This is a genomic window from Streptomyces sp. yr375 (assembly GCF_900110755.1).
In the GTDB taxonomy this organism is placed as follows: Bacteria; Actinomycetota; Actinomycetes; order Streptomycetales; family Streptomycetaceae; genus Streptomyces.
Window position 1 is genome coordinate 1 of sequence record NZ_FOFF01000018.1, and the last position, 55,572, is coordinate 55,572.

The 55,572-nt window shown below is 69.0% G+C and carries 56 protein-coding genes, 4 tRNA genes and 1 pseudogene; 49 read left to right on the plus strand and 12 right to left on the minus strand.

The genetic code is table 11. From position 1 onward, the window contains the following. Positions 1-174: 174 nt before the first annotated feature. The 3 genes from BMZ82_RS19110 to BMZ82_RS40750 all read right to left on the minus strand — a co-directional run bounded on the left by BMZ82_RS19110 (position 175) and on the right by BMZ82_RS40750 (position 3,175). Entirely contained in the window at positions 175-1,620 is a 1,446-nt protein-coding gene (locus BMZ82_RS19110) for a sensor histidine kinase (protein WP_093777355.1), read from the minus strand. A gap of 180 nt (positions 1,621-1,800) precedes the next feature. Beyond that, positions 1,801-2,913 carry a sensor histidine kinase gene (locus BMZ82_RS19115; protein WP_371271267.1) on the minus strand — a complete coding sequence of 371 codons (1,113 nt, stop codon included), beginning with the start codon at positions 2,911-2,913 and terminating at the stop codon, positions 1,801-1,803. Positions 2,914-2,962: 49 nt separating this feature from the next. Beyond that, the gene (locus tag BMZ82_RS40750) at positions 2,963-3,175 is read right to left on the minus strand and encodes a hypothetical protein (protein WP_177244558.1); all 213 of its coding nucleotides are present in this window, start codon (positions 3,173-3,175) and stop codon (positions 2,963-2,965) included. 164 nt (positions 3,176-3,339) lie between these two features. Between BMZ82_RS40750 and BMZ82_RS19120 the strand changes: the two genes are divergently transcribed. From BMZ82_RS19120 to BMZ82_RS19180, 13 genes are all read left to right on the plus strand, one after another. Next, positions 3,340-3,735 carry an NADH-quinone oxidoreductase subunit A gene (locus tag BMZ82_RS19120; protein WP_093777357.1) on the plus strand — a complete coding sequence of 132 codons (396 nt, stop codon included), beginning with the start codon at positions 3,340-3,342 and terminating at the stop codon, positions 3,733-3,735. Next, positions 3,726-4,406, plus strand: a complete 681-nt coding sequence (locus tag BMZ82_RS19125) for an NADH-quinone oxidoreductase subunit B (RefSeq protein WP_093777359.1) — start codon at positions 3,726-3,728, stop codon at positions 4,404-4,406. The genes BMZ82_RS19120 and BMZ82_RS19125 overlap by 10 nt, the downstream gene beginning before the upstream one ends. Beyond that, positions 4,403-5,866, plus strand: coding sequence for an NADH-quinone oxidoreductase subunit C (locus tag BMZ82_RS19130; RefSeq protein WP_093777361.1), 1,464 nt, complete (start codon positions 4,403-4,405; stop codon positions 5,864-5,866). The genes BMZ82_RS19125 and BMZ82_RS19130 overlap by 4 nt, the downstream gene beginning before the upstream one ends. After that, positions 5,863-6,831: a complex I subunit 1/NuoH family protein gene (locus BMZ82_RS19135; protein WP_093777363.1), complete on the plus strand. Its 969-nt coding sequence runs from the start codon at positions 5,863-5,865 to the stop codon at positions 6,829-6,831. Before BMZ82_RS19130 ends, BMZ82_RS19135 begins: the two co-directional genes overlap by 4 nt. A gap of 2 nt (positions 6,832-6,833) precedes the next feature. After that, the gene (locus tag BMZ82_RS19140; protein WP_093777365.1) at positions 6,834-7,394 is read left to right on the plus strand and encodes a NuoI/complex I 23 kDa subunit family protein; all 561 of its coding nucleotides are present in this window, start codon (positions 6,834-6,836) and stop codon (positions 7,392-7,394) included. Then, complete coding sequence (locus tag BMZ82_RS19145) at positions 7,391-8,074, plus strand: NADH-quinone oxidoreductase subunit J family protein (RefSeq protein WP_093777367.1); 684 nt, start codon at positions 7,391-7,393, stop codon at positions 8,072-8,074. Before BMZ82_RS19140 ends, BMZ82_RS19145 begins: the two co-directional genes overlap by 4 nt. Continuing rightward, the gene (gene nuoK, locus BMZ82_RS19150) at positions 8,074-8,475 is read left to right on the plus strand and encodes an NADH-quinone oxidoreductase subunit NuoK (protein ID WP_093777369.1); all 402 of its coding nucleotides are present in this window, start codon (positions 8,074-8,076) and stop codon (positions 8,473-8,475) included. The genes BMZ82_RS19145 and nuoK overlap by 1 nt, the downstream gene beginning before the upstream one ends. Then, entirely contained in the window at positions 8,472-10,466 is a 1,995-nt protein-coding gene (locus BMZ82_RS19155; RefSeq protein WP_093777371.1) for an NADH-quinone oxidoreductase subunit 5 family protein, read from the plus strand. Before nuoK ends, BMZ82_RS19155 begins: the two co-directional genes overlap by 4 nt. A gap of 6 nt (positions 10,467-10,472) precedes the next feature. Beyond that, positions 10,473-12,047 (plus strand): complex I subunit 4 family protein, encoded by a 1,575-nt coding sequence (locus BMZ82_RS19160; RefSeq protein WP_093777373.1) that lies wholly within the window; start codon positions 10,473-10,475, stop codon positions 12,045-12,047. Continuing rightward, entirely contained in the window at positions 12,044-13,582 is a 1,539-nt protein-coding gene (locus BMZ82_RS19165) for an NADH-quinone oxidoreductase subunit N (RefSeq protein ID WP_093777375.1), read from the plus strand. The genes BMZ82_RS19160 and BMZ82_RS19165 overlap by 4 nt, the downstream gene beginning before the upstream one ends. A 204-nt stretch (positions 13,583-13,786) precedes the next feature. After that, positions 13,787-14,647, plus strand: a complete 861-nt coding sequence (gene htpX / locus BMZ82_RS19170; protein ID WP_093777377.1) for a zinc metalloprotease HtpX — start codon at positions 13,787-13,789, stop codon at positions 14,645-14,647. Next, positions 14,644-15,036, plus strand: a complete 393-nt coding sequence (locus BMZ82_RS19175; RefSeq protein WP_093777379.1) for a YccF domain-containing protein — start codon at positions 14,644-14,646, stop codon at positions 15,034-15,036. Before htpX ends, BMZ82_RS19175 begins: the two co-directional genes overlap by 4 nt. Before the next feature lie 133 nt (positions 15,037-15,169). Then, positions 15,170-15,760: an SMI1/KNR4 family protein gene (locus BMZ82_RS19180; protein ID WP_093777381.1), complete on the plus strand. Its 591-nt coding sequence runs from the start codon at positions 15,170-15,172 to the stop codon at positions 15,758-15,760. A 132-nt stretch (positions 15,761-15,892) separates the two neighbouring features. Here the strand turns inward: BMZ82_RS19180 and BMZ82_RS19185 are convergent, their stop codons facing one another. After that, entirely contained in the window at positions 15,893-17,170 is a 1,278-nt protein-coding gene (locus tag BMZ82_RS19185; protein ID WP_093777383.1) for an APC family permease, read from the minus strand. 206 nt (positions 17,171-17,376) lie between these two features. On the opposite strand from BMZ82_RS19185, the gene BMZ82_RS19190 reads away from it, so the two are divergent. After that, positions 17,377-17,643, plus strand: a complete 267-nt coding sequence (locus tag BMZ82_RS19190; protein ID WP_093777385.1) for a GlsB/YeaQ/YmgE family stress response membrane protein — start codon at positions 17,377-17,379, stop codon at positions 17,641-17,643. Positions 17,644-17,742: 99 nt separating this feature from the next. Here the strand turns inward: BMZ82_RS19190 and BMZ82_RS19195 are convergent, their stop codons facing one another. Next, the gene (locus BMZ82_RS19195) at positions 17,743-18,231 is read right to left on the minus strand and encodes a YajQ family cyclic di-GMP-binding protein (RefSeq protein WP_093777387.1); all 489 of its coding nucleotides are present in this window, start codon (positions 18,229-18,231) and stop codon (positions 17,743-17,745) included. A 224-nt stretch (positions 18,232-18,455) separates the two neighbouring features. Here BMZ82_RS19195 and BMZ82_RS19200 point away from each other — a divergent pair. Next, positions 18,456-18,537: transfer RNA gene (locus BMZ82_RS19200), tRNA-Tyr, on the plus strand. 224 nt (positions 18,538-18,761) lie between these two features. Here BMZ82_RS19200 and BMZ82_RS40755 read toward each other — a convergent pair. Together BMZ82_RS40755 and BMZ82_RS19210 are read right to left on the minus strand one after the other, a co-directional pair. Next, the gene (locus BMZ82_RS40755; RefSeq protein ID WP_177244559.1) at positions 18,762-18,899 is read right to left on the minus strand and encodes a hypothetical protein; all 138 of its coding nucleotides are present in this window, start codon (positions 18,897-18,899) and stop codon (positions 18,762-18,764) included. 688 nt (positions 18,900-19,587) lie between these two features. Further along, positions 19,588-19,911, minus strand: coding sequence for a hypothetical protein (locus BMZ82_RS19210; protein WP_093777391.1), 324 nt, complete (start codon positions 19,909-19,911; stop codon positions 19,588-19,590). A 98-nt stretch (positions 19,912-20,009) separates the two neighbouring features. On the opposite strand from BMZ82_RS19210, the gene BMZ82_RS41890 reads away from it, so the two are divergent. Next, a complete protein-coding gene (locus BMZ82_RS41890; protein WP_093777552.1) occupies positions 20,010-20,231 on the plus strand; it encodes a hypothetical protein in 222 nt (73 codons plus the stop codon). Between the two features lie 42 nt (positions 20,232-20,273). On the opposite strand, the gene BMZ82_RS19220 is transcribed toward BMZ82_RS41890, so the two are convergent. Then, positions 20,274-20,930, minus strand: coding sequence for an SDR family oxidoreductase (locus tag BMZ82_RS19220; RefSeq protein WP_093777554.1), 657 nt, complete (start codon positions 20,928-20,930; stop codon positions 20,274-20,276). A 61-nt stretch (positions 20,931-20,991) separates the two neighbouring features. Then, on the minus strand, positions 20,992-22,281 hold the full coding sequence (locus BMZ82_RS19225; protein WP_093777393.1) for an amidohydrolase family protein: 1,290 nt from the start codon (positions 22,279-22,281) through the stop codon (positions 20,992-20,994). 247 nt (positions 22,282-22,528) lie between these two features. Here BMZ82_RS19225 and BMZ82_RS19230 point away from each other — a divergent pair. The 6 genes from BMZ82_RS19230 (at position 22,529) to BMZ82_RS19255 (ending at position 25,201) form a co-directional block, all read left to right on the plus strand. Beyond that, positions 22,529-22,601, plus strand: a tRNA-Thr gene (locus BMZ82_RS19230). A gap of 46 nt (positions 22,602-22,647) precedes the next feature. Next, a tRNA-Met gene (locus tag BMZ82_RS19235) sits at positions 22,648-22,720 on the plus strand. A gap of 89 nt (positions 22,721-22,809) precedes the next feature. After that, on the plus strand, positions 22,810-22,974 hold the full coding sequence (gene rpmG, locus BMZ82_RS19240; protein ID WP_018834916.1) for a 50S ribosomal protein L33: 165 nt from the start codon (positions 22,810-22,812) through the stop codon (positions 22,972-22,974). A gap of 111 nt (positions 22,975-23,085) precedes the next feature. Next, positions 23,086-23,586: a MaoC family dehydratase N-terminal domain-containing protein gene (locus BMZ82_RS19245; RefSeq protein WP_093777397.1), complete on the plus strand. Its 501-nt coding sequence runs from the start codon at positions 23,086-23,088 to the stop codon at positions 23,584-23,586. 7 nt (positions 23,587-23,593) lie between these two features. Next, positions 23,594-24,022, plus strand: coding sequence for a MaoC family dehydratase (locus tag BMZ82_RS19250; protein ID WP_093777399.1), 429 nt, complete (start codon positions 23,594-23,596; stop codon positions 24,020-24,022). A 123-nt stretch (positions 24,023-24,145) separates the two neighbouring features. Beyond that, entirely contained in the window at positions 24,146-25,201 is a 1,056-nt protein-coding gene (locus tag BMZ82_RS19255) for a UDP-N-acetylmuramate dehydrogenase (RefSeq protein ID WP_093777401.1), read from the plus strand. A 6-nt stretch (positions 25,202-25,207) separates the two neighbouring features. Here the strand turns inward: BMZ82_RS19255 and BMZ82_RS19260 are convergent, their stop codons facing one another. Together BMZ82_RS19260 and BMZ82_RS19265 are read right to left on the minus strand one after the other, a co-directional pair. Further along, entirely contained in the window at positions 25,208-26,239 is a 1,032-nt protein-coding gene (locus BMZ82_RS19260; RefSeq protein WP_093777556.1) for an adenosine deaminase, read from the minus strand. A 125-nt stretch (positions 26,240-26,364) separates the two neighbouring features. Then, positions 26,365-27,591: a pyridoxal phosphate-dependent aminotransferase gene (locus BMZ82_RS19265; RefSeq protein ID WP_093777558.1), complete on the minus strand. Its 1,227-nt coding sequence runs from the start codon at positions 27,589-27,591 to the stop codon at positions 26,365-26,367. Positions 27,592-27,808: 217 nt separating this feature from the next. Between BMZ82_RS19265 and BMZ82_RS19270 the strand changes: the two genes are divergently transcribed. From BMZ82_RS19270 to BMZ82_RS19320, 10 genes are all read left to right on the plus strand, one after another. Next, positions 27,809-27,881, plus strand: a tRNA-Trp gene (locus tag BMZ82_RS19270). A gap of 116 nt (positions 27,882-27,997) precedes the next feature. Beyond that, positions 27,998-28,285 (plus strand): preprotein translocase subunit SecE, encoded by a 288-nt coding sequence (secE, locus tag BMZ82_RS19275; protein ID WP_093777403.1) that lies wholly within the window; start codon positions 27,998-28,000, stop codon positions 28,283-28,285. An 80-nt stretch (positions 28,286-28,365) separates the two neighbouring features. Beyond that, the gene (gene nusG, locus BMZ82_RS19280; RefSeq protein WP_093777405.1) at positions 28,366-29,226 is read left to right on the plus strand and encodes a transcription termination/antitermination protein NusG; all 861 of its coding nucleotides are present in this window, start codon (positions 28,366-28,368) and stop codon (positions 29,224-29,226) included. A gap of 170 nt (positions 29,227-29,396) precedes the next feature. Further along, positions 29,397-29,831 (plus strand): 50S ribosomal protein L11, encoded by a 435-nt coding sequence (rplK, locus tag BMZ82_RS19285; protein WP_019072313.1) that lies wholly within the window; start codon positions 29,397-29,399, stop codon positions 29,829-29,831. Between the two features lie 87 nt (positions 29,832-29,918). Then, the gene (gene rplA, locus BMZ82_RS19290) at positions 29,919-30,644 is read left to right on the plus strand and encodes a 50S ribosomal protein L1 (protein ID WP_093777407.1); all 726 of its coding nucleotides are present in this window, start codon (positions 29,919-29,921) and stop codon (positions 30,642-30,644) included. Positions 30,645-30,788: 144 nt separating this feature from the next. After that, complete coding sequence (locus BMZ82_RS19295) at positions 30,789-31,709, plus strand: SCO4651 family lipoprotein (protein WP_093777409.1); 921 nt, start codon at positions 30,789-30,791, stop codon at positions 31,707-31,709. A 286-nt stretch (positions 31,710-31,995) separates the two neighbouring features. After that, positions 31,996-32,526, plus strand: a complete 531-nt coding sequence (gene rplJ, locus BMZ82_RS19300) for a 50S ribosomal protein L10 (protein ID WP_093777411.1) — start codon at positions 31,996-31,998, stop codon at positions 32,524-32,526. A gap of 116 nt (positions 32,527-32,642) precedes the next feature. Next, positions 32,643-33,029, plus strand: coding sequence for a 50S ribosomal protein L7/L12 (gene rplL, locus BMZ82_RS19305; protein ID WP_093777413.1), 387 nt, complete (start codon positions 32,643-32,645; stop codon positions 33,027-33,029). 577 nt (positions 33,030-33,606) lie between these two features. Beyond that, positions 33,607-37,092: a DNA-directed RNA polymerase subunit beta gene (gene rpoB / locus BMZ82_RS19315; protein WP_093777415.1), complete on the plus strand. Its 3,486-nt coding sequence runs from the start codon at positions 33,607-33,609 to the stop codon at positions 37,090-37,092. 110 nt (positions 37,093-37,202) lie between these two features. Then, the gene (locus BMZ82_RS19320) at positions 37,203-41,102 is read left to right on the plus strand and encodes a DNA-directed RNA polymerase subunit beta' (RefSeq protein ID WP_093777417.1); all 3,900 of its coding nucleotides are present in this window, start codon (positions 37,203-37,205) and stop codon (positions 41,100-41,102) included. A 202-nt stretch (positions 41,103-41,304) separates the two neighbouring features. Here BMZ82_RS19320 and BMZ82_RS19325 read toward each other — a convergent pair whose 3' ends face one another. Continuing rightward, on the minus strand, positions 41,305-42,591 hold the full coding sequence (locus BMZ82_RS19325; protein WP_093777419.1) for a glycosyltransferase family protein: 1,287 nt from the start codon (positions 42,589-42,591) through the stop codon (positions 41,305-41,307). Positions 42,592-42,674: 83 nt separating this feature from the next. Between BMZ82_RS19325 and BMZ82_RS19330 the strand changes: the two genes are divergently transcribed. The 17 genes and pseudogenes from BMZ82_RS19330 to rpsQ all read left to right on the plus strand — a co-directional run bounded on the left by BMZ82_RS19330 (position 42,675) and on the right by rpsQ (position 55,570). Beyond that, a complete protein-coding gene (locus BMZ82_RS19330) occupies positions 42,675-43,706 on the plus strand; it encodes a glycosyltransferase family 2 protein (RefSeq protein WP_093777420.1) in 1,032 nt (343 codons plus the stop codon). A gap of 255 nt (positions 43,707-43,961) precedes the next feature. Then, positions 43,962-44,333, plus strand: a complete 372-nt coding sequence (rpsL, locus tag BMZ82_RS19335) for a 30S ribosomal protein S12 (protein WP_003948652.1) — start codon at positions 43,962-43,964, stop codon at positions 44,331-44,333. 3 nt (positions 44,334-44,336) lie between these two features. Then, on the plus strand, positions 44,337-44,807 hold the full coding sequence (gene rpsG / locus BMZ82_RS19340; RefSeq protein ID WP_020132641.1) for a 30S ribosomal protein S7: 471 nt from the start codon (positions 44,337-44,339) through the stop codon (positions 44,805-44,807). A gap of 39 nt (positions 44,808-44,846) precedes the next feature. Then, the gene (gene fusA, locus BMZ82_RS19345) at positions 44,847-46,973 is read left to right on the plus strand and encodes an elongation factor G (RefSeq protein ID WP_093777422.1); all 2,127 of its coding nucleotides are present in this window, start codon (positions 44,847-44,849) and stop codon (positions 46,971-46,973) included. 154 nt (positions 46,974-47,127) lie between these two features. After that, positions 47,128-48,321, plus strand: a complete 1,194-nt coding sequence (gene tuf, locus BMZ82_RS19350) for an elongation factor Tu (RefSeq protein WP_093777424.1) — start codon at positions 47,128-47,130, stop codon at positions 48,319-48,321. Positions 48,322-48,605: 284 nt separating this feature from the next. Then, positions 48,606-49,761 (plus strand): annotated as a pseudogene (locus BMZ82_RS19355) (acyltransferase family protein). A gap of 419 nt (positions 49,762-50,180) precedes the next feature. Beyond that, positions 50,181-50,489 carry a 30S ribosomal protein S10 gene (rpsJ, locus tag BMZ82_RS19360; RefSeq protein ID WP_003948644.1) on the plus strand — a complete coding sequence of 103 codons (309 nt, stop codon included), beginning with the start codon at positions 50,181-50,183 and terminating at the stop codon, positions 50,487-50,489. A 17-nt stretch (positions 50,490-50,506) separates the two neighbouring features. Further along, a complete protein-coding gene (gene rplC / locus BMZ82_RS19365) occupies positions 50,507-51,151 on the plus strand; it encodes a 50S ribosomal protein L3 (protein WP_020132636.1) in 645 nt (214 codons plus the stop codon). A gap of 7 nt (positions 51,152-51,158) precedes the next feature. Further along, a complete protein-coding gene (gene rplD / locus BMZ82_RS19370) occupies positions 51,159-51,815 on the plus strand; it encodes a 50S ribosomal protein L4 (RefSeq protein ID WP_093777426.1) in 657 nt (218 codons plus the stop codon). After that, positions 51,815-52,234, plus strand: a complete 420-nt coding sequence (gene rplW, locus BMZ82_RS19375) for a 50S ribosomal protein L23 (protein WP_093777428.1) — start codon at positions 51,815-51,817, stop codon at positions 52,232-52,234. The genes rplD and rplW overlap by 1 nt, the downstream gene beginning before the upstream one ends. Positions 52,235-52,274: 40 nt before the next feature. Next, a complete protein-coding gene (rplB, locus tag BMZ82_RS19380; protein ID WP_093777430.1) occupies positions 52,275-53,111 on the plus strand; it encodes a 50S ribosomal protein L2 in 837 nt (278 codons plus the stop codon). Between the two features lie 12 nt (positions 53,112-53,123). Continuing rightward, entirely contained in the window at positions 53,124-53,405 is a 282-nt protein-coding gene (gene rpsS / locus BMZ82_RS19385) for a 30S ribosomal protein S19 (RefSeq protein ID WP_018528354.1), read from the plus strand. A 42-nt stretch (positions 53,406-53,447) separates the two neighbouring features. Then, entirely contained in the window at positions 53,448-53,795 is a 348-nt protein-coding gene (gene rplV, locus BMZ82_RS19390; RefSeq protein WP_093777432.1) for a 50S ribosomal protein L22, read from the plus strand. Beyond that, complete coding sequence (rpsC, locus tag BMZ82_RS19395; RefSeq protein ID WP_093777433.1) at positions 53,795-54,634, plus strand: 30S ribosomal protein S3; 840 nt, start codon at positions 53,795-53,797, stop codon at positions 54,632-54,634. The genes rplV and rpsC overlap by 1 nt, the downstream gene beginning before the upstream one ends. A gap of 5 nt (positions 54,635-54,639) precedes the next feature. Continuing rightward, on the plus strand, positions 54,640-55,059 hold the full coding sequence (gene rplP, locus BMZ82_RS19400) for a 50S ribosomal protein L16 (RefSeq protein WP_006140905.1): 420 nt from the start codon (positions 54,640-54,642) through the stop codon (positions 55,057-55,059). Further along, a complete protein-coding gene (gene rpmC, locus BMZ82_RS19405; RefSeq protein WP_005481220.1) occupies positions 55,059-55,283 on the plus strand; it encodes a 50S ribosomal protein L29 in 225 nt (74 codons plus the stop codon). The genes rplP and rpmC overlap by 1 nt, the downstream gene beginning before the upstream one ends. Beyond that, on the plus strand, positions 55,283-55,570 hold the full coding sequence (gene rpsQ / locus BMZ82_RS19410; protein ID WP_079660412.1) for a 30S ribosomal protein S17: 288 nt from the start codon (positions 55,283-55,285) through the stop codon (positions 55,568-55,570). Before rpmC ends, rpsQ begins: the two co-directional genes overlap by 1 nt. Positions 55,571-55,572 lie beyond the last annotated feature (2 nt).

The following is a 55,572-nucleotide window of genomic DNA, read 5'->3' on the forward strand; positions in this document are numbered from 1 at the left end:
CCCCCACCCACCCGCTGGGGGCGCCGCTCTAAGCGCCGGTCGGGTGTCTGCCTTTCAGCCCGTCCGGCGTTTGAGGACGAGGCCCCTTAAGGGCCGAAGCGGGGGTCTGGGGGCGGCAGCCCCCAGGGCAAGGATGGGAATGGGTAGGGGCGGCGGGGGCGAAAAACCCCACCCTCAAACCCCCTCCACCCGCCAGGGCAACTCCGCAGTCACCCGAGTAGGCCCCCCCACCGGCGAATCCACCACCAGAACCCCATCCACCGCATCCAACCGCCCCGCAAGCCCAGCCAACCCCGACCCTGACCCTGAACCCATCCCCGACCCCGCCCCTGACCCCACCCCCGACTCCAACCCCGGCCCCCCGCCGGAGGCCCCCGCTCCACCCACCCCGTCATCCACAACCTCCACCAACAACCGCTCCCCCACCCGCCACACATCCACCGAAGCCGACCGAGCCCCACTGTGCTTACTGACGTTCTGCAACAACTCCGAGACGGTGAAGTACGCGATCCCCTCGATCGCCGCCGCCGGCCGCTCCACCAGATCCACCTCCACCCGCACCGGCACCACACACCGCGAAGCCACCGCCGACAACGCCGCATCCAGCCCCCGGTCCGTCAACACCGCCGGATGAATCCCGCGAGCCAGATCCCGCAACTCCTGCAACGCCGTCTTCACCTCACCGTGCGCCTGGTCCACCATCCGCGCCGCCGCCCGCGGATCCTCCCGCAGTTTCTCCTTCGCCAGCCCCAGATCCATCGCCAGCGCCACCAACCGCGCCTGCGCCCCGTCATGCAGATCACGCTCGATACGCCGCAGATCAGCGGCCGCCGTGTCCACCACGACCCCCCGGTCCGACTCCAGCTCCACCACCCGCGCCCCCAGCGACGACGGCCCGAGCAGCCCGCGCACCAGCAGCCGGTCCACCGTCGTCAGCGCCCGCACGATCCACGGCGTGGCCAACGTGATCAACAGCCCCACCAACGCCGTCACGGCGATCTCGAACGGGTTGTCGAGGTAGACGCTGTGGTGCTGGTCGCCGTATAGCTGAAGCCCGCCCTGACCGCCGTACATCGGGAAGACCCAGAACCACAGCGGATACGTCAGCATGCTCCAGCCGAACGACCACACGGTCACGGCGACGCAGAAGGAGAACACCGCCCACGGGAACTGCAGCACCGCGTACAGCACGTTCCGCCACGACGTGCCGCTCTTCAGAACGGCGCCCATCCACGCCATCGGACCCCCGCCCGCCCGCACCCGCAGCGGCTCGGGGTCGGCGACCTCCAGCCCGAGCAGCCCGCGCGCCCGCGCCCGCTCCAGCGCCCCGAAGCCCCGGCAGGCGGCCAGCCCCGCCGCCAGCACCGGGATGCCGAGGAACGTCACCAGCAGCCCCGCGCCCAGCGACAGCATCGTGACCGCGAAGCAGAACAGCACGACGCCGATCGGCAGACCGAGCAGGACGTAGAGAAGCTCACCCCAGTGGCGCGCCGCGAACGGCTCCCGCACCCCCGCAGGCAACCGACGCGCCCGCCCGCCCGCAGGCCGACGCCGGTCAAACTCGCCGTAGCACTGCTCGTACTCCCCGTACTCCCCGTACTCCCCGTACTGCGTGGCCATCGACGCCGCCCGTTCTACTCATCCACTCGTCGGTCCCTGCTCATCTCGGAGCGGAGCTGTCAATCGATACCCCCAACCCTCCTAGGGGCAGACCACGAGGACCATGCGGTCCGTCGGCCTCTCGAAAGGGGGGTTTTCCCTACCTCACCCCTCACGCTCACCGGACCTCACCCCCCACGCTCACCGGCTCGAACCCTCCCCGGCCCCCCGATCCCGCCAGGGCAGTTCCGCGGTCACCGTCGTGGGACCCCCCACCGGCGACGCCACGACGAAGATCCCGTCGACGGCGTCCAGCCGCTCCGCCAGCCCCCGCAACCCCGACCCGCCGTCGAGCCGCGCCCCGCCCCGGCCGTCGTCCGCCACCTGGACGAGCAGCCGGTCGTCCGTACGCCACACGTCGACCGAAGCCGACCGCGCCCCGCTGTGCTTGCTGACGTTCTGCAGCAGCTCGGAGACGGTGAAGTAGGCGATGCCCTCGATGGCCTGCGCCGGTCGGGACGGCAGATCGGCGGTCACCTTCACCGGCACCGTGCAACGCGAGGCCACCGAGGACAGCGCCGCATCCAGCCCCCGATCGGTCAGGACGGCCGGATGGATCCCGCGCGCGAGGTCCCGCAACTCCTGCAACGCGAGCTTCACCTCACCGTGCGCCTCCTCCACCATCGCCGCCACGACGTCGTCGGCCTGCCCCTCCAGCAACTTCTCCTTCGCCAGCCCCAGCCCCATCGCCAGATTCACCAGCCGGGCCTGCGCCCCGTCGTGCAGATCACGCTCGATACGCCGCAGATCGGCCGCCGCCGTGTCCACCACGACCCCCCGGTCCGACTCCAGCTCCGCGATCCGCCGCTCCAACTCGTCGGAGGGGGACAGCAGCCCCCGCACCAACGCCCGGTCCACGTTGGTCAGCCCGCGCGCCAGGAACGGCAGCACCGGCCACAGCACGAACAGCGACGGGACGACCACACCGAACGTCAGCACCCCCCACGGCAGCCGGACCAGGTCGTACAGCACCGCGCGCCAGGCCACCGGATCCTTCAGCATCAGCCACATCCGCTGCACGAGACCGCCCGCCCTGCGCAGCGGCAACGGGCTCGGCTCGTCGATCCGCACCCCGAGCAGCCGACGCGCCCGCGCCCGCTCGAACCGCCCCATCAGCCGCGCCCCGGCCAACCCGAGCGCCAGCAACGGGAACCCGACCACGGTGACGGTCATCGCCGCCCCCGTGACGATCACCGCCATCACATAGGTGAACCCGATCAACGACATCGGCAGATTCAGCAGCAGATGCGCGATCTCCTTCCACGTCTGCGCGTCGTAGGCGAAACGAACGGCAGGCGGCCGATCACCACCGAAGGAGGAAGAGGCGGAGGAAGACGAGACCGAAGACGAGAACGAAGAGGAGGGCGAAGAGGAGGGCGAAGACGAGAACGAAGGGGAGGAAGAAGGAGAGGCAGAGGGAGACGAAAGTGGCCGAGAAGAGGAGGATGGCTGAGAGGAGGAGGCCTGGGAACCGGTCATATGGGCTAGCGTGCCGCCCCGCACGCCACCGCGCCATGAGGTCACCCGCCTCCCTCCCCTGGGGAAAACCCCCGTACCGAACCGGGAGGCGTGACGGGCTGCTTACCGCCCCTTTATCAGGGCCTAGACTCCCGTCCGTACAGATCGTCGAAGACACCGAGGTTGTCGAAGACGCTGAGGTCAGGGAGCAAGGGGGCGGACGTGCGGGAACCGACCGTCGAAGTCGCGGCGGACTACTTCCAGTCCTATTCCGTCGTCGGACTGCTCGCCGCCGTCGGCGTGCTGTTCGTCGCCGTCGCCTTCGGCGCGGGACGCCTGCTGCGCCCGGTGGTCCCCACCCCCGAGAAGCTCCTGACGTACGAGTGCGGCGTCGACCCGGTCGGCGAGGGCTGGGCCCATACCCAGGTCCGCTACTACGTCTACGCCTTCCTCTACGTGATCTTCGCCGTCGACTCGATCTTCCTCTTCCCCTGGGCGACGGTGTTCGCCCGAGACGGATACGGCGCGACGACGCTCGTAGAGATGTTCATCTTCCTCGGCTTCCTGACCGTGGGCCTGCTGTACGCATACAAGAAGGGCGTCCTGACATGGACGTGACCCCAGAAGCGACTTCCGAGGCCGTGGCTTCCTCGGAAGCAACGCCCGCCGAGCCGGTGCTGCTGCCCGAGCCGAAGCGCCTGGGCGTCCTGTCCCGCCTCGCCCCCGAACCGATGAAGGTGGTCCTGAACTGGGGCCGCCGCTACTCGCTCTGGGTCTTCAACTTCGGCCTCGCCTGCTGCGCGATCGAGTTCATCGCCGCGTCGATGGCCCGCCACGACTTCATCCGCCTCGGCGTGATCCCGTTCGCGCCCGGCCCCCGCCAGGCCGACCTGATGGTCGTCTCCGGCACGGTCACGGACAAGATGGCCCCGGCCGTGAAACGCCTCTACGAGCAGATGCCCGAGCCGAAGTACGTCATCTCCTTCGGTGCGTGCAGCAACTGCGGCGGCCCCTACTGGGACTCCTACTCCGTCACCAAGGGCGTCGACCAGATCATCCCGGTGGACGTCTACGTACCGGGCTGCCCCCCACGCCCGGAGGCGCTGCTCCAGGGCATCCTCAAACTCCAGGAAAAGATCGCCCGAGAGTCCCTGAACGAGCGCTACGCCCCCACCACGCCCCGCCCGTCAACAGCGGCACTACAGAGCGCCCTGGTACAACCACCCCCAGCCGAATCGTCTCCGTCTCTGTCTCCGTCTCCGTCGGCACCGGGGGAGGAGGGCCGATGACCACGATCGGCTGGCTCCCCGCCCCCGCCGAGGACCTCTTCGGCCCCGACACCACGGCCGAGGAGTCGTACGACGTCCTGACGGTCGACGTCCCCCCGACCTCCTGGACCGCCGCCCTGCGCGTCGCCCGCGACCGCCTGACCTGCACCTACTTCGACTGGCTGAGCGCGGTCGACGAACCCGGCACAGGCTTCCGCGTCTCGGCCCACGTCGTGGCCCTGTCCCCGGTCCGCCGCCTCCTTCTTCGTACGACGATCCCGCACGAGGCACCTTCCCTCGCCTCCGCCGTCGACGTCTACGCAGGCGCCGCCTGGCACGAACGCGAGACGCACGAAATGTTCGGCGTCACCTTCGACGGCCACCCCGCCCTGAACCACCTCCTCCTCCCGGACACCTTCGAAGGCCACCCCCTGCGCAAGGACTTCGTCCTGGCCGCCCGCGTAGCCAAGGCCTGGCCCGGCGCAAAGGAACCCGGCGAGTCCGAGCACGGCGGCCCCAAACGCCGCCAAATGCTCCCCCCAGGAGTCCCCGACCCCAACGAATGGGGCCCCCTGAAGGGTCAACTCCCCCCCGCCCCAACCCGCCCCACCCGAGCAACCCCAGCCGACCGCCCGTCCCGCCGCACACCATCACCCCAGCCCCCAACAACAACGACCCCACCCTCGGGAACCCCGGCCACCCCCCGCCGCACCCGAAGCGCAACCGCAGGCTCAGCATCACAACGAACGACGCCCACCGAGCCGACGCCCCCGCAGCCCCCGGCAGGCCCCCGCCGCGCCCGAAGCGCAGCCGCAGGCTCAGCATCACAACGAACACCAGCCACGGACCCCGCAGCTACCGAGGAAGCCGGCCAGGCCGGAAAGACTGGGCAAGCCGGGCAACCCGATGACGTCGCAGGAGCCGAGCCCGCCACGGACGCGAAGCGGACCGCTCCCGAGCCGACCCCGCAGCCCCCAGCGCCCCCGCGCCGCGCGCGCAGCGCCTCCCAGGGCTCGGCCTCCCAGCACACCCAGCCCCCGACGACCTCCCCCGACACCCCCACGCCCCCTCGAAGCGCCGACGCCCCGTGGCACCACGCCCGCCCAGCCTTCGACGAGCCGAAACCGGACTCGGAGCCGGAGCCGAAACCGGACTCGGAGCCGGAGCCGGAGTCGGTACCCGAACCGAGTGAGCAGCCCGAGCCGGAGCCAAAGCCGGAGCCGAAGCCCGGGCCCGCATCGGAAGCCCAGCCCAAGCCGCCCCCGCACCGGACCACGCCCGAGCAGCCGGCCACAGCCAAGAAGCCGTCGCCCACCGAAGGCACGGACGCCACGGACGCCACGGACGGCACCGAAGACCCGGCCGCCCCCGACACGGACCGCGCCCCCGACACGGACACCGCCCCCAACGACCCCGCAGCCCCCGGCCACCCCGCCCCCAACCGCCCCACCCCCAACGACCCCCCAGGAGGCCCGCAGTGAACGACGCTCTCGACGTCGCCCTGCGACTCCTGGTGGTCCTCGTCGTCTTCCTCACCTTCCCCCTGATCGTCGGTCAGGCCGAGCACAAGGTGATGGCCCACATGCAGGGCCGCCTGGGTCCGATGTACGCGGGCGGCTTCCACGGCTGGGCCCAACTCGTCGCGGACGGTGTGAAGTTCGCGCAGAAGGAGGACATCGTCCCCGCGGGCGCGGACCGCCGTATCTTCCAACTCGCCCCTGCCGTAGCCCTCCTCCCGTATCTCCTCGTCCTCCTCGCCATCCCCATCGGCCCGGGCGAGGGCGCCGTCGGCCAAGTCGTGGACGCGGGCATCTTCTTCGTGCTCGCCGTGATGGGCGTCGGTGTCCTCGGCTCTCTCATGGCCGGCTGGGCCAGTGCCAACAAGTTCTCCCTCCTCGGCGGACTGCGCACCGCCGCTCAACTCCTCGCCTACGAACTTCCGATGCTGCTCACGGCCGCCTCGGTCGCGATGGCGGCCGGCACGGTCTCCCTGCCCGGCATCGTCGACGCCTTCCAGTGGTGGTGGCTGCCCTGGCAGATCACCGGCGCGATCGTCTTCTTCGTCGCCGGCCTCGCCGAACTCCAGCGCCCGCCCTTCGACATGCCCGTCGCCGACACGGAGATCATCTTCGGCGCGTACACCGAGTACACCGGTCTGCGTTTCGCCCTCTTCCTCCTCGCCGAGTACGCCGGAATCGTCGTCCTGTGCGGCCTGACCACCGTCCTCTTCCTGGGCGGCTGGCACGGCCCCTGGGGCGCAGACGGCCTCGGCTGGGTCTGGACCCTCCTCAAGTCGGCCGTCCTCGCCTTCGTCGTGATCTGGCTCCGCGTCACCTACCCCCGGCTGCGCGAGGACCAGCTCCAGAAGTTCTCCTGGACCCTCCTCGTCCCCCTCTCCCTCGCCCAGATCGCCGTCACCGGCGTCGTCAAGGTGGTGATCCAGTAACCATGGCCCCCCTTCCCGGTAGTGGCCTCGCCAAAGGCCTGGCCGTCACCCTTCGTACGATGACGCGCAAGTCCGTCACCGCGCAGTACCCGGACGCCCAGCCCGACCTCCCGCCCCGCTCCCGAGGCGTGATCGGCCTGTTCGAGGAGAACTGCACGGTCTGCATGCTGTGCGCCCGTGAGTGCCCCGACTGGTGCATCTACATCGACTCCCACAAGGAGACGGTCCCGCCCGCCGCCCCGGGTGGCCGCGAGCGCAGCCGCAACGTCCTCGACCGCTTCGCCATCGACTTCGCCCTGTGCATGTACTGCGGTATCTGCATCGAGGTCTGTCCTTTCGACGCCCTGTTCTGGTCCCCGGAGTTCGAGTACGCCGAGACCGACATCCACGAACTCACCCACGAACGCGACAAGCTCCGCGAGTGGATGTGGACGGTCCCGGCTCCGCCCGCCCTCGACCCCGCCGCCGAGGAGCCGAAGGAGATCGCCGCCGCCCGCAAGACGGCCGAGAAGCTGGCGGCGGCCAAGGCCGAGCCGGACGAAGCCCAGGGAGGATCATCGTGACCCTCGCTCAGGCACCCCACGGCTTCCTCTCCCCGACCGGCGTGGAGATCGCCTTCCTCCTCGTCGGCCTGGTCACCTTCGGCGCCGCCCTCGTCACCGTCACCACCAGGCAACTGGTGCACGCCGCCCTGTGGCTCGTGGTCGCCCTCGGCGGCCTCGCCGTCGAGTACCTCCTGCTCACCGCCGAGTTCATCGCCTGGGTGCAGGTCCTCATCTATGTCGGTTCCGTCGTCGTGCTCCTCCTCTTCGGTCTGATGCTCACCAAGGCCCCCATCGGCCGCTCCCCGGACGCGGACTCCGGCAACCGCTGGGCCGCCCTCACGGTCGCCGTCGCCGCGGCCGCCGCCCTGGTCTGGGTGGTCGTCGACGCCTTCCGAGCCACCTGGATCGACCTGGACGGCCCCGCCGCCGGCTCCACCGAGGTCACCGGAGCGAGCCTCTTCCAGCACTGGGTCCTCCCCTTCGAGGCCCTCTCCGTCCTCCTCCTCGCGGCACTGGTCGGCGCGATCGTCCTGTCCCGCAAGGCGAAGGCGGAGCCGAGCTCTCCCCCCTTGAACTCCCGAACCACCACCAAGAGTTCCCCGCCGATCACAGAGAGTTCCGAAATTTTTGGGAACTCCTCCGCCGCCCCGGATCCGGAACCCGGGAAGAAGCCGGCCGAGCAGGAAGGCGCCCGCTGATGCACCTCGCCTATCCCGCCGTCCTCTCCGCCCTCCTCTTCTGCACCGGCCTGTACGGAGTCCTCGCCCGCCGCAACGCGATCCTGGTCCTGATGTCGGTCGAGCTGATGCTCAACGCCGTCAACCTCAACCTCGTCGCCTTCGACGTCTGGCTCAGCAAGGCAGCCGAGGAGACCCTGCACTCCGGCCAGGCCCTGACCCTGTTCACCATCGCCATCGCAGCCGCCGAGATCGGCATCGGCCTGGCGATCGTCCTCGCCGTCCACCGCAATCGCGGCACCGCGGACATCGACCGGCTCCGCGACACCGCCGAGGGCCACGAGAACCCCGCGGCCGACGGCCCCGACAGCGACACCACCGCGACCGGAACGGCCGCCGAGAAGGCTGAGGCCACCGCGTGACCACGACCACCCTCGCCCTTCTCGTCCCCCTCCTGCCGTTCCTGGGTGCCGCCGCCGGACTGCTCCTGGGCCGCACCGCCCCCGGATTCGTCCGCCCCCTGGCCGTCCTGCCGACCCTCGCCGCCCTCGCACTGGCCGCCGTCGTCGCCGTACGCCAGGGCGGGAACGCCGCCGTCGACGCGGCCACCGAGCTGACCCCCACCGGGTCCGTCCCGGTCGAACTCGCCCTGCACATCGACGGCTTCGCCGCCCTCGTCGCCGTCCTGGTCGGCCTGGTCGCCGCCTGCGTGCAGATCTACTCGACCGGCTATCTGCGCGAGGACCCGCGCTACCCCTCCTACGCCGCGCTCGTCTCCCTCTTCACCTCCGCGATGTTCGTGGTCGTCTACTCGGGCGACCTGATCGTGCTGTTGGTCGGCTGGGAAGTCATGGGCATCTGCTCCTACTTCCTGGTCGGCCACTACTGGGAGACCCCGGAGGCCCGCGCCGCCTCCATCAAGGCCTTCCTGGTCACCAAACTCGGCGACGTCCCCTTCCTCATCGGCCTGTTCGCCCTCGCCACCGACGCCAGCTCCTTCCGGATCACGAGGGTCCTCGGCGCCGTCGCCCACGGCGGACTCGACCACCCGACCCTCGTCGCCCTGCTGCTCCTCGCGGGCGTGGCCGGCAAGTCCGCGCAGTTCCCGCTGCACACCTGGCTCCCCGACGCGATGGCCGGCCCCACACCCGTCTCCGCGCTGATCCACGCCGCGACGATGGTCGCCGCCGGTGTCTACTTCATCGCCCGTCTCCTCCCGGTCTTCGAGGCGTCCTCGGCCGCGATGGTGGTCCTCGCCGCGATGGCCGCCGTCACGATGGTCGGCTCGGGCCTGGCCGCGCTCGCCCAGGACGACATCAAGCGCGTCCTCGCCTACTCGACGATGGGCCAGCTCGGCTACATGACCGGCGCCCTCGCCGTCGGCGACCGCGGTGCCGCCGTCTTCCACCTCCTGTCGCACGGCGCTTTCAAGGCGCTGCTGTTCCTCGCGGCCGGCGTGATCATCCACGCCGCCGGCACCAACTCACTGGCCGCCATGTCCCGCATGAGCCACCTGCGCGACCGCGTCCCCGACGCCTACTGGACGATGACCGTGGCGCTCCTCGCGCTCGCCGCGATCCCGCCGTTCAGCGGCTTCTTCTCCAAGGAGTCCGTCCTCGGCGCCGCCGAGCACGTCACCGCGGGCCACGCCGAGCACGCCCCCGGCGCCGCCGGCTGGCTCGTCCTCGTCGCGGGCCTGATCACCGCCCTTCTCACGGCCGCCTACGCGACCCGGCTGTGGCTGCTGGCCTTCCGCGGCCGGGGCGCCGAAGCCCCCGACCACGGCCGCCAGCCCCTGACCATGACCGTGGTGCTGTGGGTCCTGGCCGTCCCGTCCCTCGCCCTCGGCGGGCTCGCCTACCGCACCCTCCCCGACTGGTTCGACGGCAACGACCTCGCACCCACCCTCACCACCTCCGTCCTCGGCACGGGCGTGGCCCTGGCCGGCGCACTCCTCGCGTACGCCGCCTGGCGCCACCTCGCCGGGCTCGCCGCCCGCGTCCCCATGGGCGCGGTCGCCGCCCACCCCGAGGGCGACGCCGCCCACGTCGAGGCCGAGGCCATCGCGACGCACGCGCCCGCCTACGGAGCCGTGGCCTCCGCCCCCGACCCGGCGGACCCCGGACGGCTCCTGCTCGGCCCGCTGCACCGCCACGCGGCCGTCGGCTTCCACGTCGACGCCGCCTACCAGGCGCTGTTCGTCCGCCCCGTCCAGGCCGCCGCGAGCCTCGTACGGTTCCTCGACCGCGAGGTCGTCGACACCTACGTACGCGGCGCGGGCACCCTGCCGCGCTGGCTGGGGGCCGCCGTACGGCGCGCCCAGACCGGCAACGTCCAGACCTATGTGAGCGCGCTGCTCGCCGGCACCGTCGTCCTGGCGGTCGCCGCCCTTCTCGTCGCCTCGGGAGCGTGAGCAGGCGTGATCGATATCAACGAGTCCGTGATGCAGGTCCTTCTGGCGTTCATCGTCGTCGGCCCGCTCCTCGGCGCCGCCGCCGCTCTCCTGCCGGCCCCGCCCGGGCTGAAGGGGAAGTCACCCGAGCAGGCCGTGCTGCGGCACGGCGTGACCGTGACCGGCGTGATCCTCGTCGCCGCGATCGCCCTCACGCTCGGCTTCGACCACGACCATCCGTCGAAGATGCAGGCCAGCACGGACATCAACTGGATCCCCGCACTCGACGTGCGCATCCACCTCGGCATCGACGGCATCTCCCTCCCCCTCGTGGTCCTGACCGCGCTGCTGACCTTTCTCTGCGCGCTCTACTCCTACTTCAAGATGCCTGCGGGCCCGTCCCCGAAGGCTTTCGTCGCGCTCGTGCTCGTGCTCGAGTCCGGCACCCTCGCGACCTTCACCGTCCTCGACCTGCTGCTGTTCTTCCTCGCCTTCGAGACGGTCCTCGTCCCGATGTACTTCCTCATCGCCCGCTGGGGCGGCGCGGGCCGGACCCAGGCGGCCTGGAAGTTCATCCTCTTCACGCTGCTCGGATCCGTGGTCATGCTGCTCGGCCTGCTCCTGATCGGCGTCAAGGCGGGCACGTTCGACATGATGGCACTCGCCACTGACAACGGCCGGTCGCTGACCACATCCGTGCAGGTCATCGCCGTTCTGGCGATCGGGATCGGGCTCGCGGTCAAGACCCCGATGTGGCCCCTGCACAGTTGGCTGCCCGACGCCCACACCGCCGCCCCGACCGTCGGCTCGGTCCTGCTGGCCGGCGTGATGCTGAAAATGGGTACGTACGGGTTCGTCCGGATTCTCCTCCCGGTCGCGCCCGACGGCTTCCGCGTCTTCGCGCCCTACCTCGCCGCCTTCGCCGTCGTCGGGATCATCTACGGATCCCTGGCCTGCCTGGCCCTCGCCAAGCAGGGCGCGAAGGGCGACCTCAAGCGCCTGATCGCCTACTCCTCCGTCGGCCACATGGGCTTCGTCCTGCTCGGCATCGCCACCATGACTGCGACCGGCGTGAACGGCGCCCTGTTCGCCAACATCGCCCACGGCCTCATCACCGGCCTCCTGTTCTTCCTCGTCGGAGCCCTGAAGGACCGCACCGGCACGACCGACCTGGACACCCTCGCCGAGCAGACCGGCGCCGCGCTGTACGGCAGGACGCCCCGCCTCGGCGGCCTCCTCGCCTTCGCCGCCGTCGCCTCGCTCGGCCTGCCGGGCCTCGCCGGGTTCTGGGGCGAGATGCTGGCCCTGTTCGGCGCCTTCGACCCCGCCGCCGACCTCAGCCGCCCCGCCTTCCTCACCTTCATGGCGATCGCCGCGTTCGGCACCCTGCTGACGGCCGCCTACCTGCTCGTCGTGGTCCGCCGCGTCTGCATGGGCGTCGTCCCGCACGACGCCCCGCGCCTCGCCGACGTACAGACCTACGAGTTCGCGGCCTGGACGCCGCTCGTCGCCCTCACCGTCGTCGCCGGCCTGTGGCCGAGGGCCCTCCTCGGCCTGACCGACCCGGCCGTGCAACAGCTCCTCGCAGGAGGCACCCGATGAGCTCCCTGGCCCCGCCGACGGCCGCCCAGGCCCTGGCCGATTCGGTGGTCCAGTCCGTCGACTGGCAGGCCATCGCGCCGCCCACCCTCGCGGCGGTCGTCGCGCTCGTCGTCCTCGTCGCCGACCTCTTCGTCGGCGACGCCCGCAAGCCGCTCCTCGGCTGGCTCTCCGTCGCGGGCCTCGCGGCCTCCACGGCCCTCCTCCTGCCCCTCCTGGACGGCGACCACTCCACCTTCTGCCTCACCGGCGACCCGAGCGCGTGCAGCTACACCGCCGACCGCTTCACCCTGGTCATCCAGTTCCTGGTGCTCGGGGGAGCGCTGCTGTCGGCCCTTCTGTCGGTCACCGCCCTGAAGGACGCGCGCGGGAGACTCCCCGAAGGGGAGTTCTGGTTCCTGCTGCTGTCCTCCGCCGCCGGCGCCGCCCTGCTGCCCGCATCCCGCGACCTCGCCACCCTCGTCGTCGCCCTGGAGGTCGCCTCCCTGCCCGCCTTCGCCCTCGTCGGCATCCGGCACGGCGACCGCCGGTCCTCCGAGGCGGCCCTGAAGTTCTTCCTGTCGTCCGTCACGGCGACCACCGTCAGCCTCCTGGGCATCAGTTTCGTGTACGCGACAACCGGAACCCTGTACCTCACCCAGGTGGCCGACCGCATCCAGCACGTCGACGGCCAACTGCACACCCTGGCCCAGACCGGCGTGGTCCTCACCCTCATCGGCTTCGCCTTCAAGACGGCCGCCGTCCCCTTCCACTTCTGGGTCCCCGACACCTACGTCGGCGCCCCCCTGCCCATCGCCGCCTACCTGTCGGTCGTCGGCAAGACGGTCGGCTTCTCCGGCCTCATCCTCGTCACCGTCATCGGCTTCCCCTCGTACGCCGACGTCTGGGGCCCCGCCCTCGCCGCGCTGGCTGCCCTCACCATGACCGTCGGCAACGTCGGCGCACTGCGCCAGCACGCCACGCGCGCGTACAGCGCCGTACGCCTCCTCGCCTGGTCCTCCGTCGGCCAGGCCGGCTACCTCCTCGTACCGATCGCCGCCGCCGCGTACTCCGACGACGCCGAGCACGCCATCGGCTCCACCGTCGCGTACGCCCTCATGTACGCCGCCGTGAACCTCGGCGCCTTCGCGGTGGCCGCCCTGGTGGGCCGTACGAGCACCACGAACCGGATCTCGGACTACCGGGGCCTGTACGCCAGAAACCCCCTGGCAGCCCTCCTGCTGGCCTTCTTCCTGCTCTGCCTCGCGGGCCTGCCGCCGGGCATCATCGGCCTCTTCGCGAAGGTCACCGTCTTCGCGGCGGCCGTCGACGCGGGCCTGGGCTGGCTCGCCGTCGTCATGGCCGTCAACGTGGTGATCGCCCTGTACTACTACCTCCAGTGGACGGCCCTCCTCTTCCGCGCCCCCGAGGGCGAACCGGAGAAGCACCGCGTCCCCGCCCCCCTCACCGCCGCGATCGCCCTCACCGCGGCCCTCGGCATCGCCCTGTCCGGAGCACCCCAACTGGTCCTGCGCTTCGCCGGCACCGGCCTCTTCTGAGCCCTCACGCGCGCGTACGCCCCCCGTCCTCACCCGGACGGCCCACGCCCCGGCCCGCACGCACAAGGGAACTAGTGCCTCCCGCCTGGCGTTGACCAGTACGGGAGGGTGCACTGGAGGCGACACCACGACACCAGTGCCACCGGAGAACAGCAAGATCCGCAAGCAAAGGGTTCCCCTGCTGCACGACTTGGAGGGCGTACCGTGCACCGCCGGCACAACGGGCTCAGGACCGCAGTACTCCTCGGGGGGCTGTCGGCGCTCATCATCGTCATCGGCAGCTTCTTCGGCCGCACGGGGCTCGTGGTCGCGGTCCTGATCGCGCTCGGCACCAACGCGTACGCGTACTGGAACAGCGACAAACTGGCGCTACGCGCGATGCGCGCCCGCCCGGTGAGCGAGTTCGAGGCCCCCGCCCTCTACCGGATGGTCCGCGAGCTCTCCACCCAGGCCCGCCAGCCCATGCCCCGCCTCTACATCTCCCCGACCGAAGCCCCCAACGCCTTCGCGACCGGCCGCAACCCGCGCAACGCCGCCGTGTGCTGCACCGACGGCATCCTGCGCCTCCTGGACGAGCGCGAACTGCGCGGCGTCATCGGCCATGAGCTCAGCCACGTCTACAACCGGGACATCCTCATCTCCTCGGTCGCCGGCGCGCTCGCCTCCGTGATCATGTTCCTGGTCAACTTCGCCTGGCTGATCCCGATCGGCCGCTCCGACGACGATGACGGCCCCGGCATCCTCGGCATGCTCCTGATCATGATCCTGGGCCCGCTCGCCGCAAGCGTCATCCAACTCGCCATCAGCCGCTCCCGGGAGTACGAGGCGGACGCCTCCGGCGCCCAGCTCACCGGCGACCCGCTGGCCCTCGCGAGCGCGCTGCGCAAACTGGAGACGGGCACCAAGCAGCTTCCGCTGCCCCCGGAGCCCCGCATCGAGACCGCGAGCCACATGATGATCGCCAACCCCTTCCGCCCAGGCCAGGGAATCTCCAAGATGTTCTCGACACACCCGCCGATGGCGGACCGTATCGCCCGGCTCGAGAAAATGGCAGGCCCCCAGTGAAGACCATCCTCAACGTCATCTGGCTGATCCTGAGCGGCTTCTGGCTGTTCCTCGGCTACCTGCTCGCGGGCGTGCTGCTCTGCATCACGATCATCGGCATTCCCTTCGGCATCGCCGCCTTCCGTATCGGGATGTACGCCCTCTGGCCCTTCGGCTACACCACGGTCGAGCGGCGCGACGCGGGCGCACCCTCCTGTCTGGGCAACGTGCTCTGGCTGGTGCTCGCCGGCTGGTGGCTGGCCATCGGCCACATCGTCACCGGCTTCCTCCTCTGCCTGACCATCATCGGAATCCCGTTCGGCATCGCGAACTTCAAGCTCATTCCCGTCTCGCTGTTCCCGCTGGGCCGCGAAATCGTGCGCTCCGACCAGCCGTTCGCCTCGCGCTGACGGCACCGGTCCGACGCGCTCGTCGTCCGCCACCAGTCCGCCGGTCGGGGTTCCTGGGCGGCCCGGTTGTCCACAACGGGCGAGTTATCCACAGGCCCGCCCGATTGTCAGTGGCGGCTTGCATCATGAACGCATGACCGAGAACGAGCAGTTGCTGGCGAGGCTGGCGGCCAAGGCGGCCACCACCCGCCCGTGGGGCCGCCCTTCGCTCCCCGACCCTGTGGACAAAGCCACCCTGGCCCGAGCCGAGGCCGCCCTCGGCTTCCGCCTGCCCGCACTGCTCGCCGACCTCTACCTGCGTATAGGAGACGGCGGATTCGGCCCGGAGTACGGCCTGCTGCCCCTGCTCGACAGCCCTCCGGCCGGCGAACCCGCCGCCGTCACCCAGTACCTCGCCAACCGCGAGAGCGGCCGCCAGGACCCCGACTGGCCCTGGCCGGAGGGCGTCCTGCCGATATCCCACTGGGGCTGCGCCATGTACGCGTGCGTGGACTGCCACTCCCCACAGGCGACGGTCCTGCTCTTCGAACCGAACCCGGGCGACCCCGACCGCGACTGGTTCGTCGACGCCCCCGGCCTCACGGACTGGCTGCACGCCTGGCTCGACGGCACCGGCTGGTACGACACCATGGACGACGACCTGAGCCCGACCCCCTGGACCGAGTTCCGCATACGCACGTCGGCGACCCGGCTCCCGTCGCCGCAGAAGGCACCGACACGGTAGATGCGGCACGTGCGCGGCAGCAGCCGGTTGCCGGTCGCGTGTTGATCGGCGGCCCTCCACCGTCGTACGGGATGCTGCGTATCCGGCCCTGCCCCCGCCCGCGCAGCGCGCTTCCCCGCCGCCGCCGTACGGCTATCGCGCGCCCGCCCGCCTCCGCCGTACCCCGTACGCGACCACGCCCACAGCCAGCACCCCCGCCCCCACCACCACCGAAGTCCACGGCAGCGCGAACGCGAGGACCACGCAGCCCAGGAGTCCCACCGCGGGCAGCGCCCGCTGTGCCGGGGCCGAACCCAGCGTCCAGGCCGACGCGTTGGCCACCGCGTAGTACGCCAGCACACCGAAGGAGGAGAACCCGATCGCGCCCCGCACGTCCACCGTGGCGGCCAGGACCGCGACCACCGCGCCCACGGCGAGCTCGGCCCGGTGCGGTACCCGGAAGCGCGGATGGACGGCCGACAGGGCGCCGGGCAGGTACCCGTCCCTCGCCATCGCCAGCGTCGTGCGCGAGACGCCCAGGACGAGGGCGAGCAGCGAGCCCAGCGCGGCCACGGCGGCCCCGACCCGCACCACCGGCACCAGAGCGGGCACTCCCGCCGCCCGCACCGCGTCGGCCAGCGGCGCGCCCGCCGACCCGAGACCGTCCGCTCCCAGCACGGAAAGGACAGCGACCGCCACACACGCGTACACGGCCAGCGTGATGCCCAGGGCCAGCGGGATCGCGCGGGGGATGGTGCGCGCCGGATCCCGCACCTCCTCGCCGAGGGTCGCGATGCGCGCGTACCCGGCGAAGGCGAAGAACAGCAGACCGGCCGCCTGCAGCACCCCGCCGACGCCCCCGGAGACCCCGATGTCCAGCCGCCCCGCCTCGGAGGCGTCGGACCCCAGGCACACGACCACCACGGAAGCGAGGACCGCCAGGACCACCGTCACGATCGTCCGCGTCAGCCAGGCCGACTTCTGGATGCCGCCGTAGTTCACCGCGGTCAGCGCCACCACCGCCGCGACCGCCACCGCGTGCGCCTGCCCCGGCCAGACGTACGCCCCGACCGTCAGCGCCATCGCCGCACAGGAGGCCGTCTTCCCGACCACGAACGACCAGCCCGCCAGATACCCCCAGAACGCGCTGAGCCGCTCGCGCCCGTACACGTACGTGCCGCCCGAGGCCGGATACAGCGCGGCGAGTCGCGCCGACGACATGGCGTTGCAGTAGGCGACGACAGCGGCGAGCGCGAGTCCGAGCAGCAGTCCGGAGCCCGCGGCGTGCGCGGCGGGAGCGAGCGCGGCGAAGACGCCGGCACCGATCATCGAGCCGAGCCCGACGACCACGGCGTCGCCGACGCCCAGCGTCCGCCGCAGCTCGGAGGGCGGCCCGGCAGAGGATCCGGCGGCCGGTCCGGACTGTGTCATGGTCCGCACCCTACTGACCGACGGAACCGCCGGGTGCCGTCGAGGCGTCGTCCTGATCAACACGGCACGAACCCGCGTGCCACGAAGGGCGCGGGGCGCGCGTGGCGCGTCGAGACGAGCAGACGAGCACGGTCCGTCCGTCCGGAGCGAGCGACATCACACTGCCCGGACAGCACGGGCACAGCACGGAAGGGCAGGTTCAGGGCATGGGCATCGTCAGTTGGATCATCCTGGGGCTGTTGGCCGGAGTCATCGCCAAGGTCCTGCTGCCGGGGCGGGACCCGGGCGGCTTCATCGGCACGACCCTCATCGGCGTCGCAGGCGCGTTCATCGGCGGCTGGATATCGGCCCGCTGGCTGGACCACCCCATCACCAAGGACTTCTACGACGGCGCCACCTGGGCCTCGGCGATCGGCGGTTCGCTGGTGCTCCTGATCATCTACCGCCTGCTGTTCGGCAACTCGCGAGACTGAGCGCGGTCCTGAACGCAGCCCCGGGCGTGGCCGGGAGGCCTGAAGGGGACCAGAAGGGGACCAGAAGGGTGGGCACCCGTCGGGCGCCCACCCGGCCGACTACCGGTAGTTCACGAACTGCAGCGCGAAGTCGAAGTCCTGGCCCTTGAGCAGGGCGATGATGGTCTGCAGGTCATCGCGGCTCTTGGAGCTGACCCGCAGTTCCTCGCCCTGCACCTGGGCCTTCACGCCCTTGGGGCCCTCGTCGCGGATGAGCTTGGCGACCTTCTTCGCGTTGTCCTGGGAGATGCCCTCCTTGATCTCCGCGAAGAGCTTGTACTCCTTGCCGGAGAGCTGGGGCTCGCCCGCCTCCAGCGCCTTCAGCGAGATCCCGCGCTTGATCAGCTTGGACTGGAAGACGTCGAGGACGGCGTTCACCCGGTCCTCGGAGTTCGCCTCCATCAGGATCTTGTCACCGGACCACGAGATCGAGGCGCCGACGCCCTTGAAGTCGTAGCGCTGCGAGATCTCCTTGGCGGCCTGGTTGAGGGCGTTGTCGACCTCCTGCCGCTCGACCTTCGAGACGATGTCGAAACTGGAGTCGGCCATGTCCTGTGGCTCCTTGTATCAGGGTGCGTGTCGGGTGCGTATCGGCGTACGTGGGGTGAGCGCCGAGCCCGGCGTGAGCCCGGGCCGCATCCGGCCAAGCCTAGCCACCCCACTCTCTCCGAGCGCCGAGGAATCAGGTGGCGAAGCACCCCTGGGCATCGGGTATCGTTTACGTCGTTGCCAAGGAGCACCGCCGAAAAGCGGTTCGAATCGGCGGCAAACCCGGCGGTGTGCCCGAGCGGCCAAAGGGAGCAGACTGTAAATCTGCCGGCTCAGCCTACCCAGGTTCGAACCCTGGCGCCGCCACGCTGAGAACGAAGGGGCGGTGACCTGCTAACACAGCAGGTCACCGCCCCTTCGCCATGCCCTCTGGTGAGCGGTGCACTGTCTCACGCCGTCTTGCGTTCGAACGCCCTCTCTCGGGGAGTGCGGACGGAGCATGGACGGGATTTCAGCCCCTCACCCGCGTTGCTCCAGCCGCGTAGGTGACGTGCCACCGGAGTAGGCCAACCAGTACGGGCGGGCATCCGCTACTCCGCTCGTTCCTCGTCCTTGCTGCCGGCCACCCGCTTCGCAAGCGGCTCCAGCACGAGCCCGACCGTGGCCACGGCGACCGCAGGCAGGACCGAGTGGGCGTGAACCCCCGGCGTCCATTCCAGCAGCATCACGCCGACGAGGAAGGCCGACAGCCAGCCGAAGGCGGCGTCCGACAGCCGGGCAGTGGTGGGTGAAGGCGTAACGTGGCATGCCCCAGCCGTCGTGCCGGCACCGTGATCGCTGTGGCGATCACAGAGCACGGAGCGAGAAGCAGCAGGGCCCAGAACACCGGAGTGAGACCGTCGAGTTCCACCGCCCCCGGAAACACCGCCACTGTGACGAGCAGAACCAGCAGGAATACCAGGCCCACGAGCGCGGCCACCAGCAGGACCAACCCGCCGACCACGGCTCGGGCGAGCCGCTTCTCCCCGGCCGTCGACGGACCGCGTCCGCACCGTCGCTCTCATCGCCCGGGACGTATCGCGCGTCCATGTAAAGAATCACTTCCCGTTCGTCCTCAGACCCTGGTCACAGGCCACAAGCCACAGGCCACGCCTTCGAGTGCTGTTGGTCGGACAGGCATGCTGTGTGCTTCTCGCCCCGGACCGTTGGTCGGCGGAGCCGAGGCGGTGGGCTGCGGCAAAGCCGATCTTGAAGGTCAACAAGCGTTAATCGCAAGGAAGTTGAGGAAGAGGTGAGGGGGATCTTTGCCGCTTACCCGGTGATGGCCGACCAGAGAGGAAACCCCTCCGTACTGCGGAAACGCAGCACGGAGGGGTTTCTTCGTGTGTTGGGCAAGGGCGTGGGGGGACGTGCGCTTCACTCGCCCTCGGGAGGGGCTTCCGGGGTGCTCGGTGTTTTCTTCGGGTCGGGGCTTGTCGGCGTTTTCGTCTTTGCTTTTACCTCCGCCTCGATGTCGTTGCGCGGTTTGTTCTCGTCCTTGGCGTGTTCGGTGACCGCGGCCTGGGCGTCGCGGGCGAGGTCGCGCCAGGCTCGCCAGGCGGTTTCGTAGGTGTCGGTCTGGGTCTCCGACCAGGGGGCTGCCGTGGGCGCGCCATAGGCGTCCCGCAGCTCTTCGACCCTCGCGTGTGCCTCGTCGGCCGCGCGCTGCTTCTCCACGAGTTCCTCGAAGGTATGTGCCACGTGTACGGATGCTAGGGACGCGATCGCAGTTCCGCGCGGTGAGCGGGGCGCGTCCCGCCAGGGGGTACCCGCGTGGCCCACTGGGGCAGACTGGCCCCATGTCCAGCGCGTCCAGCCGTCGTAGAACCTGTCCCGAGTGCCGTCGCGAGATCGCCGTCGTCGCCGGACGGTACGCCCGGCACGACCCGCCCGGGGCGCGGGGGAGCGGGGAGTTCGTCTCCTGCCCCGGGTCCCGCAGGACGGCACAACTGGGCGCGGCACAGCCGTCGTTGGACGGATACGTCCTCCCGGATTTCCCCGGGCAGTTGCCCCTCTTCTAGCGCCCCTCTTCTAGCGCCGCCCCTCTTCTGGCGCCGCCCCGCTCAGTTCCCCGCGACCGCCTTCACCGCCACCGGCACCGGCGCCGAGCCGCTGATCAGCTCCAGGGTGAGGCCGGACATCGCCGGGGTGTCGAGCAGCTCCGCGAGCACGGCGGCCACGTCGTCGCGTGGGACGGCACCGCGCCCCGTACGCGCCTCCAGGCGGACCAGACCGGTGCCGGAGTCGTCCGTCAGCGCGCCGGGGCGCAGGATCGTCCAGTCGAGGGCGTCCAGGCCCCGCACGTACGCGTCCGCCTCGCCCTTGGCGCGCAGGTAGACGTCGAAGATCCCGTCGCCCCGGTGATCCGGGTCCGCGCCCATGGACGACACGACCACGAAGCGCCGTACGCCCGCCCGGACCGCCGCGTCCGCGAACAGCACCGCCGCGCCCCGGTCCACGGTGTCCTTGCGGGCCGTCCCGCTGCCCGGGCCCGCGCCCGCCGCGAACACCGCCGCGTCCGCGCCGCGCAGCCGCTCCGCGACCTCCTCGACGGAGGCCGACTCCAGGTCCAGGACGACCGGTTCGGCACCGGCCGCCCGCAGGTCGTCGCCCTGTTCGGCCCTGCGGACGACCCCCGCGACCGCGTCCCCGCGCGCGGCGAGCAGCCGCTCCAGCCGCAGCGCGATCTGACCATGACCACCAGCGATGACAATGCGCATGCCTTCGACCGTACGCCCGGACAGCCCCGTCCGCCGCACGGTGCCGACCGGACCCCGAGCCCTACGAGAGCTCCCCCCGCCCCTGCCGGGGTAGGCCCAACTCCGCCGCGGCCGCCGAGTTGCAGTACTCGCGGACCGCGCTCGTGCGGGCCACCACGCGCCCCCGGTGGATCACGATCCGGCTGTACGCCAGCGACAGGGCGCCCGCCAGCCGGTCGCCCCGGACGGCCAGCAGGTCGGCCGGGAAACCCGCCTCCACGCGGACCTCGGGCAGGCCCAGAGCGGCCCGCGCGGACGTGCTCACGGTGTCGTAGGCGTCCTCGCAGCGCAGACCGTGGCGGGAGGCGAGGAGGTAGGCCGCCTCCAGGGGGTCGCCGCGGCCGACCGGGTTGGAGACGTCCCGCACCGCCCCGCTGCCGGCCGCCACGCGCACCCCGGCCGCGCGCAACAGCCGTACGGGCGCCGCGCCCCGGTCCTCGACGGCGCCGCAGCCGCCCTGGGGGAGGCAGACCACCGTCACGCCGGCGGCGGCCAGTTGGTCGGCGGTGCGGCCGGCCGTCTCGGCGGGGAGGCGGTCGAGGCCGCCGCAGGGGCTGAGGGTGACGCCGGGGCGCAGGCCGCCGGCCATCGCGGCCAGGCGGGCGAGACGGGCCGGGTCGGCGGCGTCGGTGTGCAGGTCGACGGGGCAGCCGTGCTCGGAGGCGACCTCCAGGACGGCCTCCACGTACCCCGTCGGATCAGGGTCCAGGTCCGGGCAGCCGCCGACCACCGAGGCGCCCATCTTCACCGCGTCGCGCAGTATCGCGAGCCCGTCCGCGCCGGCCGCCCCGGTCAGCACCCGGGGCATCGCCACCGTCGTCAGCTCGGCGAGCCCGCGCAGCGAACGCCGGGCCCGCAGGACGGCGGCCAGCGCGCCGAGGCCCTGGACGTCGCCCACGCGCACGTGCGCGCGCAGGGCGGTCGCGCCGTGGCCGAGTTGCAGCAGCGCGGCCTCCGTGGCCCGGCGCTGGACGTCCTGGGCGGCGTACGAGACGGGGCCGTCGGTGTCGGCCGTGAGCGCGGTGTCGGCGTGCGCGTGCGGCTCGGCGGGGGCGGGGAGCAGGAGGTAGCCGTCGAGGTCCACGCGCGCGCCGCCACGGGCCGGACCGGCCGCCGGGCCCGCGGTCAGGCTGCCGGCCGTGCCGACCGCCTCGATACGCCCGCGGCCCAGCCGTACGTCCACGGTCCGGCCGTCCGTCAGCCGCGCCCCGCACAGCAGGAGGCCGGCCGGGTCCGGCGAGCCTCCCGAGGCCCCGAAGGGGGACGACGAGGACGACCAGGAGGGGGGCGGCTGCGGCTGGCTGTCGGGCATCGCGCTCCAGGGGCGTGGGGGAACTCACAAGATCACGCAGAGTGAGTCGAGCCTAGGGCGGCGGTTCGGCGCGGGCGGGGAGGAGCGCAATAGTCGTACCGGTGTGGTCCGCCGTGCCGGAGGGGCTCAGGAGACCGCCGGGACGCTGCGGAAACGGCCCTCGGGGCGGCCCTCGGAACGGCCCTGGAGGGCCCCGCGAAACGGATTTGGGTGAACGGCTGCGGACCGTGTAATGTCTTCATCGCTCGCCCCAATAGCTCAGTCGGTAGAGCGTCTCCATGGTAAGGAGAAGGTCTGCGGTTCGATTCCGCATTGGGGCTCTGGTGGGTGAGGTTCCCGTCGCAAGGCGGGACCTGATCCCATCAAAGCGGTGTAGCTCAGTCGGTAGAGCAAGCGGCTCATAATCGCTGTGTCACCGGTTCAAGTCCGGTCACCGCTACTGACAGTAGCCGATTGTGGGGTCGGTCCTTCGATCGGCTACTCTTTCATGCGTTAATAGGTCCCATCCGTTCGTCAAGGAGCACTCCTGTGGCTGCCACCGACGTCCGCCCGAAGATCACGCTGGCCTGCGTGGAGTGCAAGGAGCGGAACTACATCACCAAGAAGAACCGGCGTAACAACCCGGATCGAATGGAGATGAAGAAGCACTGCCCGCGTTGCAACGCGCACACCGCGCACCGCGAAACGCGATAAATCAGGCTCGTATGCGAGGCCGTCCCCGAGTGATCGGGGGCGGCCTCGCGTCGTTGAACCAGTTGCCCGATCCGTACCGGTCATTTGAGCAAGCAGGAGGTGCCGAGGCCCATGGCGCTCGATCAGTCCTTCGTCGGGCGGATCTACCCGCCCACCGATCCCTATGAGGTCGGCCGGGAGAAGATCCGCGAGTTCGCCGAGGCCGTGGCGGACGCCAACCCGGTGTACACCGACCCGGAGGCCGCCAAGGCCCTCGGGTACGCCGATGTGATCGCGCCGCCGACCTTCGTGTTCTCCATCACCTTCAAGGCGGCGCGCCAGGTCGTCCAGGACCCCCAGCTCGGCCTCGACTACAACCGCGTGGTCCACGGCGACCAGAAGTTCGCCTACAAGCGTCCCGTGCGCGCCGGTGACCGGCTCACGGTCACCTCGACCATCGAGGCCGTCAAGTCCATGGCAGGCAACGACATCCTGGACATCCGCGGCGAGGTCCACGACGAGTCCGGCGAGCACGTCGTGACCGCCTGGACCAAGCTCGTCGCCCGCGCGGCGGAGCCCGAAGCAGTCGCGGAGCCCGAAGCAGCCGCCGAGTCCACGGAAGGGCAGGCGTGAGGAACCGATGACGGCGAAGATCGCTTACGACGACGTCGAGGTCGGCACCGAGCTGCCCGCCCAGTCCTTCCCGGTGGACCGCGCCGCGCTGGTGCAGTACGCGGGCGCCTCCGGGGACTTCAACCCCATCCACTGGAACGAGAAGTTCGCCAAGGAGGTGGGCCTGCCGGACGTCATCGCGCACGGCATGTTCACCATGGCCGAGGCGGTCCGCGTCGTCACCGACTGGACCGGCGACCCGGGCGCGCTCGTCGACTACGGCGTCCGCTTCACCAAGCCGGTCGTGGTCCCGAACGACGGCCAGGGCGCCGTGATCGAGGTCACCGGCAAGGTGGGCGCCAAGCTCGACGACAACACCGTGCGGGTCGACCTGACCGTCACCAGCGGCGGGCAGAAGGTGCTCGGGATGTCCCGGGCGGTCGTCCGACTGGGCTGAGGCCGGCCAGGTCGGCAGTCGCCAGTCAGGCGTTGCGGTAAGGGGCGTTCTCCATTGCGAGGCGCCCCTTACGCGCGGGCAGGTCTGTCGGGGCTGTCAGTGGTGTCTCGTAGTCTTGGGCGCGTGCAGGAACTCCAGGACGCCCCGCTCGCCCCGCTGACCACCTTCCGGCTGGGCGGTCCCGCCACCAGGCTGGTGACCGCGACGACCGACGCCGAGGTGATCGCCGCCGTGCGCGAGGCCGACGCCGACGGCACACCGCTGCTCGTCGTCGGCGGCGGCTCCAACCTCGTCATCGGCGACAAGGGCTTCGACGGCACCGCCCTGCGCATCGCCACCCGCGGCTGCGAACTCGCCGGTACCCGGCTCGAGCTGGCCGCGGGCGAGGTCTGGACCGACGCCGTCGCCCGCACCGTGGAGGCCGGGCTCGCCGGCATCGAGTGCCTGGCCGGCATCCCCGGCTCGGCGGGCGCCACCCCGATCCAGAACGTCGGGGCGTACGGCCAGGAAGTCTCCTCGACGATCACCGAGGTCATCGCCTACGACCGCCACGCGGGCGAGACGGTCACGCTCACCAACGAGGAGTGCGCCTTCTCCTACCGCCACAGCCGCTTCAAGGCCCACCCCGAGCGGTATGTCGTCCTGCGCGTCCGCTTCGAACTGTCGGACGCGGGCGGGCTGTCGGCGCCCCTGAAGTACGCCGAGACGGCACGCGCGCTGGGCGTCGAGCCGGGGGACCGGGTGCCGCTCGCCGAGGCCCGCAGGGCCGTGCTGAAGCTGCGCGCCGGGAAGGGCATGGTCCTCGACCCCGAGGACCACGACACCTGGTCGGCCGGCTCCTTCTTCACCAACCCGATCCTCACCGACGCCGACTTCGCGGTGTTCCACGCGCGCGTGCGGGAGCGGCTGGGCGACGGCGTGCAGCCGCCCGCCTATCCGGCCGGCGCGGGACACACCAAGACCTCCGCGGCCTGGCTGATCGACAAGGCGGGCTTCACCAAGGGGTACGGCAGCGGACCCGCCCGCATCTCCACCAAGCACACCCTGGCCCTCACCAACCGCGGCACGGCCACCACGGAGGACCTGCTGACACTGGCCCGCGAGGTCGTCACCGGGGTGCGCGAGGCCTTCGGGATCACCCTGGTCAACGAGCCGGTGATGGTGGCCGCCGGGCTGTAGCCAGGCTCAGGACGCCAGCCAGTCGTCCACGCCCGACAGCAGCTTCGCCCGTACGTCCTCCGGCGCCGCCGACGCCCGTACCGACTGGCGGGCCAGTTCCGCCAACTCCTCGTCCGTGAAGGCGTGGTGGCGGCGGGCGATCTCGTACTGGGCCGCCAGCCGCGAGCCGAACAGCAGCGGGTCGTCGGCGCCCAGCGCCATGGGGACGCCCGCGTCGAACAGGGTCCGCAGCGGCACGTCCTCGGGCTTCTCGTACACGCCCAGCGCCACGTTCGACGCCGGGCACACCTCGCAGGTCACCCCCCGCTCGGCGAGCTTCTTCAGCAGCCGTGGGTCCTCGGCCGACCGCACCCCGTGGCCCAGCCGGTTCGCGTGCAGATCGTCCAGGCAGTCGCGGACGGACGCCGGGCCCGTCAACTCGCCGCCGTGCGGCGCGGACAGCAGGCCGCCCTCCCGCGCGATCGCGAACGCCCGGTCGAAGTCCCGTGCCATGCCCCGGCGTTCGTCGTTCGACAGGCCGAAGCCGACCACTCCCCGGTCCGCGTACCGCACGGCCAGCCGGGCCAGGGTGCGGGCGTCCAGCGGATGCTTCATCCGGTTCGCCGCCACCAGCACCCGCATGTCGAGCCCGGTGTCGCGCGAGGCCGTCTCCACCGCGTCCAGGATGATCTCCAGCGCCGGGATCAGCCCGCCCAGCCGGGGCGCGTACGACGTCGGGTCGACCTGGATCTCCAGCCAGCCCGAGCCGTCCTTCAGGTCCTCCTCGGCGGCCTCGCGCACCAGCCGCTGGATGTCCTCGGGCTCCCGCACGCACGAGCGCGCCGCGTCGTACAGGCGCTGGAAGCGGAACCAGCCCCGCTCGTCCGTGGCCCGCAGCTTCGGCGGCTCGCCGCTCGTCAGCGCCTCGATCAGGGCCTCGGGCAGGCGCACACCGTACTTGTCGGCCAGTTCCAGCACGGTGGTCGGCCGCATCGAACCGGTGAAGTGCAGGTGCAGATGGGCTTTCGGCAGTTCAGAGACATCACGTACACGCTCCATCAGGGAATCCTGCCGCACGTTCGTGTCGTCCAGGTACCACTTTCCCCGAACGTGGTCTTGCTCGCACACATGACAGAGGGGCCGGACCTGAACGGTCAGGTCCGGCCCCTTCGTCATGCGCGGTGTCAGTCCCTGGCCTCGGCCAGCAGCTTCTGGATCCGGCTCACGCCCTCGACGAGATCCTCGTCACCCAGCGCGTACGACAGCCGCAGGTACCCCGGTGTGCCGAAGGCCTCACCCGGCACCACCGCGACCTCGGCCTCCTCCAGGATGAGCGCGGCCAGCTCGACCGAGTCCTGCGGGCGCCTGCCGCGGATCTCCTTGCCGAGCAGCGCCTTCACCGACGGGTACGCGTAGAACGCGCCCTCCGGCTCCGGGCAGAGCACGCCGTCGATCTCGTTGAGCATCCGCACGATGGTCCTGCGGCGGCGGTCGAAGGCCTCGCGCATCTTCTCCACGGCCGACAGATCACCGGAGACGGCGGCCAGCGCGGCGACCTGCGCCACGTTGGAGACGTTCGACGTGGCGTGCGACTGGAGGTTCGTCGCCGCCTTGACGACGTCCTTCGGGCCGATGATCCAGCCCACCCGCCAGCCGGTCATCGCGTACGTCTTGGCGACGCCGTTGACCACGATGCACTTGTCGCGCAGCTCGGGCAGGATCGCCGGCAGCGAGGTGAACTTCGCGTCCCCGTAGACGAGGTGCTCGTAGATCTCGTCCGTCATCACCCACAGGCCGTGCTCGACGGCCCAGCGGCCGATCGCCTCGGCGTCCTCGGCGCTGTAGACGGCGCCGGTCGGGTTCGACGGGGAGACGAAGAGCACAACCTTGGTGTGCTCCGTGCGCGCCGCCTCCAACTGCTCGACGGAGACCCGGTAGCCGGTCGTCTCGTCGGCGACGACCTCCACCGGGACACCGCCGGCCAGCCGGATCGACTCCGGGTAGGTGGTCCAGTACGGCGCCGGGACGATGACCTCGTCGCCCGGGTCGAGGATCGCGGCGAAGGCCTCGTAGATGGCCTGCTTGCCGCCGTTGGTCACCAGGATCTGGGACGGGTCGACCTCGTAACCGGAGTCGCGCAGCGTCTTCGCGGCGATCGCGGCCTTCAGCTCCGGCAGGCCGCCGGCCGGCGTGTAGCGGTGGTACTTCGGGTTCGAGCAGGCCTCGATGGCGGCCTGGACGATGTAGTCCGGGGTCGGGAAGTCCGGCTCACCGGCGCCGAAGCCGATCACCGGCCGCCCGGCGGCCTTCAGGGCCTTGGCCTTGGCGTCCACGGCGAGAGTGGCGGACTCGGAGATCGCGCCGACTCGGGCGGAGACCCGGCGCTCGGTGGGAGGGGTTGCAGCGCTCATGGGGTCCATGGTTTCAGACCTGAAACCCGCTCGGCACACGGGTTTCACGGACTGGTCAGCCGACTGAACATCAGAGTGAATCCGATCAAGAGCCCTTTTCGTTCGACGAGGGGGCCAAGACCACGTACACTCACACGTCGTTGGCCTTCAACAGCCGCGCCCCCAACAGGTGCACACCGAGCACCCGACCGGATGCGGTACGTTGGGGAACACACAAAGGGTCGTAGCTCAATTGGTAGAGCACTGGTCTCCAAAACCAGCGGTTGGGGGTTCAAGTCCCTCCGGCCCTGCTACACACACCATCACCAGGATGTGTGCGCAGCGTATGTACGTACAGCAGCAATGCACCGTCGTGCGGCTCAGACCGGGCGCGGCACGGCCACGACCCGGGAACAGGTGAGGACGAATGGCGGATGCCGTGGGCTCCATCGACACGCCTGATGCCCAGGACGAGGTGCCTGAGGCGCAGCAGAAGACCCGCAAGGGCGGTAAGCGCGCCAAGAAGGGCCCGCTGAAGCGTCTCGCGATCTTCTATCGCCAGATCGTCGCGGAGCTCCGCAAGGTCGTATGGCCCACGCGGAGTCAGCTCACGACGTACACGACCGTGGTGATCGTCTTCGTCGTCATCATGATCGGCCTGGTGACCGTGATTGACTATGGACTCAGCCACGCCGCCAAGTACGTCTTCGGCTGAGCCAAGAGCGAAGGGCGCCGAGGTATCCGGCGCCCCTTTCGCATGTTCCACCCCTATGTATCCAGGAAGAAGCAGCCACCGTGTCTGACCAGAACCTGAACGAGGACGTCGAGTCCGTGGACGACGAGCTCGACATCGTCGAGGGCGCGGACGAGGACCTGGACGAGTTCGAGGCTGCCGAGGCCGAAGCGGGCGAGCCCGCGGAGGAAGCCGCGCTCCACGTCGAGGACGAGGACGTCGTCGCCGACGAGGACGTCGAGGACGAGGACGTCGTCGCCGACGAGGCCGAAGAAGAAGCCGAAGAAGAAGAGCCGGCCGAGCCCGTCGACCCCGTCACCGCCCTGCGTGAAGAGCTGCGCACCCTGCCCGGCGAGTGGTACGTCATCCACACGTACGCCGGTTACGAGAACCGCGTGAAGACCAACCTGGAGCAGCGCGCCGTCTCGCTGAACGTCGAGGACTTCATCTTCCAGGCCGAGGTGCCGCAGGAAGAGGTCGCGCAGATCAAGAACGGCGAGCGCAAGACCATCCGTCAGAACAAGCTCCCCGGCTACGTGCTGGTGCGCATGGACCTGACCAACGAGTCCTGGGGCGTCGTCCGCAACACTCCCGGCGTCACCGGCTTCGTGGGCAACGCCTACGACCCGTACCCGCTGACCCTGGACGAGATCGTCAAGATGCTCGCCCCGGAGGCCGAGGAGAAGGCCGCCCGTGAGGCCGCCGAGGCCGAGGGCAAGCCGGCTCCGTCCCGCAAGCTCGAGGTCCAGGTGCTGGACTTCGAGGTGGGCGACTCGGTCACCGTCACCGACGGCCCGTTCGCCACGCTGCAGGCCACGATCAACGAGATCAACGCCGACTCGAAGAAGGTCAAGGGCCTCGTCGAGATCTTCGGCCGCGAGACCCCGGTCGAGCTCAGCTTCGACCAGATCCAGAAGAACTAGCCCTTCTGGAACAGAAGCCTCCGAACAGGTCAGGTGGCCGCTCGCGCGGTGCCTGACCTGCTCGGTTTTTGGCCGCGCAGGGATACCCGTTATCGTTGTGCGGTATGCCTCCATCCGGATCATCCGGACCGGAAGGCTGAAAAAACTCTCACTAGGACCCGGAGAGAGCAATGCCTCCCAAGAAGAAGAAGGTCACGGGGCTCATCAAGCTCCAGATCAACGCCGGTGCGGCGAACCCCGCACCGCCGGTCGGCCCCGCGCTCGGCCAGCACGGCGTCAACATCATGGAGTTCTGCAAGGCCTACAACGCCGCGACCGAGTCGCAGCGTGGCTGGGTGATCCCGGTGGAGATCACGGTCTACGAAGACCGCTCCTTCACCTTCGTCACCAAGACGCCGCCGGCCGCGAAGATGATCCTCAAGGCCGCTGGTGTCGAGAAGGGCTCGGGCGAGCCGCACAAGACCAAGGTCGCCAAGATCACGCAGGCGCAGGTCCGCGAGATCGCCACGACCAAGCTGCCCGACCTCAACGCCAACGACCTCGACGCCGCGTCGAAGATCATCGCCGGCACCGCCCGTTCCATGGGCATCACGGTCGAGGGCTGAGCCCCAGCCCCGTAGCACCTTCGTAGCACCGTGGCAGGGCCTGCTCGGCCCGTACCACGACTCCTCAAGACGCACACAGGAGCAGTAGTGAGCAAGCGCAGCAAGTCCCTCCGCGCTGCGGACGCCAAGATCGACCGGGAGAAGCTCTACGCCCCGCTCGAGGCCGTCCGTCTCGCCAAGGAGACCTCCACCAGCAAGTTCGACGGCACCGTCGAGGTCGCCTTCCGCCTGGGTGTCGACCCGCGCAAGGCCGACCAGATGGTCCGTGGCACCGTGAACCTGCCGCACGGCACCGGCAAGACCGCCCGGGTCCTGGTCTTCGCGACCGGTGACCGTGCAGCGGCCGCGGAGGCCGCGGGCGCCGACATCGTCGGCTCCGACGAACTGATCGACGAGGTCGCGAAGGGCCGTCTGGACTTCGACGCCGTCGTCGCCACCCCGGACCTCATGGGCAAGGTCGGCCGCCTCGGCCGCGTGCTCGGTCCGCGTGGTCTGATGCCGAACCCGAAGACCGGCACCGTCACCCCCGACGTGGCCAAGGCCGTCACGGAGATCAAGGGCGGCAAGATCGAGTTCCGCGTCGACAAGCACTCGAACCTGCACTTCATCATCGGCAAGTCGTCCTTCGACGACGTCAAGCTGGTGGAGAACTACGGCGCGGCCCTGGAGGAGATCCTCCGCCTGAAGCCGTCCGCCGCCAAGGGTCGCTACATCAAGAAGGCCGCGATCAGCACCACGATCGGCCCCGGCATTCAGCTCGACCCGAACCGCACCCGCAACCTCCTCGTCGAGGAGGACCCGGCCGCGGTCTGAACCTGACGGTTCGCCACAGTCGGCACGAGCCCCGCAACCTCTCGAGGTGCGGGGCTCGTCCCTTTCCCCCGTACGGCTTTTCTCGTACGGCTGTCAGTGCCGTGGGCTAGCGTGCAGTGACGGGAAACCTTGGGGGTGGGGCGAATGAAGCGTGCGACCGTGCGCCGTGCGGGTCTGTCGATCGTTGCGATGACGCTGCTTGCCGGAGTGACCGCGTGCAGTTCCGGAGGTTCGGGGGCTTCCGGTGGTTCCAGCGGCTCGGGCGGGTCCGGCAAGGGCGGGAGCGGCGGGCCGCTGCTCAGCCCCATAGCGGCCCTGCGCAGCGCCGAGAAGTCCACCGACGGCGCGGACTCCGCGAAGGTCGAGTCGACCACCACGATGGGCTCGGTGATGTCGATGACCGCCGACGGCGCCCTCGGCTGGGGCGACGGCCTCACCGGCACGCTCACCATCACCTACACCGGCGGCACCATGGCCGACACGATGCGCCAGATGGGCACCACGTCGATGGAGGCCCGCTATCTGCCCGACGCCTACTACGCGAAGATGGGCGACACCTTCGCCACCCAGGCCGGCGGCCGGCACTGGATCAAGTACGCGTACGACGCCCTGGAGAGCCTCGGCGGCGGCTCCGGCGCGTATCTGAAGGACCAGATGCAGAACACCACCCCGAACCAGTCGGTGAAGCTCCTGCTGGCTTCCGGGGACGTGCGGGAGGTCGGCCGGGAGAAGGTGCGCGGGCAGCAGACCACGCACTACTCGGGGACGCTCGACGTGGCCGACCTCGCCGCGCAGAACTCCAGCCTCACCCGCAGCCAGCTCGACGACCTGAAGAAGACGCTGGACCAGGCCGGCGTCACCACCGAGACCATCGACATCTGGGTGAACGACCGGGACCTGCTGGTCAAGAAGACGGAGAAGGGCGAGACCACGACGGGCGCCTACGCCCAGACCGCGTACTACAGCGACTACGGCACCAAGGTCTCCGCCCAGGTCCCGCCGGCGAGCGACACCGCCGACTTCACCGAGCTGGTGAAGCAGCAGGGGGCGGGCACCGGCTCGTAGTGCCCGTCGCCCGAGCGGATTTGCCTGACGGCGACCCGGTCCCGTACGCTCCTGAAGAAGCCAAAGACCGCTGGTCGTTGCCGTGCCCTCGTCAGAGAGTGCGGTGGCCGAAGGATCCGCTGCAATGCGGACGACCCGCGTAGGTGAATGTGGATGTGCTCCCGGACAGGTTCCGCTCACGGAATTCGTTCGGTCGAGCTACGCCCCGTGCGCCTGCGCCGGGGCGTTTCGTTTGTCACAGCCCCTTCTGAGCGGTCCTCATCACCCGGAAGGAGGCCGACGCTCTATGGCAAGGCCCGACAAGGCTGCCGCGGTAGCCGAGCTGACGGACGCGTTCCGCAGCTCGAACGCCGCCGTGCTGACCGAGTACCGGGGTCTCACCGTGGCGCAGCTCAAGACGCTGCGTCGTTCGCTCGGTGAAGACGCCCAGTACGCCGTGGTGAAGAACACGCTGACCAAGATTGCGGCCAACGAGGCCGGGATCACGACGCTCGACGACCTGTTCAACGGTCCGACGGCAGTCGCCTTCATCACCGGTGACCCGGTGACGTCGGCGAAGGGTCTTCGTGACTTCGCCAAGGACAACCCGAACCTCGTCATCAAGGGCGGCGTCCTTGACGGCAAGGTGCTGTCCGCCGACGACATCAAGAAGCTTGCGGACCTCGAGTCCCGCGAGGTTCTGCTCAGCAAGCTGGCCGGTGCCTTCAAGTCGAAGCAGTCTCAGGCTGCCTCCGTCTTCCAGGCGCTGCCCTCGAAGTTCGTCCGCACCGCGGAGGCGCTTCGGGTCAAGCAGGCCGAGCAGGGCGGTGCCGAGTAACTCGGCTCGCACTTTGACCGCAGCCGCCTGACGCGGCCGCGGTCGACGCGGGCCGACTGTACGCCCGCCGACATGTACATCCGGCACCAGCCGAATTAGTGGAAGGATCGCCCGACATGGCGACGAAGCTGTCCCAGGAAGAGCTGCTCGAGCAGTTCGAGAACCTCACCCTCATCGAGCTCTCCGAGTTCGTCAAGGCGTTCGAGGAGAAGTTCGACGTCACCGCTGCCGCCGCCGTCGCCGTTGCCGGCCCGGCCGGTCCGGCCGCCGCCGCCGAGGCCGTCGAGGAGCAGGACGAGTTCGACGTCGTCCTCACCGGCGCCGGCGAGAAGAAGATCCAGGTCATCAAGGTCGTGCGTGAGCTGACCTCGCTGGGCCTGAAGGAGGCCAAGGACCTCGTGGACGGCGCTCCGAAGCCCGTCCTCGAGAAGGTCGCCAAGGAGGCCGCCGAGAAGGCTGCCGAGTCCCTCAAGGCCGCCGGCGCCTCCGTCGAGGTCAAGTAACACCATCGCGGTCGGCGACGACCGCGAGCAACGGCTGAAACTGGCCCCTCCGGGGCTGTAACGCCGGTGCACCGAGGAGCGATCATCCATCTGGGTGGTCGCTCTTCGTCGTTCCTGGGAGCGCGGCCACGGTTGCCTCGAACCCGTGTGAGCGGGGGGTATGGTGATCTTCATCGTGTCTCCGAGCGCGGCCGTTCGCGCAGGGGGGCCTTGACGAACCGCACGCAGCGCGCAATTCTCAGGACGCGTCGTCACAAGGATCCGAATCCGAGGCATGGATCGACGACGAACAGGGCAGTATCACCGTGCGTTGAGGGCAAGCAGACCGAGGGCGTTGAGAACCACGAGGGTCTCGAAAAACCCGCACTGGACATCAGTGTGCCAAGTGGCTACACTGACCCTTTGCGCTGCCTGTTAGCTGTCCCCTGCCCGTCACCAGGGGCATGCCCTCACTTGAGCCCGGACGACCAGACCTCCTTGACCTGGCCCTTTGGCCAGATCCGGAAAGCTGTCTCTGTGCACGGGATGAGGGGCCGGTACGCGCGTAGTGAGTCCGAGCCCTCGGAAGGACCCCCTCTTGGCCGCCTCGCGCAACGCCTCGACCGCGAATACGAACAACGCTGCCAGCACCGCCCCGCTGCGCATCTCCTTTGCAAAGATCAAGGAGCCCCTCGAGGTTCCCAACCTTCTCGCGCTGCAGACCGAGAGTTTCGACTGGCTGCTCGGCAACGACGCCTGGAAGGCTCGCGTCGAGGCTGCTCTGGACTCCGGTCAGGACGTCCCCACGAAGTCCGGTCTGGAGGAGATCTTCGAGGAGATCTCCCCGATCGAGGACTTCTCCGGGTCGATGTCGCTGACCTTCCGCGACCACCGTTTCGAGCCGCCGAAGAACAGCATCGACGAGTGCAAGGACCGTGACTTCACCTTCGCGGCCCCGCTCTTCGTGACGGCCGAGTTCACGAACAACGAGACCGGCGAGATCAAGTCCCAGACGGTCTTCATGGGCGACTTCCCGCTCATGACGAACAAGGGCACCTTCGTCATCAACGGCACCGAGCGTGTCGTCGTGTCGCAGCTCGTCCGTTCGCCGGGTGTCTACTTCGACTCCTCCATCGACAAGACGTCCGACAAGGACATCTTCTCCGCCAAGATCATCCCGTCCCGGGGTGCCTGGCTGGAGATGGAGATCGACAAGCGCGACATGGTCGGTGTCCGTATCGACCGCAAGCGCAAGCAGTCCGTCACCGTGCTCCTGAAGGCTCTCGGCTGGACGACCGAGCAGATCCTCGAGGAGTTCGGCGAGTACGAGTCCATGCGCGCCACCCTGGAGAAGGACCACACCCAGGGTCAGGACGACGCGCTGCTCGACATCTACCGCAAGCTCCGTCCGGGCGAGCCGCCGACCCGTGAGGCCGCGCAGACGCTGCTCGAGAACCTCTACTTCAACCCCAAGCGCTACGACCTCGCGAAGGTCGGCCGCTACAAGGTCAACAAGAAGCTGGGCGGCGAGGCTCCGCTCAACGCGGGCGTGCTGACCGTCGAGGACGTCATCGCGACGATCAAGTACCTGGTCAAGCTGCACGCCGGCGAGACCGAGACGACCTCGGACAACGGCACGTCGATCGTCGTCGAGACCGACGACATCGACCACTTCGGCAACCGTCGTCTGCGCAGCGTCGGCGAGCTCATCCAGAACCAGGTCCGCACGGGTCTGGCGCGTATGGAGCGAGTCGTCCGCGAGCGCATGACGACCCAGGACGTCGAAGCGATCACGCCGCAGACCCTGATCAACATCCGGCCGGTCGTCGCCTCCATCAAGGAGTTCTTCGGCACCAGCCAGCTCTCGCAGTTCATGGACCAGAACAACCCGCTGTCGGGTCTCACCCACAAGCGCCGTCTGTCGGCTCTTGGCCCTGGTGGTCTCTCCCGTGAGCGGGCCGGCTTCGAGGTCCGTGACGTGCACCCCTCGCACTACGGCCGCATGTGCCCGATCGAGACTCCCGAAGGCCCGAACATCGGTCTGATCGGTTCGCTCGCCTCCTACGGCCGCGTCAACGCGTTCGGCTTCGTGGAGACGCCGTACCGCAAGGTCGCCGGCGACGTCGTCACCGACGAGGTCGACTACCTGACGGCCGACGAGGAGGACCGCTACGTCATCGCGCAGGCCAACGCCCTGCTCAACGACGACATGCAGTTCACCGAGGCCCGCGTCCTGGTCCGCCGTCGTGGCGGCGAGGTCGACTACGTCCCCGGTGACGACGTGGACTACATGGACGTCTCGCCGCGCCAGATGGTGTCGGTCGCGACCGCCATGATCCCGTTCCTCGAGCACGACGACGCCAACCGTGCCCTCATGGGCGCGAACATGATGCGTCAGGCCGTGCCGCTCATCAAGAGCGAGGCCCCGCTCGTCGGCACCGGCATGGAGTACCGCTCCGCGGTCGACGCCGGCGACGTGGTCAAGGCCGAGAAGGCGGGTGTGGTCCAGGAGGTCTCCGCGGACTACATCACCACCACCAACGACGACGGCACGTACATCACGTACCGCCTGGCCAAGTTCGCCCGCTCCAACCAGGGCACCTCGGTCAACCAGAAGGTCATCGTCAACGAGGGCGACCGGATCATCGAGGGCCAGGTCCTGGCCGACGGTCCGGCCACCGAGAACGGCGAGATGGCCCTGGGCAAGAACCTGCTCGTGGCGTTCATGCCGTGGGAGGGCCACAACTACGAGGACGCGATCATCCTGTCGCAGCGCCTCGTGCAGGACGACGTCCTCTCCTCGATCCACATCGAGGAGCACGAGGTCGACGCCCGTGACACCAAGCTCGGCCCGGAGGAGATCACCCGGGACATCCCGAACGTCTCCGAGGAGGTCCTCGCCGACCTCGACGAGCGCGGCATCATCCGCATCGGTGCCGAGGTCGTCGCCGGCGACATCCTCGTCGGCAAGGTCACGCCCAAGGGCGAGACCGAGCTGACGCCGGAGGAGCGCCTGCTGCGCGCCATCTTCGGTGAGAAGGCCCGTGAGGTCCGTGACACCTCGCTGAAGGTGCCGCACGGCGAGATCGGCAAGGTCATCGGCGTCCGCGTCTTCGACCGTGAAGAGGGCGACGAGCTGCCGCCGGGCGTGAACCAGTTGGTCCGCGTCTACGTGGCGCAGAAGCGCAAGATCACGGACGGCGACAAGCTCGCCGGCCGGCACGGCAACAAGGGTGTCATCTCCAAGATCCTGCCCATCGAGGACATGCCGTTCCTCGAGGACGGGACCCCGGTCGACATCATCCTCAACCCGCTCGGTGTGCCGTCCCGAATGAACCCGGGACAGGTGCTGGAGATCCACCTCGGCTGGCTCGCCAGCCGCGGCTGGGACGTCTCCGGGCTCGCCGACGACTGGGCCAAGCGTCTCCAGGTGATCGGCGCCGACCAGGTCGCGCCCGGCACCAACGTCGCCACCCCGGTCTTCGACGGCGCCCGTGAGGACGAGCTCGCGGGTCTGCTGAACCACACCATCCCGAACCGCGACGGCGAGCGCATGGTGCTCCCGACCGGCAAGGCGCGGATGTTCGACGGCCGTAGCGGTGAGCCGTTCCCGGACCCGATCTCGGTCGGCTACATGTACATCCTGAAGCTGCACCACCTGGTCGACGACAAGCTGCACGCCCGTTCGACCGGTCCGTACTCGATGATCACCCAGCAGCCGCTGGGTGGTAAGGCGCAGTTCGGCGGTCAGCGCTTCGGCGAGATGGAGGTGTGGGCGCTGGAGGCATACGGCGCCGCGTACGCCCTCCAGGAGCTCCTGACCATCAAGTCCGACGACGTCACCGGCCGCGTGAAGGTCTACGAGGCCATCGTCAAGGGCGAGAACATCCCCGAGCCCGGCATCCCCGAGTCCTTCAAGGTGCTCATCAAGGAGATGCAGTCTCTCTGCCTGAACGTGGAGGTGCTGTCCAGCGACGGTATGTCCATCGAGATGCGTGACACCGACGAGGACGTCTTCCGCGCGGCGGAGGAGCTCGGCATCGACCTGTCCCGGCGCGAGCCGAGCAGCGTCGAAGAGGTCTGACGGGAGTCCGGTCCGGAGGTACAGCGATGAAGATCCCTGATCCTCCGGCCGGCCCCGGGACCCCCGTATCAGACCCCAAGACTTACAACCCTGAGAGGGATTGACGCATAGTGCTCGACGTCAACTTCTTCGACGAGCTCCGGATCGGCCTGGCCACGGCGGACGACATCCGTCAGTGGAGCCACGGCGAGGTCAAGAAGCCCGAGACGATCAACTACCGCACGCTCAAGCCCGAAAAGGACGGACTCTTCTGCGAGAAGATCTTCGGTCCGACCCGGGACTGGGAGTGCTACTGCGGCAAGTACAAGCGTGTCCGCTTCAAGGGCATCATCTGTGAGCGCTGCGGCGTCGAGGTCACTCGCGCCAAGGTGCGGCGTGAGCGGATGGGCCACATCGAACTGGCCGCGCCCGTCACGCACATCTGGTACTTCAAGGGCGTTCCGTCGCGCCTCGGATACCTGCTCGACCTCGCCCCGAAGGACCTCGAGAAGGTCATCTACTTCGCGGCGTACATGATCACGTTCGTCGACGACGAGCGCCGCACCCGCGACCTGCCCTCGCTGGAGGCGCACGTCTCCGTCGAGCGTCAGCAGGTCGAGAACCGGCGTGACGCCGACCTCGAGGCCCGCGCCAAGAAGCTCGAGACCGACCTGGCCGAGCTCGAGGCCGAGGGCGCCAAGGCCGACGTGCGCCGCAAGGTGCGCGAAGGCGCCGAGCGGGAGATGAAGCAACTGCGCGACCGTGCGCAGCGCGAGATCGACCGCCTCGACGAGGTGTGGACCCGGTTCAAGAACCTCAAGGTCCAGGACCTGGAGGGCGACGAGCTCCTCTACCGCGAGCTGCGTGACCGCTTCGGCACGTACTTCGACGGTTCGATGGGCGCCGCCGCCCTGCAGAAGCGGCTCGAGTCCTTCGACCTGGACGAGGAGGCCGAGCGCCTCCGCGAGATCATCCGCACCGGCAAGGGCCAGAAGAAGACCCGCGCGCTCAAGCGCCTCAAGGTCGTCTCCGCGTTCCTGCAGACCAGCAACAGCCCCAAGGGCATGGTGCTGGACTGCGTGCCGGTCATCCCGCCGGACCTCCGGCCGATGGTGCAGCTCGACGGTGGCCGCTTCGCGACCTCCGACCTGAACGACCTGTACCGCCGTGTCATCAACCGCAACAACCGCCTGAAGCGGCTTCTCGACCTCGGCGCGCCCGAGATCATCGTGAACAACGAGAAGCGCATGCTCCAGGAGGCCGTGGACGCGCTGTTCGACAACGGCCGTCGTGGCCGTCCGGTCACCGGTCCCGGTAACCGCCCGCTGAAGTCCCTGAGCGACATGCTCAAGGGCAAGCAGGGTCGATTCCGTCAGAACCTGCTCGGCAAGCGTGTGGACTACTCCGCGCGTTCCGTGATCGTCGTCGGTCCGCAGCTCAAGCTGCACCAGTGCGGTCTGCCGAAGGCGATGGCGCTGGAGCTCTTCAAGCCGTTCGTGATGAAGCGCCTGGTCGACCTGAACCACGCGCAGAACATCAAGAGCGCCAAGCGCATGGTCGAGCGCGGCCGCACCGTCGTGTACGACGTCCTCGAAGAGGTCATCGCCGAGCACCCGGTGCTGCTGAACCGTGCGCCCACCCTGCACCGCCTCGGCATCCAGGCCTTCGAGCCGCAGCTCGTCGAGGGCAAGGCCATCCAGATCCACCCGCTCGTCTGCACCGCGTTCAACGCGGACTTCGACGGTGACCAGATGGCCGTCCACCTGCCGCTCTCCGCGGAGGCGCAGGCCGAGGCCCGCATCCTGATGCTGTCCTCGAACAACATCCTCAAGCCCGCCGACGGCCGTCCGGTGACGATGCCGACCCAGGACATGGTCCTCGGTCTGTTCTTCCTCACCACCGACGGCGAACTGCGTGACACCAAGGGCGAGGGCCGCGCGTTCGGCTCCACGGCCGAGGCGATCATGGCGTTCGACGCCGGCGAGCTCGCGCTGCAGTCGGCGATCGACATCCGCTTCCCGGTGGGCACCATCCCGCCGCGCGGCTGGACCCCGCCGGCCCGCGAAGAGGGCGAGCCCGAGTGGCAGCAGGGGGACACCTTCCGCCTGCGCACCACCCTGGGCCGCGCGCTCTTCAACGAGCTGCTGCCCGAGGACTACCCGTTCGTCGACTACTCGGTGGGCAAGAAGCAGCTCGGCGAGATCGTCAACGACCTGGCGGAGCGCTACCCCAAGGTCATCGTGGCGGCGACGCTCGACAACCTGAAGGCGGCCGGCTTCTACTGGGGCACCCGCTCCGGTGTCACCGTGGCCATCTCCGACGTCGTCGTCCCCGAGGCCAAGAAGGCCATCGTCGCGGGTTACGAGGCGCAGGACGAGAAGGTCCAGAAGCAGTACGAGCGCGGTCTGATCACCAAGGAAGAGCGCACGCAGGAGCTCATCGCGATCTGGACCAAGGCGACCAACGAGGTCGCCGAGGCGATGAACGCGAACTTCCCCAAGACGAACCCCATCTTCATGATGGTTGACTCGGGTGCCCGAGGAAACATGATGCAGATGCGGCAGATCGCCGGTATGCGTGGTCTGGTGTCGAACGCGAAGAACGAGACCATCCCGCGTCCCATCAAGGCCTCGTTCCGTGAGGGCCTGTCCGTGCTGGAGTACTTCATCTCCACCCACGGTGCCCGTAAGGGTCTGGCGGACACCGCCCTGCGTACCGCCGACTCGGGTTACCTGACCCGTCGTCTGGTGGACGTCTCGCAGGACGTCATCATCCGCGAGGAGGACTGCGGCACCGAGCGCGGTCTGAAGCTGCGGATCGCCTCGAAGGACGAGACCGGCGTTCTGCGCAAGGCCGGGGACGTCGAGACCAGCGTCTACGCCCGCATGCTCGCCGAGGACGTCGTCATCGACGGCAAGGTGATCGCGCCGGCCAACGTGGACCTGGGCGACGTGCTCATCGACCAGCTCGTGCGCCACGGCGTCGAGGAGGTCAAGACCCGCTCGATCCTGACCTGCGAGTCCCAGGTCGGCACCTGCGCCATGTGCTACGGCCGCTCGCTGGCCACCGGCAAGCTGGTCGACATCGGTGAGGCGGTCGGCATCATCGCCGCCCAGTCCATCGGTGAGCCCGGCACCCAGCTCACGATGCGTACCTTCCACACCGGTGGTGTGGCCGGTGACGACATCACGCAGGGTCTGCCGCGTGTCGTCGAGCTCTTCGAGGCCCGTACCCCGAAGGGTGTCGCCCCGATCTCCGAGGCCTCCGGCCGCGTGCGGATCGAGGAGACCGAGAAGACCAAGAAGATCGTCATCACCCCGGACGACGGCAGCGACGAGACGGCGTTCCCGATCTCGAAGCGCGCCCGGCTCCTGGTCAGCGAGGGCGAGCACGTCGAGGTGGGCCAGAAGCTCACCGTGGGTGCCACCAACCCGCACGACGTGCTGCGCATCCTGGGTCAGCGTGCCGTCCAGGTCCACCTGGTCGGCGAGGTCCAGAAGGTCTACAACTCGCAGGGTGTGTCGATCCACGACAAGCACATCGAGATCATCATCCGGCAGATGCTGCGCCGCGTGACGATCATCGAGTCCGGCGATGCCGAGCTGCTGCCCGGCGAGCTCGTCGAGCGCTCGAAGTTCGAGGTCGAGAACCGTCGTGTGGTGCAGGAGGGCGGTCACCCGGCCTCCGGTCGTCCGCAGCTCATGGGTATCACCAAGGCCTCGCTGGCCACGGAGTCCTGGCTGTCGGCGGCGTCCTTCCAGGAGACGACCAGGGTGCTGACGGACGCGGCGATCAACGCCAAGTCCGACTCCCTGATCGGCCTCAAGGAGAACGTCATCATCGGTAAGCTCATCCCGGCCGGTACGGGCCTGTCCCGCTACCGCAACATCCGGGTCGAGCCCACCGAAGAGGCCAAGGCCGCGATGTACTCGGCCGTCGGCTACGACGACATCGACTACTCGCCGTTCGGCACCGGCTCCGGCCAGGCCGTCCCGCTGGAGGACTACGACTACGGTCCGTACAACCAGTAGGCGGCGAGCGGTCGGTTGATCGCTTGAACGCTTGAAGGGCGGTCACCCCGTTTCATACGGGGTGACCGCCCTTCGGCGTTGCCAGCGTTCCCAGACCTCACAGCAGGGCGCGCGGGCGCTGGAGGGGCCCTTCAGCGCCGTACAGGCACCTGTCCAGGCACCTGTCCGGCCCGGCCCTCCCCGGTCTGGCCGGCCTGCCGGTCTACGGGATTCCCAGCTCGAAGATCACATAGTGCGCGTACCACCCCGAGGCGACGGACGCCGTCACGAAGAACACCGCCAGGCTCGGCCACTTCAGGCGGCTCAGCGCCGCCGCCGGGGCCAGCAGCAGAGGGAAGGCGGGGAGCAGGTAGCGGCCCGTGTTGCCGAACATCTGCTGGGTGCCCAGCACGGTGAGCACGCTCGCCAGCGTGTACGCGACCAGCACCAGCGGCGGCTTCTTGCGCAGCAGCAGCGCGATCAGGAACGGCAGCGCCAGCACGAGCTGTACGGCCAGCAGGTCGGGGACCGTGAACGCGAACAGGTAGTCGTGCCGCCCGACGGCCGTATTGCCCAGCACGTCGAGCGTGTACGCGCCGAAGTCGAAGGAGTGCGCCCACCCGTCGCGCTGGAGCGTGAAGTACGCGGTGAGGTCGCCCATGCTGAGGCCGACCCAGGTGATGTAGGTCAGCAGGCCGAGCGGCGCGGCGATCATCGCGTACACCGGCCCGGCGATCCCGTGCTCGCGCCTGCTGTCGCGCCGGGCGAGCGTCACGATCGCGGCGAGCCCGACCGCGCCGATGAGCGCGGCGGACGTCGGCCTGTTGAGCCCGGCGAGGAAGGCGAGCAGCCCGGCGGCCACCCAGCGGCCCTTCATCACGCAGTAGCAGCACCAGGCGGCGATGGCCACGAAGACCGACTCCGAGTACACCGCCCACTCCACGCCCGCGCCGGGCACCAGCGCCCACAGCCCGGCCGCGATCGTGCCCGCCCGCACCCCGGCCAGCGTCGAGATCACGGCGTAGATGCCGGCGGCGGCCACGAAGGAGGCCAGCACCGACACCAGGATCCCGGAGCCGTACAGCCCCAGGCCCGTGATCTCGGAGACGCCCCGGATCAGGCCCGGGTAGAGCGGGAAGAAGGCGACCGAGTCCTGCTTGACGGTGAACAGGCCGCCGGGGTCGAGCCGTTGCAGCGGCTTGGGGTCGTAGCCCTTCTCGGCGATCTGGAGGTACCACCAGCCGTCCCAGGTGGCGAGCACGTCCCACCAGTGGGCGCCGCCGCCGAACCGCGGGTTCTTCTTCTGGTACTCGTCGGCCCACTCCAGCAGCCAGGCGAACACCGTCAGCCCGACGAGCTTCAGCGTGCCGTAGAGGAGCAGCGGGGCAAGGTACGGTCGTACACCGTCCGGCAGGGTGAGGCGGCGGAGCCCCTGGAGCCTCGGGAGCTGTTCCTCTCGCCCGTCGGGCACGGCGGGGTCAGTCGCCGTGTCCTTGGAAGCCGTGCTCATGGCTGGGGTCCCCTGGTCGTCGGAGTGCGGTCATAAGATCGCAACAGCGTCGCACATGTGCGCCACACCTTGGGGAAGGACGGGTGACCGACGTGCCGAACACCACGGCGACGGGGACCGTCTTGTCGGTCGTTATACCCATGTACAACGAGGAAGAGGTCCTTCCCGTGCTGGTCAGCCGTCTGCGCCCGGTCCTCGACGGCCTCGGCGCCGACGGCGGGGCCGTCGACTACGAGGTGGTCGCGGTGGACGACGGCAGCACCGACCGCACCGCCGAGCTGCTCGCGGCCTTCCGGCTCGGCTGGCCGCAGCTCCGCGTCATCGGCCTGCGCCGCAACTCCGGCCATCAGGCCGCCCTCACCGCGGGCCTCGACCGGGCGCTCGGCCGTTACGTCGTCAGCATCGACGCCGACCTCCAGGACCCGCCCGAGAAGATCGCCGACATGCTCGCGCTGGCCCGCGCCGAGCAGCTCGACATCGTCTACGGCATCCGGGCCGACCGGGCCAGCGACACCGGCTTCAAACGGTGGACGGCGGGGCTGTACTACACGCTGGTGCGCCGGCTCGCGGGGGAGTCCGTGCCCGCCCAGGCCGGTGACTTCCGGCTGCTGAGCCGGGCCGCCGTCGACGCCCTGAAGGCGCTGCCCGACCAGCAGCGCGTCTACCGGCTGCTGGTGCCCTGGCTGGGCTTCCCCAGCGGCGAGGTCACCTACGAGCGCGCGCCGCGGCCGGCCGGCCAGAGCAAGTACCCGCTGGGCCGGATGATCCGGCTGGCCGTCGACAGCGTCACCGGTTTCTCGGCGGCGCCGCTGCGGATCGCCACCTGGCTGGGCGGCCTCGCCTTCCTGGTCTGCCTGGCGTTGATGGGCTACACCCTGATCGCGTACGCCCTGGAGCACACCGTCCCCGGCTGGACGTCGCTGTTCATCGGGGTGCTGTTCATCGGCGCGGTGCAGTTGATCTGCGTCGGGCTGCTCGGCGAGTACGTGGGCCGCATCTACACGGCCGTACAGAACCGTCCGACGTACTTCGTCGGCCATGACACGGCGACGGACGCCTCCGACGGGTCGGCCGACGACAGCCCTCTACCACAGCAGCTCGGGCGGCGCACGTAACCCCTCTCGTGTCGGCCCCGCCGTCCTTGTTTTGACCGGAGAGATTGCGCTAGGTACGCTCAGACCTTGTGCCTGGGGTGTGCCCTGGCCCTTGTGCGTGTCTGCAACCGCATACGGGCCTGAGCAGTGGCCACCGCAATTCGCGTCTCTTCCCGCCTCGCGGCGGAAGTGCGCGGGATTCGACACACCCGACCGCGTGGGTCGGCGATGTTCCAGGTTAGCTTCACCATTCGGCACACAGAAACCGGAGAAGTAGTGCCTACGATCCAGCAGCTGGTCCGGAAGGGCCGGCAGGACAAGGTCGAGAAGAACAAGACGCCCGCACTCGAGGGTTCGCCCCAGCGTCGCGGCGTCTGCACGCGTGTGTTCACGACCACCCCGAAGAAGCCGAACTCGGCCCTGCGTAAGGTCGCGCGTGTGCGTCTGACCAGCGGGATCGAGGTCACTGCTTACATTCCGGGTGAGGGACACAACCTGCAGGAGCACTCCATCGTGCTCGTGCGTGGTGGCCGTGTGAAGGACCTGCCCGGTGTTCGCTACAAGATCATCCGCGGTTCCCTCGACACCCAGGGTGTCAAGAACCGCAAGCAGGCCCGCAGCCGCTACGGCGCCAAGAAGGAGAAGTAAACAATGCCTCGTAAGGGCCCTGCCCCGAAGCGCCCGGTCATCATCGACCCGGTCTACGGTTCTCCTCTTGTCACGTCGCTCATCAACAAGGTGCTGCTGAACGGCAAGCGCTCCACCGCCGAGCGCATCGTCTACGGCGCCATGGAGGGCCTGCGCGAGAAGACCGGCAACGACCCGGTCATCACGCTGAAGCGCGCTCTCGAGAACATCAAGCCGACCATCGAGGTCAAGTCCCGCCGTGTCGGTGGCGCGACCTACCAGGTCCCGATCGAGGTCAAGCCCGGCCGCGCGAGCACCCTCGCTCTGCGCTGGCTCGTCGGCTACTCCCGCGCCCGTCGCGAGAAGACCATGACCGAGCGCCTGCTCAACGAGCTTCTCGACGCGTCCAACGGCCTCGGCGCCGCTGTGAAGAAGCGCGAGGACACCCACAAGATGGCCGAGTCCAACAAGGCCTTCGCGCACTACCGCTGGTAGTCGCTACCCACGACGAGACCGAGAGAAGACCGAAGCCTTATGGCTACCACTTCACTTGACCTGGCCAAGGTCCGCAACATCGGGATCATGGCTCACATCGACGCGGGCAAGACGACCACCACCGAGCGGATCCTGTTCTACACCGGCGTTTCGTACAAGATCGGTGAGGTCCACGACGGCGCCGCCACGATGGACTGGATGGAGCAGGAGCAGGAGCGTGGCATCACGATCACCTCTGCTGCCACCACCTGTCACTGGCCGCTCGAAGACGTCGACCACACCATCAACATCATCGACACCCCGGGCCACGTCGACTTCACCGTCGAGGTGGAGCGTTCGCTGCGCGTGCTCGACGGCGCCGTGACGGTGTTCGACGGTGTCGCCGGTGTGGAGCCCCAGTCCGAGACCGTGTGGCGACAGGCGGACCGCTACGGCGTCCCGCGCATCTGCTTCGTCAACAAGCTCGACCGGACCGGTGCCGAGTTCCACCGCTGCGTCGACATGATCAGCAACCGCCTTGGCGCGCAGCCGATCGTCATGCAGCTCCCGATCGGTGCCGAGGCCGACTTCAAGGGCGTCGTCGACCTGGTCACGATGAAGGCCTTCGTGTGGTCCGCCGAGGCGGAGAAGGGCGAGATGTACGACGTAGTCGACATCCCGGCCACCCACACCGAGGCTGCCGAGGAGTACCGCGGCAAGCTCGTCGAGACCGTCGCCGAGAACGACGACGAGATCATGGAGCTGTACCTGGAGGGCCAGGAGCCCTCGGTGGAGCAGCTCTACGCGGCGATCCGCCGTATCACCATCGCGTCCGGCAAGTCCGAGGACACCACCGTCACCCCGGTGTTCTGCGGGACCGCGTTCAAGAACAAGGGCGTCCAGCCCCTGCTCGACGCGGTCGTGCGCTACCTCCCCTCGCCGCTCGACGTCGAGGCCATCGAGGGCCACGCCGTCAACGACGCGGAGGAGATCGTCAAGCGCAGGCCGTCCGACGACGAGCCGCTGTCCGCGCTGGCGTTCAAGATCATGAGCGACCCGCACCTCGGCAAGCTCACCTTCGTCCGGGTTTACTCGGGCCGCCTGGAGTCCGGCACCGCCGTGCTGAACTCCGTCAAGGGCAAGAAGGAGCGCATCGGCAAGATCTACCGCATGCACGCGAACAAGCGTGAGGAGATCGCGGCGGTCGGCGCCGGCGACATCGTCGCCGTCATGGGTCTCAAGCAGACCACGACCGGCGAGACGCTGTGCGACGACAAGCAGCCGGTGATCCTGGAGTCCATGGACTTCCCGGCGCCGGTCATCCAGGTCGCCATCGAGCCCAAGTCGAAGGGCGACCAGGAGAAGCTGGGCATCGCGATCCAGCGCCTGGCCGAAGAGGACCCGTCGTTCCAGGTCCACTCGGACGAGGAGACCGGCCAGACCATCATCGGTGGCATGGGCGAGCTGCACCTCGAGGTGCTGGTCGACCGGATGCGCCGTGAGTTCAAGGTCGAGGCCAACGTCGGCAAGCCGCAGGTCGCCTACCGCGAGACGATCCGCAAGGCCGTCGAGCGCGTGGACTACACCCACAAGAAGCAGACCGGTGGTACCGGTCAGTTCGCCAAGGTGCAGATCGCGATCGAGCCCATCGAGGGCGGCGACGCCTCGTACGAGTTCGTGAACAAGGTGACCGGTGGTCGTATCCCGAAGGAGTACATCCCTTCGGTCGACGCCGGTGCGCAGGAGGCCATGCAGTTCGGCATCCTCGCCGGTTACGAGATGACCGGTGTGCGCGTGATCCTGCTCGACGGTGGCTACCACGAGGTGGACTCCTCCGAGCTCGCCTTCAAGATCGCCGGTTCGCAGGCGTTCAAGGAGGCCGCGCGCAAGGCCAGCCCCGTGCTGCTCGAGCCGATGATGGCCGTCGAGGTCACCACGCCCGAGGACTACATGGGCGAGGTCATCGGCGACATCAACTCCCGTCGTGGCCAGATCCAGGCCATGGAGGAGCGGATGGGTGCCCGGATCGTGAAGGGCCTCGTGCCCCTCTCGGAGATGTTCGGCTACGTCGGCGACCTCCGCAGCAAGACCTCGGGTCGCGCAAGCTACTCGATGCAGTTCGACTCCTACGCCGAGGTTCCGAGGAACGTCGCCGAGGAGATCATCGCGAAGGCCAAGGGCGAGTAACGCAGTCCGTTTGCACGCCGTAGGCTTGACTCCGGAGCCTCAGGGGGCAAACACCCGCATTACGGGATGTTTGCTCCTGGGCCCGGGCTTTCCAGCAAAGATCACCTGGCGCCGATGAGTAAGGCGTACAGAACCACTCCGTAGGAGGACCCCAGTGGCGAAGGCGAAGTTCGAGCGGACTAAGCCGCACGTCAACATCGGCACCATCGGTCACATCGACCACGGTAAGACGACCCTCACGGCCGCCATTACCAAGGTGCTGCACGACGCGTACCCCGACCTGAACCAGGCTTCGGCCTTCGATCAGATCGACAAGGCTCCCGAGGAGCGTCAGCGCGGTATCACGATCTCCATCGCGCACGTCGAGTACCAGACGGAGACGCGTCACTACGCGCACGTCGACTGCCCGGGTCACGCTGACTACATCAAGAACATGATCACCGGTGCCGCCCAGATGGACGGCGCGATCCTGGTCGTGGCCGCCACCGACGGCCCGATGCCGCAGACCAAGGAGCACGTGCTCCTGGCCCGCCAGGTCGGCGTTCCCTACATCGTCGTCGCGCTGAACAAGGCCGACATGGTGGACGACGAGGAGATCCTGGAGCTCGTCGAGCTCGAGGTCCGTGAGCTCCTCTCCGAGTACGAGTTCCCGGGCGACGACCTGCCGGTCGTCAAGGTCTCGGCGCTCAAGGCGCTCGAGGGCGACGCCACGTGGGGTCAGTCGGTTCTCGACCTCATGGCCGCCGTCGACGAGGCGATCCCGACCCCCGAGCGTGACGTCGACAAGCCGTTCCTCATGCCCGTCGAGGACGTCTTCACGATCACCGGTCGCGGTACGGTCGTCACCGGCCGTATCGAGCGTGGTGTCCTGAAGGTCAACGAGACCGTTGACATCATCGGCATCAAGCAGGAGAAGACCACCACCACGGTCACCGGCATCGAGATGTTCCGCAAGCTGCTCGACGAGGGTCAGGCGGGCGAGAACGTCGGTCTGCTCCTCCGTGGCATCAAGCGCGAGGACGTCGAGCGCGGCCAGGTCATCATCAAGCCGGGTTCGGTCACGCCGCACACCGACTTCGAGGCCCAGGCCTACATCCTGTCCAAGGACGAGGGTGGCCGCCACACGCCGTTCTTCAACAACTACCGTCCGCAGTTCTACTTCCGTACGACGGACGTGACGGGCGTTGTGACCCTCCCCGAGGGCACCGAGATGGTGATGCCGGGTGACAACACCGAGATGAAGGTGGAGCTCATCCAGCCCATCGCCATGGAAGAGGGCCTGAAGTTCGCCATCCGCGAGGGTGGTCGCACGGTGGGCGCCGGCCAGGTCACCAAGATCACCAAGTAGTTCTTGGCCGATCGACCTGGTAGCTCCAGCTTGAGCTGAGCACCTGGAGGGGCCCGTACGACTTCGGTCGTACGGGCCCCTTCTGCTGTGCTGCTGCCGGCGGGTTCGGCGGGTTCGGCAGGTGAAGTGTCGGCGAAGCCTGGGCGGCGGGTCGGCGAGGGGTCGGTCAAGCTTGCGAGGCGGGGGAGTGGAATGCGGCTTTCTGCTCCCTGTGTGGTGGTTGGGGCGGTCGTAATCTGATCGGCCGGTGCCCGTCGGGCAGCCCCGGACCCACAGCGACGAGGATGACTGGCTTGGCTCTCACCCGTGCTGCGCAGCCCAAACCCGTCGTGCGCGGCCACCGCCCGGAGCGCTCCGGCCGTCGCCCCGGCCGCCTCTACGCCGTCGACGGCATCCGTCTGCTGGCGGCGCTGATGGTCGCCCTCCACCACTACGCCGGCACCCGCCGCGTCGACCGGCCGGGCAACCCGGTCTGGGGCCGCCCGGTGTCGGACGTCATGCCGACGGTGTTCCATGTGGCGGCCTACGGCTGGATCGGCGTCGAGATCTTCTTCGTCATCAGCGGCTTCGTGATCTGCATGTCGTGCTGGGGCCGGACGCCGAGGCAGTTCTTCGTGTCGCGGGTGATCCGCCTCTACCCCGCGTACTGGTTCGCGGTCCTGTTCACGACGGGGGTGCTGGCGGCGCTGCCGGGCGTGTGGGAGCGGCTGCGGCTGCGGGACGTGTTCGTCAACCTGACGATGCTGCAGTCGGGTTCGGGGGTCCGCAACGTCGACGGCGTGTACTGGACGCTCTGGTCGGAGCTGCGCTTCTACCTGCTGTTCCTGGTGGTGGTCCGGATGGGCCTGACGTACCGCAGGGTGGTGGTGTTCTGCTGCGTGTGGGGCGCGGCGGCGATGCCGGCGCCGGTGGCCGGCTTCCCGCTGCTGGAGCTGCTCGCGGCCCCGGAGAGCGCCTGGTACTTCATCGCGGGCCTCGCCCTCTACCTGATGCACCGCTTCGGCCAGGACCTGCTGCTGTGGGGCATCCTCGGCATGGCCTGGCTGATGGCCCAGAAGGAACTGGGCGACCGCATCGACGAGGTCGAGCACGTGTCGGGCTGGCGGGGCGCGGTGCTGATCTTCACCGTGTTCCTGCTGGTGATGGTCGCGGTGGCCCTCGGACACACGGACCGCTCCCCGCGGGCGGTGGCTGGTGACGGCGGGCGGCATGACGTACCCCCTCTACCTGACGCACTACGCGGCGGGTACGACGGTCATCAGCCGCCTGCGCGCGGAGCTGGACGCACGGGTGCTGGTGGCGGTGGTGCCGGCCGGGTTCCTGGTGCTGAGCTGGGCGGTGCACCGGTTCGTGGAGCGGCCGGTGGCGGGCGCGGTCAAGCGGGGGCTGGAGCGGGCGTTCGCGGAGAGCTGGACCGGCCCCGCGGCTTCCGTCAAGTGAGCGCCGCGTTTGAGCTGCGTCACTCTCGGGGTATTGTCTCCGGCTCGATTGGCGGAGGGGGTGGCCCATATGGCAGACTAGCGGGGTTGCTCGGTCGAGTGTTGATGCTGCGCGCCTCCCGCCGGGAGGACCGGAAGCGAGTCCCACAGTACTCGTCGTCCTAACTGCCCACGGGCAGCGCTGGGACGGACGTACGGGAATCTTTCGGGAAGTGTCAGTGCAGCGCCGACCAGGCACCCGGTGGGCCTTTCGCCCTCGGCTTGCGGTTCCGGAAGGGCCGTGCTACCCGGTAAGGGATGTTCGAACAAGGGACATCCGTGTCGGTGACAGCGCGACACACCCGACCGCGTGGGTCGGAGGCGAGTGAACGGGAACACCCGGTTCCAGAGCGTTAGAAGAGACAGGACTACTGAGTAGCCATGGCGGGACAGAAGATCCGCATCCGGCTCAAGGCCTACGACCACGAGGTCATCGACAGCTCGGCGAAGAAGATCGTCGAGACGGTGACGCGTACTGGTGCGTCGGTCGCGGGCCCGGTGCCGCTGCCCACTGAGAAGAACGTGTACTGCGTCATCAAGTCGCCGCACAAGTACAAGGACTCGCGCGAGCACTTCGAGATGCGCACGCACAAGCGCCTGATCGACATTCTCGACCCGACGCCCAAGACCGTTGACTCTCTGATGCGACTCGACCTCCCGGCCGGTGTCGACATCGAGATCAAGCTCTAGGGGCCGGTGATCTGAGAATGGCTAAGCAGATCAAGGGCATCCTGGGCGAGAAGCTCGGCATGACGCAGGTGTGGGACGAGAACAACCGCGTTGTTCCGGTCACCGTCGTCAAGGCCAGCCCCAACGTCGTGACCCAGGTCCGTACGAACGACAGTGACGGCTACGAGTCGGTCCAGATCGCCTTCGGCGAGATCGACCCGCGCAAGGTGAACAAGCCCCTCAAGGGTCACTTCGCCAAGGCCGACGTCACCCCCCGTCGCCACCTCGTCGAGATCCGCACCGCGGACGCCTCCGAGTACACGCTGGGCCAGGAGATCACCGCTGAGGTGTTCGAGGCCGGCGTGAAGGTCGACGTGACCGGCAAGAGCAAGGGCAAGGGCTTCGCCGGTGTCATGAAGCGTCACAACTTCAAGGGCCTCGGCGCCGGACACGGCACCCAGCGCAAGCACCGCTCGCCCGGTTCCATCGGTGGCTGCGCCACCCCGGGCCGCGTGTTCAAGGGCCTCCGCATGGCGGGTCGCATGGGCAACGAGCGTGTCACCACCCAGAACCTGACCGTCCACGCCGTTGACGCGGAGAAGGGTCTGCTGCTCATCAAGGGCGCCGTCCCCGGTCCGAACGGCGGCCTCGTCCTGGTCCGCACCGCGGCCAAGGGGGCCTGAGGTACCGATGAGCACTGTTGACATCCTTTCGCCTGCCGGCGAGAAGACCGGAAGCGTCGAGCTCCCCGCGGAGATCTTCGGCGTGGAGAAGATCAGCATCCCGCTGATCCACCAGGTCGTCGTCGCGCAGAACGCCGCTGCCCGCCAGGGCACGCACAAGACGAAGACCCGCGGCGAGGTTCGCGGTGGCGGTAAGAAGCCTTACCGTCAGAAGGGCACCGGCCGTGCGCGCCAGGGCTCGACCCGCGCGCCGCAGTTCGCCGGCGGTGGCGTCGTCCACGGCCCGCAGCCGCGTGACTACTCGCAGCGGACCCCGAAGAAGATGAAGGCCGCCGCCCTGCGGCACGCCCTCACCGACCGGGCCCGCCACAACCGCATCCACGTCGTCACCGGCGTGATCGAGGGCGAGGCTCCCTCCACGAAGGCCGCTCGCACGCTGTTCGGCAAGATCTCGGAGCGCAAGAACCTGCTCCTGGTCGTCGACCGCGCCGACGAGGCCGCGTGGCTGTCCGCCCGCAACCTGCCCCAGGTGCACATCCTGGAGCCGGGCCAGCTGAACACGTACGACGTGATCGTCTCGGACGACGTGGTCTTCACCCAGGCCGCTCTCGAGTCCTTCGTCGCCGGCCCGAAGGCCAACGACACCGAAGGGAGTGACGCCTGATGGCTACGCGTCACCCGAGCATCGCCTCCAAGGCGGCCAAGGTCGCCAAGGCTGCGCGCGTCGCCAAGGCGAAGCGCCACGCCACCGAGGGCAAGAACACCGTCGTCACCGCGCCCAGCAAGGCGTTCACGGACCACCGTGACGTGCTGCTGAAGCCGGTCGTGTCGGAGAAGAGCTACGCGCTCCTCGACGAGGGCAAGTACACCTTCATCGTGGCGCCCGGCGCCAACAAGACCCAGATCAAGCAGGCCGTCCAGGCGGTCTTCTCGGTCAAGGTCACCGGGGTCAACACGATCAACCGCATCGGCAAGCGCAAGCGCACGAAGACCGGTTTCGGTCAGCGTGCCGGCACCAAGCGCGCGATCGTGACCCTCGCTGAGGGCGACCGTATCGACATCTTCGGCGGTCCGACCGCCTAAGGGCGGTCCGGATCGTCCGATATCGGACGAGGACTGAGAAATGGGAATCCGCAAGTACAAGCCGACTACGCCGGGCCGCCGTGGCTCCAGCGTCGCCGACTTCGTCGAGGTCACGCGGTCCACGCCGGAGAAGTCGCTGGTTCGCCCCCTGCACAGCAAGGGCGGCCGTAACAATTCCGGTCGTGTGACCGTTCGCCACCAGGGTGGCGGACACAAGCGCGCCTACCGCGTGATCGACTTCCGTCGTCACGACAAGGACGGCGTGCCGGCGAAGGTCGCGCACATCGAGTACGACCCCAACCGCACCGCGCGCATCGCGCTGCTGCACTACGCGGACGGCGAGAAGCGCTACATCCTCGCCCCGCGCAACCTGCAGCAGGGCGACCGCGTCGAGAACGGTCCCGGGGCCGACATCAAGCCGGGCAACAACCTGGCGCTCCGCAACATCCCGGTCGGTACCACGATCCACGCGATCGAGCTCCGTCCCGGTGGCGGCGCCAAGTTCGCCCGCTCCGCCGGTGCCTCCGTGCAGCTCCTTGCGAAGGAGGGCTCGATGGCCCACCTCCGCATGCCGTCCGGTGAAATCCGCCTGGTCGACCAGCGCTGCCGCGCCACGGTCGGCGAGGTCGGCAACGCCGAGCAGAGCAACATCAACTGGGGCAAGGCCGGCCGCAAGCGCTGGCTGGGCGTCCGCCCGACCGTTCGCGGTGTGGCGATGAACCCGGTTGACCACCCCCACGGTGGTGGTGAGGGCAAGACCTCCGGTGGTCGCCACCCGGTCAGCCCCTGGGGTCAGAAGGAGGGTCGTACTCGCTCGCCGAAGAAGGCTTCGAGCAAGTACATCGTCCGCCGCCGCAAGACGAACAAGAAGCGCTAGGAGCGGGTTTAGATGCCGCGCAGTCTCAAGAAGGGGCCCTTCGTCGACGGACACCTCGTAAAGAAGGTGGACGCCCAGAACGAAGCCGGTTCCAAGAACGTCATCAAGACCTGGTCCCGTCGCTCGATGATCATCCCCAGCATGCTGGGCCACACGATCGCGGTGCACAACGGCAAGACCCACATTCCGGTGTTTGTCACCGAGTCGATGGTCGGCCACAAGCTCGGCGAGTTCTCGCCGACGCGCACCTTCCGGGGTCACGTCAAGGACGACCGGAAGTCGAAGCGCCGCTAATAGCGGGGTGGAATGACCATGACAGACACTGGAAGGACAACCATGGAAGCCAGGGCCCAGGCGCGGTACATCCGCGTCACGCCCATGAAGGCCCGCCGGGTGGTGGACCTTATCCGTGGCATGGACGCCACGGAGGCTCAGGCGGTCCTGCGTTTCGCCCCGCAGGCCGCGAGCGTGCCCGTTGGCAAGGTGCTGGACAGCGCCATCGCCAACGCTGCGCACAACTACGACCACACTGACGCCGACAGCCTCGTCATCACCGAGGCGTACGTCGACGAGGGTCCGACCCTGAAGCGGTTCCGGCCGCGCGCCCAGGGCCGTGCCTACCGGATCCGCAAGCGGACCAGCCACATCACCGTGGTCGTCAGCAGCAAGGAAGGAACCCGGTAATGGGCCAGAAGGTTAACCCGCATGGGTTCCGGCTCGGCATCACCACGGACTTCAAGTCCCGTTGGTACGCCGACAAGTCGTACAAGGAATACGTCGGAGAAGACGTCGCCATCCGTCGGATGATGACGTCCGGCATGGAGCGCGCCGGCATCTCGAAGGTGGAGATCGAGCGCACCCGTGACCGCGTCCGCGTCGACATCCACACCGCGCGTCCGGGCATCGTCATCGGCCGCCGCGGCGCCGAGGCCGACCGTATCCGCGGCGACCTGGAGAAGCTGACCAAGAAGCAGGTCCAGCTCAACATCCTCGAGGTCAAGAACCCCGAGGTGGACGCTCAGTTGGTGGCCCAGGCCGTCGCCGAGCAGCTCTCCTCCCGCGTCTCCTTCCGTCGGGCCATGCGTAAGAGCATGCAGTCCGCCATGAAGGCCGGCGCCAAGGGCATCAAGATCCAGTGCGGCGGTCGCCTCGGCGGCGCCGAGATGTCCCGCTCGGAGTTCTACCGCGAGGGCCGTGTGCCCCTGCACACGCTCCGCGCGAACGTGGACTACGGCTTCTTCGAGGCCAAGACGACCTTCGGCCGCATCGGCGTGAAGGTCTGGATCTACAAGGGCGACGTCAAGAACATCGCCGAGGTCCGCGCCGAGAACGCCGCAGCCCGCGCCGGCAACCGCCCGGCCCGTGGCGGCGGCGCCGGCGCCGACCGCCCGGCCCGTGGTGGCCGTGGTGGCGAGCGCGGCGGTCGCGGTCGCAAGCCGCAGCAGGCTCCCGCTGCCGAGGCCCCCAAGGCCGAGGCTCCGGCGGCTGCCGCTCCGGCTGAGAGCACCGGAACGGAGGCCTGACCGACATGCTGATCCCCCGTAGGGTCAAGCACCGCAAGCAGCACCACCCGAAGCGCCGCGGTCAGGCCAAGGGCGGTACGACGGTTTCGTTCGGCGAGTACGGCATTCAGGCCCTCACGCCGGCGTACGTCACCAACCGCCAGATCGAGGCCGCCCGTATCGCGATGACCCGCCACATCAAGCGTGGCGGCAAGGTCTGGATCAACATCTACCCGGACCGCCCGCTCACGAAGAAGCCTGCCGAGACCCGCATGGGTTCCGGTAAGGGTTCTCCCGAGTGGTGGATCGCGAACGTGCACCCGGGACGGGTCATGTTCGAGCTGTCCTACCCCAACGAGAAGATCGCCCGTGAGGCCCTCACTCGCGCAGCCCACAAGCTGCCGATGAAGTGCCGGATCGTCAAGCGCGAGGCAGGTGAAGCGTGATGTCGGCCGGTACCAAGGCGTCCGAGCTGCGCGAACTGGGTGACGAGGAGCTTCTCAACAAGCTCCGCGAAGCCAAGGAAGAGCTGTTCAACCTCCGCTTCCAGGCGGCGACGGGTCAGCTCGAGAACCACGGTCGGCTGAAGGCCGTCCGCAAGGACATCGCGCGGATCTACACCCTGATGCGTGAGCGCGAGCTGGGCATCGAGACGGTGGAGAGCGCCTGATGAGTGAGAACAACGTGACTGAGCAGACTGCAGAGGCCCGCGGCTTCCGCAAGACCCGTGAGGGTCTCGTCGTCAGCGACAAGATGGACAAGACCGTCGTCGTCGCCGTCGAGGACCGCGTCAAGCACGCCCTGTACGGCAAGGTCATCCGCCGTACGAACAAGCTCAAGGCCCACGACGAGCAGAACGCCGCAGGCGTCGGCGACCGTGTCCTCCTCGCGGAGACCCGGCCGCTGTCCGCGACGAAGCGCTGGCGCATCGTCGAGATCCTCGAGAAGGCCAAGTAATT

Coding starts and splice junctions, on each gene's coding strand:
- BMZ82_RS19165 (WP_093777375.1), top strand. CDS start 12,044: ATGAGCTCCCTGGCCCCGCCGACGGCCGCCCAGGCCCTGGCCGATTCG.
- rpsJ (WP_003948644.1), top strand. CDS start 50,181: ATGGCGGGACAGAAGATCCGCATCCGGCTCAAGGCCTACGACCACGAG.
- BMZ82_RS19265 (WP_093777558.1), bottom strand. CDS start 27,591: ATGAGCGCTGCAACCCCTCCCACCGAGCGCCGGGTCTCCGCCCGAGTC.
- rpsQ (WP_079660412.1), top strand. CDS start 55,283: ATGAGTGAGAACAACGTGACTGAGCAGACTGCAGAGGCCCGCGGCTTC.
- BMZ82_RS19110 (WP_093777355.1), bottom strand. CDS start 1,620: ATGGCCACGCAGTACGGGGAGTACGGGGAGTACGGGGAGTACGAGCAG.
- BMZ82_RS40750 (WP_177244558.1), bottom strand. CDS start 3,175: ATGGCGCGGTGGCGTGCGGGGCGGCACGCTAGCCCATATGACCGGTTC.
- rplC (WP_020132636.1), top strand. CDS start 50,507: ATGGCTAAGCAGATCAAGGGCATCCTGGGCGAGAAGCTCGGCATGACG.
- BMZ82_RS19250 (WP_093777399.1), top strand. CDS start 23,594: ATGACGGCGAAGATCGCTTACGACGACGTCGAGGTCGGCACCGAGCTG.
- rpsC (WP_093777433.1), top strand. CDS start 53,795: ATGGGCCAGAAGGTTAACCCGCATGGGTTCCGGCTCGGCATCACCACG.
- BMZ82_RS19140 (WP_093777365.1), top strand. CDS start 6,834: ATGGCCCCCCTTCCCGGTAGTGGCCTCGCCAAAGGCCTGGCCGTCACC.
- BMZ82_RS19185 (WP_093777383.1), bottom strand. CDS start 17,170: ATGACACAGTCCGGACCGGCCGCCGGATCCTCTGCCGGGCCGCCCTCC.
- BMZ82_RS19180 (WP_093777381.1), top strand. CDS start 15,170: ATGACCGAGAACGAGCAGTTGCTGGCGAGGCTGGCGGCCAAGGCGGCC.
- BMZ82_RS19195 (WP_093777387.1), bottom strand. CDS start 18,231: ATGGCCGACTCCAGTTTCGACATCGTCTCGAAGGTCGAGCGGCAGGAG.
- nuoK (WP_093777369.1), top strand. CDS start 8,074: ATGCACCTCGCCTATCCCGCCGTCCTCTCCGCCCTCCTCTTCTGCACC.
- BMZ82_RS19125 (WP_093777359.1), top strand. CDS start 3,726: ATGGACGTGACCCCAGAAGCGACTTCCGAGGCCGTGGCTTCCTCGGAA.
- rplP (WP_006140905.1), top strand. CDS start 54,640: ATGCTGATCCCCCGTAGGGTCAAGCACCGCAAGCAGCACCACCCGAAG.
- rplB (WP_093777430.1), top strand. CDS start 52,275: ATGGGAATCCGCAAGTACAAGCCGACTACGCCGGGCCGCCGTGGCTCC.
- BMZ82_RS19245 (WP_093777397.1), top strand. CDS start 23,086: ATGGCGCTCGATCAGTCCTTCGTCGGGCGGATCTACCCGCCCACCGAT.
- rpmC (WP_005481220.1), top strand. CDS start 55,059: ATGTCGGCCGGTACCAAGGCGTCCGAGCTGCGCGAACTGGGTGACGAG.
- BMZ82_RS19295 (WP_093777409.1), top strand. CDS start 30,789: ATGAAGCGTGCGACCGTGCGCCGTGCGGGTCTGTCGATCGTTGCGATG.
- fusA (WP_093777422.1), top strand. CDS start 44,847: ATGGCTACCACTTCACTTGACCTGGCCAAGGTCCGCAACATCGGGATC.
- BMZ82_RS19190 (WP_093777385.1), top strand. CDS start 17,377: ATGGGCATCGTCAGTTGGATCATCCTGGGGCTGTTGGCCGGAGTCATC.
- BMZ82_RS19325 (WP_093777419.1), bottom strand. CDS start 42,591: ATGAGCACGGCTTCCAAGGACACGGCGACTGACCCCGCCGTGCCCGAC.
- BMZ82_RS41890 (WP_093777552.1), top strand. CDS start 20,010: ATGTCCAGCGCGTCCAGCCGTCGTAGAACCTGTCCCGAGTGCCGTCGC.
- rplW (WP_093777428.1), top strand. CDS start 51,815: ATGGCTACGCGTCACCCGAGCATCGCCTCCAAGGCGGCCAAGGTCGCC.
- BMZ82_RS19225 (WP_093777393.1), bottom strand. CDS start 22,281: ATGCCCGACAGCCAGCCGCAGCCGCCCCCCTCCTGGTCGTCCTCGTCG.
- rplK (WP_019072313.1), top strand. CDS start 29,397: ATGCCTCCCAAGAAGAAGAAGGTCACGGGGCTCATCAAGCTCCAGATC.
- rpsS (WP_018528354.1), top strand. CDS start 53,124: ATGCCGCGCAGTCTCAAGAAGGGGCCCTTCGTCGACGGACACCTCGTA.
- BMZ82_RS19220 (WP_093777554.1), bottom strand. CDS start 20,930: ATGCGCATTGTCATCGCTGGTGGTCATGGTCAGATCGCGCTGCGGCTG.
- rplD (WP_093777426.1), top strand. CDS start 51,159: ATGAGCACTGTTGACATCCTTTCGCCTGCCGGCGAGAAGACCGGAAGC.
- rplV (WP_093777432.1), top strand. CDS start 53,448: ATGGAAGCCAGGGCCCAGGCGCGGTACATCCGCGTCACGCCCATGAAG.
- secE (WP_093777403.1), top strand. CDS start 27,998: ATGGCGGATGCCGTGGGCTCCATCGACACGCCTGATGCCCAGGACGAG.
- BMZ82_RS19130 (WP_093777361.1), top strand. CDS start 4,403: ATGACCACGATCGGCTGGCTCCCCGCCCCCGCCGAGGACCTCTTCGGC.
- rplL (WP_093777413.1), top strand. CDS start 32,643: ATGGCGACGAAGCTGTCCCAGGAAGAGCTGCTCGAGCAGTTCGAGAAC.
- rplJ (WP_093777411.1), top strand. CDS start 31,996: ATGGCAAGGCCCGACAAGGCTGCCGCGGTAGCCGAGCTGACGGACGCG.
- rpsG (WP_020132641.1), top strand. CDS start 44,337: ATGCCTCGTAAGGGCCCTGCCCCGAAGCGCCCGGTCATCATCGACCCG.
- BMZ82_RS19260 (WP_093777556.1), bottom strand. CDS start 26,239: ATGGAGCGTGTACGTGATGTCTCTGAACTGCCGAAAGCCCATCTGCAC.